The sequence below is a fragment of the Bradyrhizobium sp. 1 genome, assembly GCF_023073315.1.
Classification (GTDB): domain Bacteria; phylum Pseudomonadota; class Alphaproteobacteria; order Rhizobiales; family Xanthobacteraceae; genus Bradyrhizobium.
This window is the reverse complement of record NZ_JADPJH010000022.1, coordinates 235,348-292,354: the sequence shown is the minus strand read 5'-3', so window position 1 is coordinate 292,354 and position 57,007 is coordinate 235,348. Positions and strand designations below refer to the sequence as shown.

General features: G+C 64.0%; 52 protein-coding genes and 1 pseudogene (1 of these 53 cut by a window edge). 42 read left to right on the top strand and 11 right to left on the bottom strand.

Annotated features, from left to right (window positions below; translation table 11 throughout):
• From hflK to IVB29_RS18055, 4 genes are all read left to right on the top strand, one after another.
• Positions 1–144, top strand: partial view of an FtsH protease activity modulator HflK gene (gene hflK, locus IVB29_RS18070; protein ID WP_247504727.1) — the end only. 993 nt of this gene lie to the left of the window's left edge; 144 of the gene's 1,137 nt are visible here — the last part of the coding sequence; the start codon falls outside the window, past its left edge; the stop codon is at positions 142–144.
• Positions 141–1,037, top strand: a complete 897-nt coding sequence (locus IVB29_RS18065) for a protease modulator HflC (RefSeq protein WP_247504726.1) — start codon at positions 141–143, stop codon at positions 1,035–1,037. The genes hflK and IVB29_RS18065 overlap by 4 nt, the downstream gene beginning before the upstream one ends.
• A gap of 70 nt (positions 1,038–1,107) precedes the next feature.
• Positions 1,108–1,314, top strand: a complete 207-nt coding sequence (locus IVB29_RS18060; RefSeq protein ID WP_247504725.1) for a DUF2065 domain-containing protein — start codon at positions 1,108–1,110, stop codon at positions 1,312–1,314.
• Between the two features lie 142 nt (positions 1,315–1,456).
• The gene (locus IVB29_RS18055; RefSeq protein ID WP_247504724.1) at positions 1,457–2,950 is read left to right on the top strand and encodes a Do family serine endopeptidase; all 1,494 of its coding nucleotides are present in this window, start codon (positions 1,457–1,459) and stop codon (positions 2,948–2,950) included.
• Between the two features lie 138 nt (positions 2,951–3,088).
• Here the strand turns inward: IVB29_RS18055 and serB are convergent, their stop codons facing one another.
• Positions 3,089–3,994, bottom strand: coding sequence for a phosphoserine phosphatase SerB (gene serB, locus IVB29_RS18050; RefSeq protein WP_247504723.1), 906 nt, complete (start codon positions 3,992–3,994; stop codon positions 3,089–3,091).
• Positions 3,995–4,005: 11 nt separating this feature from the next.
• Here serB and miaA point away from each other — a divergent pair, with 11 nt between their 5' ends.
• From miaA to IVB29_RS18010, 8 genes are all read left to right on the top strand, one after another.
• On the top strand, positions 4,006–4,962 hold the full coding sequence (miaA, locus tag IVB29_RS18045) for a tRNA (adenosine(37)-N6)-dimethylallyltransferase MiaA (RefSeq protein ID WP_247504722.1): 957 nt from the start codon (positions 4,006–4,008) through the stop codon (positions 4,960–4,962).
• A 328-nt stretch (positions 4,963–5,290) separates the two neighbouring features.
• Entirely contained in the window at positions 5,291–7,066 is a 1,776-nt protein-coding gene (locus IVB29_RS18040) for an acetolactate synthase 3 large subunit (RefSeq protein WP_247504721.1), read from the top strand.
• A 28-nt stretch (positions 7,067–7,094) separates the two neighbouring features.
• Positions 7,095–7,637: an acetolactate synthase small subunit gene (ilvN, locus tag IVB29_RS18035; protein WP_092022089.1), complete on the top strand. Its 543-nt coding sequence runs from the start codon at positions 7,095–7,097 to the stop codon at positions 7,635–7,637.
• 3 nt (positions 7,638–7,640) lie between these two features.
• Positions 7,641–8,336, top strand: coding sequence for a class I SAM-dependent methyltransferase (locus tag IVB29_RS18030; protein ID WP_247504720.1), 696 nt, complete (start codon positions 7,641–7,643; stop codon positions 8,334–8,336).
• 48 nt (positions 8,337–8,384) lie between these two features.
• Positions 8,385–9,260, top strand: coding sequence for an EamA family transporter (locus IVB29_RS18025; protein ID WP_247504719.1), 876 nt, complete (start codon positions 8,385–8,387; stop codon positions 9,258–9,260).
• Positions 9,261–9,267: 7 nt separating this feature from the next.
• The gene (locus IVB29_RS18020) at positions 9,268–9,870 is read left to right on the top strand and encodes a LysE family translocator (RefSeq protein WP_247504718.1); all 603 of its coding nucleotides are present in this window, start codon (positions 9,268–9,270) and stop codon (positions 9,868–9,870) included.
• Between the two features lie 134 nt (positions 9,871–10,004).
• On the top strand, positions 10,005–11,024 hold the full coding sequence (gene ilvC / locus IVB29_RS18015; RefSeq protein ID WP_247504717.1) for a ketol-acid reductoisomerase: 1,020 nt from the start codon (positions 10,005–10,007) through the stop codon (positions 11,022–11,024).
• Between the two features lie 587 nt (positions 11,025–11,611).
• A complete protein-coding gene (locus IVB29_RS18010; RefSeq protein ID WP_247504716.1) occupies positions 11,612–12,463 on the top strand; it encodes an SDR family oxidoreductase in 852 nt (283 codons plus the stop codon).
• A gap of 7 nt (positions 12,464–12,470) precedes the next feature.
• On the opposite strand, the gene IVB29_RS18005 is transcribed toward IVB29_RS18010, so the two are convergent.
• Positions 12,471–13,091: a hypothetical protein gene (locus IVB29_RS18005; RefSeq protein ID WP_247504715.1), complete on the bottom strand. Its 621-nt coding sequence runs from the start codon at positions 13,089–13,091 to the stop codon at positions 12,471–12,473.
• Positions 13,092–13,198: 107 nt separating this feature from the next.
• Between IVB29_RS18005 and IVB29_RS18000 the strand changes: the two genes are divergently transcribed.
• Both IVB29_RS18000 and IVB29_RS17995 read left to right on the top strand, forming a co-directional pair.
• Positions 13,199–13,852, top strand: a complete 654-nt coding sequence (locus IVB29_RS18000; protein WP_247504714.1) for a TetR/AcrR family transcriptional regulator — start codon at positions 13,199–13,201, stop codon at positions 13,850–13,852.
• Between the two features lie 189 nt (positions 13,853–14,041).
• Entirely contained in the window at positions 14,042–15,754 is a 1,713-nt protein-coding gene (locus tag IVB29_RS17995; protein ID WP_247504713.1) for a sulfatase-like hydrolase/transferase, read from the top strand.
• Positions 15,755–15,759: 5 nt separating this feature from the next.
• Here IVB29_RS17995 and IVB29_RS17990 read toward each other — a convergent pair whose 3' ends face one another.
• On the bottom strand, positions 15,760–17,319 hold the full coding sequence (locus tag IVB29_RS17990; RefSeq protein WP_247504712.1) for a glycine betaine ABC transporter substrate-binding protein: 1,560 nt from the start codon (positions 17,317–17,319) through the stop codon (positions 15,760–15,762).
• Positions 17,316–18,098, bottom strand: a complete 783-nt coding sequence (locus IVB29_RS17985) for an ABC transporter ATP-binding protein (RefSeq protein ID WP_247504711.1) — start codon at positions 18,096–18,098, stop codon at positions 17,316–17,318. The genes IVB29_RS17990 and IVB29_RS17985 overlap by 4 nt, the downstream gene beginning before the upstream one ends.
• A 134-nt stretch (positions 18,099–18,232) precedes the next feature.
• On the opposite strand from IVB29_RS17985, the gene IVB29_RS17980 reads away from it, so the two are divergent.
• The 6 genes from IVB29_RS17980 (at position 18,233) to IVB29_RS17955 (ending at position 23,295) form a co-directional block, all read left to right on the top strand.
• Positions 18,233–19,051: an ABC transporter ATP-binding protein gene (locus IVB29_RS17980; protein ID WP_247504710.1), complete on the top strand. Its 819-nt coding sequence runs from the start codon at positions 18,233–18,235 to the stop codon at positions 19,049–19,051.
• Entirely contained in the window at positions 19,051–19,836 is a 786-nt protein-coding gene (locus IVB29_RS17975; RefSeq protein WP_247504709.1) for an ABC transporter permease, read from the top strand. Before IVB29_RS17980 ends, IVB29_RS17975 begins: the two co-directional genes overlap by 1 nt.
• Before the next feature lie 102 nt (positions 19,837–19,938).
• The gene (locus tag IVB29_RS17970; protein ID WP_247504708.1) at positions 19,939–20,490 is read left to right on the top strand and encodes a DUF305 domain-containing protein; all 552 of its coding nucleotides are present in this window, start codon (positions 19,939–19,941) and stop codon (positions 20,488–20,490) included.
• 9 nt (positions 20,491–20,499) lie between these two features.
• Entirely contained in the window at positions 20,500–21,966 is a 1,467-nt protein-coding gene (locus tag IVB29_RS17965; RefSeq protein ID WP_247504707.1) for a YncE family protein, read from the top strand.
• Between the two features lie 40 nt (positions 21,967–22,006).
• Positions 22,007–22,525: a sigma-70 family RNA polymerase sigma factor gene (locus IVB29_RS17960; protein WP_247504706.1), complete on the top strand. Its 519-nt coding sequence runs from the start codon at positions 22,007–22,009 to the stop codon at positions 22,523–22,525.
• Positions 22,522–23,295 carry an anti-sigma factor gene (locus tag IVB29_RS17955; protein ID WP_247504705.1) on the top strand — a complete coding sequence of 258 codons (774 nt, stop codon included), beginning with the start codon at positions 22,522–22,524 and terminating at the stop codon, positions 23,293–23,295. Before IVB29_RS17960 ends, IVB29_RS17955 begins: the two co-directional genes overlap by 4 nt.
• Positions 23,296–23,350: 55 nt before the next feature.
• Here IVB29_RS17955 and IVB29_RS17950 read toward each other — a convergent pair whose 3' ends face one another.
• Positions 23,351–23,800, bottom strand: coding sequence for a cupin domain-containing protein (locus IVB29_RS17950; protein WP_247504704.1), 450 nt, complete (start codon positions 23,798–23,800; stop codon positions 23,351–23,353).
• A 139-nt stretch (positions 23,801–23,939) separates the two neighbouring features.
• On the opposite strand from IVB29_RS17950, the gene IVB29_RS17945 reads away from it, so the two are divergent.
• The 8 genes and pseudogenes from IVB29_RS17945 (at position 23,940) to IVB29_RS17905 (ending at position 31,420) form a co-directional block, all read left to right on the top strand.
• The gene (locus tag IVB29_RS17945) at positions 23,940–24,965 is read left to right on the top strand and encodes an ABC transporter substrate-binding protein (protein ID WP_247504703.1); all 1,026 of its coding nucleotides are present in this window, start codon (positions 23,940–23,942) and stop codon (positions 24,963–24,965) included.
• Positions 24,966–24,994: 29 nt separating this feature from the next.
• Positions 24,995–25,699 (top strand): NUDIX hydrolase, encoded by a 705-nt coding sequence (locus IVB29_RS17940; RefSeq protein WP_247504702.1) that lies wholly within the window; start codon positions 24,995–24,997, stop codon positions 25,697–25,699.
• Positions 25,700–25,794: 95 nt separating this feature from the next.
• Positions 25,795–27,104 (top strand): annotated as a pseudogene (locus tag IVB29_RS17935) (ABC transporter substrate-binding protein).
• Between the two features lie 26 nt (positions 27,105–27,130).
• Entirely contained in the window at positions 27,131–27,901 is a 771-nt protein-coding gene (locus tag IVB29_RS17925) for an ABC transporter ATP-binding protein (protein WP_247504699.1), read from the top strand.
• Positions 27,901–28,605 (top strand): ABC transporter ATP-binding protein, encoded by a 705-nt coding sequence (locus tag IVB29_RS17920; RefSeq protein ID WP_247504698.1) that lies wholly within the window; start codon positions 27,901–27,903, stop codon positions 28,603–28,605. The genes IVB29_RS17925 and IVB29_RS17920 overlap by 1 nt, the downstream gene beginning before the upstream one ends.
• 25 nt (positions 28,606–28,630) lie before the next feature.
• The gene (locus tag IVB29_RS17915) at positions 28,631–29,512 is read left to right on the top strand and encodes a branched-chain amino acid ABC transporter permease (protein WP_247504697.1); all 882 of its coding nucleotides are present in this window, start codon (positions 28,631–28,633) and stop codon (positions 29,510–29,512) included.
• Entirely contained in the window at positions 29,509–30,528 is a 1,020-nt protein-coding gene (locus tag IVB29_RS17910; protein ID WP_247504696.1) for a branched-chain amino acid ABC transporter permease, read from the top strand. Before IVB29_RS17915 ends, IVB29_RS17910 begins: the two co-directional genes overlap by 4 nt.
• A complete protein-coding gene (locus IVB29_RS17905; RefSeq protein WP_247504695.1) occupies positions 30,488–31,420 on the top strand; it encodes a polyphosphate kinase 2 family protein in 933 nt (310 codons plus the stop codon). The genes IVB29_RS17910 and IVB29_RS17905 overlap by 41 nt, the downstream gene beginning before the upstream one ends.
• A gap of 321 nt (positions 31,421–31,741) precedes the next feature.
• On the opposite strand, the gene IVB29_RS17900 is transcribed toward IVB29_RS17905, so the two are convergent.
• Positions 31,742–32,626, bottom strand: a complete 885-nt coding sequence (locus IVB29_RS17900; protein ID WP_247504694.1) for an MBL fold metallo-hydrolase — start codon at positions 32,624–32,626, stop codon at positions 31,742–31,744.
• Positions 32,627–33,350: 724 nt separating this feature from the next.
• Here IVB29_RS17900 and IVB29_RS17895 point away from each other — a divergent pair.
• From IVB29_RS17895 to IVB29_RS17850, 10 genes are all read left to right on the top strand, one after another.
• Positions 33,351–35,681, top strand: coding sequence for a mechanosensitive ion channel domain-containing protein (locus tag IVB29_RS17895; RefSeq protein WP_247504693.1), 2,331 nt, complete (start codon positions 33,351–33,353; stop codon positions 35,679–35,681).
• Between the two features lie 181 nt (positions 35,682–35,862).
• Complete coding sequence (locus IVB29_RS17890) at positions 35,863–37,122, top strand: alpha/beta hydrolase (protein WP_247504692.1); 1,260 nt, start codon at positions 35,863–35,865, stop codon at positions 37,120–37,122.
• 273 nt (positions 37,123–37,395) lie between these two features.
• Positions 37,396–38,394, top strand: a complete 999-nt coding sequence (locus tag IVB29_RS17885) for a tripartite tricarboxylate transporter substrate-binding protein (RefSeq protein ID WP_247504691.1) — start codon at positions 37,396–37,398, stop codon at positions 38,392–38,394.
• Positions 38,395–38,713: 319 nt separating this feature from the next.
• A complete protein-coding gene (locus IVB29_RS17880; protein ID WP_346731291.1) occupies positions 38,714–40,366 on the top strand; it encodes an NAD-dependent malic enzyme in 1,653 nt (550 codons plus the stop codon).
• A gap of 321 nt (positions 40,367–40,687) precedes the next feature.
• On the top strand, positions 40,688–41,080 hold the full coding sequence (locus tag IVB29_RS17875) for a BlaI/MecI/CopY family transcriptional regulator (RefSeq protein ID WP_247504690.1): 393 nt from the start codon (positions 40,688–40,690) through the stop codon (positions 41,078–41,080).
• Positions 41,077–43,596 carry a M56 family metallopeptidase gene (locus IVB29_RS17870; protein WP_247504689.1) on the top strand — a complete coding sequence of 840 codons (2,520 nt, stop codon included), beginning with the start codon at positions 41,077–41,079 and terminating at the stop codon, positions 43,594–43,596. Before IVB29_RS17875 ends, IVB29_RS17870 begins: the two co-directional genes overlap by 4 nt.
• 171 nt (positions 43,597–43,767) lie before the next feature.
• Positions 43,768–45,231, top strand: coding sequence for a DUF1800 family protein (locus tag IVB29_RS17865; RefSeq protein WP_247504688.1), 1,464 nt, complete (start codon positions 43,768–43,770; stop codon positions 45,229–45,231).
• A gap of 2 nt (positions 45,232–45,233) precedes the next feature.
• Complete coding sequence (locus IVB29_RS17860; RefSeq protein ID WP_247504687.1) at positions 45,234–46,484, top strand: DUF1501 domain-containing protein; 1,251 nt, start codon at positions 45,234–45,236, stop codon at positions 46,482–46,484.
• A gap of 350 nt (positions 46,485–46,834) precedes the next feature.
• Positions 46,835–47,350, top strand: a complete 516-nt coding sequence (locus IVB29_RS17855) for a septal ring lytic transglycosylase RlpA family protein (RefSeq protein ID WP_247504686.1) — start codon at positions 46,835–46,837, stop codon at positions 47,348–47,350.
• Between the two features lie 113 nt (positions 47,351–47,463).
• Positions 47,464–47,619, top strand: coding sequence for a hypothetical protein (locus IVB29_RS17850; RefSeq protein WP_247504685.1), 156 nt, complete (start codon positions 47,464–47,466; stop codon positions 47,617–47,619).
• A 223-nt stretch (positions 47,620–47,842) separates the two neighbouring features.
• On the opposite strand, the gene IVB29_RS17845 is transcribed toward IVB29_RS17850, so the two are convergent.
• From IVB29_RS17845 to IVB29_RS17835, 3 genes are all read right to left on the bottom strand, one after another.
• Positions 47,843–48,148: a hypothetical protein gene (locus tag IVB29_RS17845; RefSeq protein ID WP_247504684.1), complete on the bottom strand. Its 306-nt coding sequence runs from the start codon at positions 48,146–48,148 to the stop codon at positions 47,843–47,845.
• Between the two features lie 109 nt (positions 48,149–48,257).
• Positions 48,258–48,530, bottom strand: coding sequence for a hypothetical protein (locus tag IVB29_RS17840; RefSeq protein ID WP_247504683.1), 273 nt, complete (start codon positions 48,528–48,530; stop codon positions 48,258–48,260).
• Positions 48,531–48,628: 98 nt separating this feature from the next.
• Positions 48,629–49,675 carry a LysR substrate-binding domain-containing protein gene (locus tag IVB29_RS17835; RefSeq protein ID WP_247504682.1) on the bottom strand — a complete coding sequence of 349 codons (1,047 nt, stop codon included), beginning with the start codon at positions 49,673–49,675 and terminating at the stop codon, positions 48,629–48,631.
• Between IVB29_RS17835 and IVB29_RS17830 the strand changes: the two genes are divergently transcribed.
• Positions 49,661–51,055, top strand: a complete 1,395-nt coding sequence (locus IVB29_RS17830) for an MFS transporter (RefSeq protein ID WP_247504681.1) — start codon at positions 49,661–49,663, stop codon at positions 51,053–51,055. The genes IVB29_RS17835 and IVB29_RS17830 overlap by 15 nt on opposite strands.
• Positions 51,056–51,166: 111 nt before the next feature.
• Here IVB29_RS17830 and IVB29_RS17825 read toward each other — a convergent pair whose 3' ends face one another.
• Positions 51,167–53,857, bottom strand: coding sequence for an alpha/beta hydrolase fold domain-containing protein (locus IVB29_RS17825; protein WP_247504680.1), 2,691 nt, complete (start codon positions 53,855–53,857; stop codon positions 51,167–51,169).
• Positions 53,858–54,050: 193 nt separating this feature from the next.
• On the opposite strand from IVB29_RS17825, the gene IVB29_RS17820 reads away from it, so the two are divergent.
• Positions 54,051–54,299: a hypothetical protein gene (locus IVB29_RS17820; RefSeq protein WP_346731290.1), complete on the top strand. Its 249-nt coding sequence runs from the start codon at positions 54,051–54,053 to the stop codon at positions 54,297–54,299.
• A 67-nt stretch (positions 54,300–54,366) separates the two neighbouring features.
• Positions 54,367–55,824, top strand: coding sequence for a carboxylesterase family protein (locus IVB29_RS17815; RefSeq protein ID WP_247504678.1), 1,458 nt, complete (start codon positions 54,367–54,369; stop codon positions 55,822–55,824).
• 20 nt (positions 55,825–55,844) lie between these two features.
• Here IVB29_RS17815 and IVB29_RS17810 read toward each other — a convergent pair whose 3' ends face one another.
• Positions 55,845–56,024 carry a hypothetical protein gene (locus IVB29_RS17810; protein ID WP_092022169.1) on the bottom strand — a complete coding sequence of 60 codons (180 nt, stop codon included), beginning with the start codon at positions 56,022–56,024 and terminating at the stop codon, positions 55,845–55,847.
• Between the two features lie 161 nt (positions 56,025–56,185).
• Between IVB29_RS17810 and IVB29_RS17805 the strand changes: the two genes are divergently transcribed.
• Positions 56,186–56,980, top strand: a complete 795-nt coding sequence (locus IVB29_RS17805) for a class III extradiol ring-cleavage dioxygenase (protein WP_247504677.1) — start codon at positions 56,186–56,188, stop codon at positions 56,978–56,980.
• Positions 56,981–57,007 lie beyond the last annotated feature (27 nt).

The window sequence follows — 57,007 nt, the reverse complement described above, 5'->3', positions numbered from 1 at the left end:
GAGCGCGTGCTCGGCGGCTCGGACAAGCTCATTTATGATGGCGGCGCCGCGGGCCAGGGCGTCGTGCCGTATTTGCCGCTCGGCGAATTGACGACCAAGCGGCCGCCTACCACCGGTCAGCAATCGAGCGGAGCCACAAGATGAGGTCTCCGGTCACAGGTATCGTCACGCTGCTCGCCCTCCTGCTCGTCGTGATCGTCGGCTACATGTCGCTGTTCACGGTGCAGCAGACCGAGCAGACCATCGTGCTGCAGTTCGGCAAGCCCGTCGACGTCGTCACCGATCCCGGCCTGCACTTCAAGGCGCCGTGGAATTCGGTGATCAACATCGACAAGCGGATCCTCGATCTGGAGAACCCGTCGCAGGAAGCAATCGCGTCCGATCAGAAGCGGCTCGTGGTCGACGCCTTCGCGCGTTACCGCATCAAGGACGCGCTGCGCTTCTATCAGAGCGTCGGCTCGATCCAGGCCGCCAACATCCAGCTCACCACGCTCCTGAACGCGGCGCTGCGCCGCGTGCTCGGCGAGGTCACCTTCATCAACGTGGTGCGGGACGACCGCGAGAAGCTGATGCAGCGCATCCGCGACCAGCTCGATCGTGAGGCCGACGGCTATGGCATCCAGGTCGTCGACGTCCGTATCAGGCGTGCCGATTTGCCGGAGCAGAACAGCCAGGCAGTCTATCTGCGCATGAAGACCGAGCGTGAGCGCGAAGCCGCCGAGTTCCGCGCGCAGGGCGGTCAGAAGGCACAGGAGATCAAGTCGAAGGCCGACCGTGAGGCGACCGTGATCGAGGCGGAAGCCAGGTCACAGGCCGAGCAGACGCGCGGCGTGGGCGATGCCGAGCGCAACCGTCTGTTTGCGGAAGCTTACGGCAGGGACGCCGATTTCTTCGCCTTCTACCGCTCGATGTCGGCCTATGAGAACGGGCTCAAGTCGAGCGACACCCGCTTCCTGCTGCGGCCGGACTCGGATTTCTTCCGGTTCTTTGGTAACCCGTCCGGCAAGACGGCGACCGAGACGCCGGCGAAACCGTAAGCTAGACAGGGGCGGCAGTTCTGCCGCCCTTTGTCCAGACAAGAACAGCACAACGGGAGGTTCCAATCCGATGAGGTCCATTGCGTTCGCCGACTTCCTCATCGGCTTGGGCATTCTGTTCGTGCTGGAAGGCTTGATGTTCGCGGCAAGTCCGAACTGGATGCGCAAGGCCATGAAGAGCGCCATCGCCACGCCGGACAATGTTCTGCGGGTGGTCGGGATCGGTTCGGCGGTAGCCGGCCTGATCCTGATCTGGGTGATACGTCGACCGATTTAAGCGTCGCGCCAACGCCAAAGTGAAGGCGAGAGGCCGGTTTTTGGCCATATTATCCGGGTCTTGAGGCCCGTTAAGGTCCGCGCTTGCGCGGTCCCCCCGTTCGAGCGCAGTCTGGCGCCGAATCTTTTTTCTGGAGATACCAATGACCGCAGCCATCATTGCCCCGTCCCGCTTGCGCTTAGGGCTGGCCGTGCTCGCTGTCGGTGCTTTCAGCGCGTTCGGCACGCCGGCTCAGGCGCGCGGACCGGAGGGCATCGCCGATGTCGCCGAGAAGGTGATCGACGCGGTGGTCAACATCTCGACCTCGCAGACCGTCGAAGCCAAGGGCGGCGGCAGCAACAGCATGCCGCAATTGCCGCCCGGCTCGCCCTTCGAGGAGTTCTTCGATGACTTCTTCAAGAACCGCAAGGGGCCCGGCGGCGGCAGCAAGGGCGGCGACAACGGTCCGCCAAAAAAGACCAATTCGCTTGGCTCCGGCTTCATCATCGACACATCAGGCGTCGTCGTCACCAACAACCACGTCATTGCGGACGCCGACGAGATCAACGTCATCCTCAACGACGGCACCAAGATCAAGGCCGAACTGGTCGGCGTCGACAAGAAGACCGACCTTGCCGTGTTGAAGTTCAAGTCGCCGAAGCCGCTGGTCTCGGTGAAGTTCGGCGATTCCGACAAGCTCCGGCTTGGCGACTGGGTGGTCGCGATCGGCAACCCCTTCAGCCTCGGTGGCACGGTGACCGCAGGTATCGTCTCGGCCAAGAACCGCGACATCTCCTCGGGCCCCTATGACAGCTACATCCAGACCGACGCTGCCATCAATCGCGGCAATTCCGGCGGCCCGCTGTTCAACCTCGATGGCGATGTCATCGGCGTCAACACCCTGATCATCTCGCCCTCCGGCGGCTCGATCGGCATCGGCTTCGCTGTGCCGTCGAAGACCGTCGCGGGTGTCGTCGACCAGCTCCGCCAGTTCGGCGAATTGCGTCGCGGCTGGCTCGGCGTGCGCATCCAGAGCGTCACCGACGAGATCGCCGAGAGCCTCAACATCAAGCCGCCGCGCGGCGCGCTGGTCGCCGGCATCGACGATAAGGGCCCGGCCAAGCCCGCCGGCATCGAGCCCGGCGACGTCGTCGTCAAGTTCGACGGCAAGGACGTCAAGGACCCCAAGGATCTCTCCCGCGTCGTCGCCGACACCGCGGTCGGCAAGGAGGTCGACGTCGTCATCATCCGCAAGGGCGAGGAGCAGACCAAGAAGGTCACGCTCGGCCGTTTGCAGGATCCGGACAAGGTGCAGGCCGCGGTGAAGTCCGACGAGCCGGCGCCCGAGAAGCCGGTGACGCAGAAGGCGCTCGGCCTCGATCTTGCCGCGCTGAACAAGGATCTGCGCACGCGCTACAAGATCAAGGAGAGCGTCAAGGGCGTGGTCGTCACCAATGTCGACGCCAATTCGGATGCTGCCGAGAAGCGCCTTTCTGCCGGCGACGTCATCGTCGAGGTCGCGCAGGAAGCCGTCTCGAGCGGTGCGGACATCCAGAAGCGGGTCGACCAGCTCAAGAAGGACGGCAAGAAGTCCGTGCTGCTGCTGGTCTCGAACGCCGACGGCGAGCTGCGGTTTGTCGCGCTGAGCGTGCAGTAAGAACTCAGCTGCTCCAACCTCACTGTCATGCCCCGGCTTGACCGGGGCATCCAGTACGCCGCGGCTTCACCGTACTCTAGCGCTGTCTCTGGAATACTGGATCACCCGCTTTCGCGGGTGATGACGGCGGAGAGGAGGCTACGCCTCCACAAACTCGTCGCGCCGATACCCCTGCGCATACAGCAGCGCGGTGAGATCGCCATGATCGATCCGTGCCGCCGCAGCCGCGGCCACGGCGGGCTTCGCGTGATAGGCGACGCCGAGCCCTGCCGCCTGGATCATCGCGAGGTCGTTGGCGCCATCGCCGACTGCCAGTGAGTCGATGTCGTCGAGATCGAAGGACTCCATGAGATCCACCAGCGTCGCGAGCTTGGCGGCGCGGCCCAAAATCGGCTCCTTGACCTCGCCGGTGAACTTGCCGTCGCGCACGACGAGCTCGTTGGCGCGATTCTCCTGGAAGCCGATTTTTGCGGCGACCGCGCTCGTGAACAGCGTAAAACCGCCGGAGACGAGGCAGGTATAGGCGCCGTGCGCGCGCATGGTCGCGACCAGCGCGCGGCCGCCCGGGGTCAGCGTGATGCGCTTGGCCAGGACCTCGTCGACCACGCCGGCGGGAAGGTCCTTCAGCAGCGCCACGCGCTCGCGCAGCGCCGGCTCGAACTCGATCTCGCCGCGCATCGCACGTTCGGTGATGCCGGCGACATGGGCCTTCATCCCGACGAGATCGGCGAGCTCGTCGATACATTCCTGGCCGATCATGGTGGAATCCATGTCGGCGAGAAAAAGCTTCTTGCGCCGGACGCCTGTTGGCTGCACGACGATGTCGATGGGCAGGTCGCCGCGAAGCTCGCGCAACCGCTGTTCGATGGCGTGACGGTCGCCTTCGAGGTTATCCTGCCCGCCGAAGGGGATGTCGACGGCAACCCCATCGAATAGCCAGTGCGCAGGAGCTGCCTGAGGCAGCACGGCGCGGGCGCCGTCGACGATGGTGCTATCGAGCGCGGGATTGTCGGGGTTGCAGATCAGCGTGGCGACGAGGGACATTTGAGGTTTTCGTGAGCGAGGGGCAAGTCAGCAGAAGCCATGTTGGCAAGGCCGTGCTTATCGCAGGCCCGACCGCCAGCGGCAAGTCGGCGCTGGCGCTCGAGCTGGCCCTCAGCACGGGCGGCACCGTGATCAATGCCGATTCCATGCAGGTCTACCGCGACCTGCGCATCATCACTGCACGTCCCACACATGGCGATGAGGCGAGCGTTCCGCATCGCCTTTACGGCCATGTCGATGCGGCCGTGAACTTCTCGGCCGGCGCCTGGGTGAGCGACGCGGCAAAGGCTCTCGAAGAAGCCCATGCCGAAGGCCGGCTTCCGATCTTCATCGGCGGCACCGGGCTGTATTTCAAGGCGCTGACGGCGGGTCTCTCCGTGGTGCCGCCGATCCCCGCCGAATTCCGCGAGGATGTGCGCGCGCGGCTGGAGCGGAACGGCGTCGAGGCGTTGCATGCGGAACTCGCGCGGCGCGATTCCCGCGCGGCCGAGCGATTGAACCTGCGCGACCGCACCCGGATCGCGCGCGCGCTCGAAGTGGTCGAGGCGACCGGGCGCTCTCTGCTCGACTGGCATCGCGAGGGCCAACCACCTTTGCTGCCAAAGGACAGTTTTCGCGCGGTGTACCTCGCCCCCGAGCGCGACGAGCTCTATGCCCGTATCGACGCCCGCTTCGACGCCATGCTCGGCTCCGGCGCCTTGAGGGAGGTCGAGCGTCTTGCTGCGAGACACCTCGATCCGCTCTTGCCGGCGATGAAGGCCCATGGTGTGCCGGCCCTGATCCGGCATTTGCGCGGTGAGCTCAGCCTGGACGAGGCGGCCACGATCGGGCGGGCGGATACCCGCCACTACGCCAAACGGCAATTCACCTGGTTCCGGCACCAATTGCCGGAGTTCGAATGGGTGAAGCCGGAGGAGGCGAGGGGATGGCTCGCTGCGATCGTGAACGCGGCGCGCGACCCCGGCTGACGCGCTTTTGTGCCGACGCTCCCCATTTACCTCTCGCCGAACCCCGGGAACACCGCTACACTTCCGAAATCGCGCGGGAACGACCGCTTTGCCTTGACATCGGGGCTTTGGTCGTTATGTTTCGCGCAACCTTTGGGAAGCTGAGCGACCGCCATGCGCAACATTATTACCAAACTCCTTATCGCCGTCGTACCCAGGCACACCGCCGGGGGTGGCTAGCTGCCATCCACATGACAGGCGGTGTGCAGGGTCCCTCTTCGGGGCCTTTTTTATTTCCCGAACCCGACACGAACGAAGCCGCTGGCAACAGCGCATCCGGAGCAAGCCAATGAGTGACAAGAGCCACGATCCGAACCAGATGACCGGCGCCGCGATGATCGTCCGCGCGCTCATCGATCATGGCGTGACCGACATTTTCGGCTATCCCGGCGGCGCCGTGCTTCCGATCTATGACGAGATCTTCCAGCAGAGCGAGGTCCAGCACATCCTGGTCCGCCACGAGCAGGGTGCGGGCCACGCCGCCGAGGGTTATGCGCGCTCGACCGGCAAGCCGGGCGTTGCGCTGGTGACCTCCGGCCCCGGCGCCACGAACATGGTGACGCCGCTGACCGACGCGCTGATGGATTCGATCCCGCTGGTGTGTATTTCCGGCCAGGTGCCGACGCATCTGATCGGCAACGATGCGTTCCAGGAATGCGATACCGTCGGCATCACGCGTCCCTGCACCAAGCACAATTGGCTGGTGCGCGACGTCAACGATCTCGCAAAGGTCCTGCACGAGGCGTTCTACGTTGCGACCACGGGCCGTCCGGGCCCGGTGCTGGTCGACGTTCCCAAGGACGTGCAGTTCGCGACCGGCACCTATCATCCGCCGCGCAAATCCGACGTGCACCGCTCCTACGCGCCACGCGTGAAAGGCGATGCGACGCAGATCCGCAAGGCCGTGTCGCTGCTGGCGAACGCAAAACGTCCCGTGATCTACAGCGGCGGCGGCGTCATCAATTCCGGCCCCGAGGCCACCAAGCTCTTGCGCGAGCTGGTCGAAGTCACCGGTTTTCCGATCACCTCGACGCTGATGGGGCTCGGTGCGTACCCTGCGTCGGGCAAGAGCTGGCTCGGCATGCTCGGCATGCACGGCACCTACGAAGCCAACATGACCATGCATGATTGCGACGTCATGCTGTGCGTCGGCGCGCGCTTCGACGACCGTATCACCGGCCGTGTCGATGCGTTCTCGCCGAATTCGAAGAAGATCCACATCGACATCGATCCGTCCTCGATCAACAAGAACATCCGCGTCGACGTGCCGATCATCGGCGATTGCGGCAACATCCTGGGTGACATCCTCCAGGTGTTCAAGGCGGAAGCGAAGAAGCCCGACGTCAAGGCGTGGTGGCAGCAGATCACGCAATGGCGCGCCCGCAACTCGCTCTATTACAGGAAGAGCAACGACGTGATCCTGCCGCAGCACGCGATCCAGAGCCTGTTCGAGGCGACGCGCGGCAAGGATACCTACATCACGACCGAGGTCGGCCAGCACCAGATGTGGGCCGCGCAGTTCTTCGGCTTCGAGGAGCCGCACCGCTGGATGACGTCGGGCGGTCTCGGCACCATGGGCTACGGCCTGCCGGCCGCGGTCGGCGTGCAGGTGGCTCATCCGGACAGCCTCGTCATCGACATCGCGGGCGACGCCTCGGTGCAGATGACGATGCAGGAGATGTCGACGGCGGTTCAGTACGAGCTGCCGATCAAGATCTTCATCCTGAACAACCAGTACATGGGCATGGTGCGGCAATGGCAGCAGCTGCTCCACGGCAACCGGCTGTCGCACTCCTATTCGGAGGCGCTGCCGGATTTCGTCAAGCTCGCGGAAGCCTATGGCGGCGTCGGCTTCCAGGTGCACAAGCCCGGTGATCTCGACGGCGCCATCCAGGAGATGATCTCGGTCAAGCGCCCGGTGCTGTTCGACTGCCGCGTCGCGGCGCTCGAAAACTGCTTCCCGATGATCCCGTCCGGCAAGGCGCACAACGAGATGCTGTTGCCCGAGCAGGCCAACGATGAAGCCACCGCAAAGGCGTTTGCCGGCGGCAAGGCGCTGGTGTGAGCGCAAGATGCTTTCGAAGGGGACGATCATGAACCAGCCTGCATCCGCCTACTTCATCGAGGAGCGTCACGATCCGAACGAGACGCACACGCTCTCGGTGCTCGTGCAGAACGAACCCGGCGTGCTTGCGCGCGTCATCGGCCTGTTCTCGGGCCGCGGCTACAACATCGAGAGCCTCACGGTCTCGGAGACCGAGAGCCAGAAGCATCTCTCGCGCATCACCATCGTCACCACGGGCACGCCGATGGTGATCGAGCAGATCAAGCACCAGCTCGACCGCATGATCCCGGTCTACCGCGTCGTCGACATGACGCTGACCAAGCGTGCGATCGAGCGGGAGCTCGCGATGGTGAAGGTGCGCGGGCAGGGCGAACACCGTGTCGAGGCGCTGCGGCTGGCGGATGCGTTCCGCGCCCGCGTGATCGACGCCACCACCGAGAGCTTCGTGTTCGAGATCACAGGCAATACCGACAAGATCAACCAGTTTATCGACCTGATGCGTCCGCTCGGCCTTGTCGAGGTGTCGCGCACCGGCGTTGCCGCGATTGGTCGCGGGCCCGAAGGGATGTAAACCATGCTGGCGCGCGACTGGTACTATAACGAGCGGAACCGGATGGGCATCGGGCCCACGGTGGCCTCGATCTATGACGCCCACGACGATGCCGATCTGCGGGCGCGCGCCGCGCTGAAGATGCTTGGAGTCCAGCGCGGCTGGCGGATTGCCGATATCGGCTGCGGCAACGGTGTGCTGGCGACCGAAGCGTCGCTGATGGGCGCGCAGGTCGATGCCATCGACATCTCGCCGGCGATGCTGGCGCTCGCCGAAATCTACGCGCGGGATCGCAAGGCAAAGGTCGCGACGCAGTCGGCCGGCTTGCTCAGCTTCGCTTATCAGCCGGAATCCTACGACCTCATCGTCAGCGAGTTCACGCTGCATCATTTGCCGGATTTCTGGAAGGCCGTGGCGATGTCGCGGATTTTTCGCGCGCTGAAGCCGGGTGCGAGCTTCTATCTGCGCGACATTGTCTACGCCTCGATGCCCGACGCAATCGAGCGCGACGTCGAGCAATGGGCCGATTGCCAGATCAAGAACCACGATTTTTCGCGCGACAGTGTCGTCACGCACATGCGCGACGAATATTCCACCTTCGGCTGGGTGATGGAGCGGATGCTGACCGATGTCGGATTCACGCTGGTCTCGGCCGATTATCACGCGCCGATGCACGGCACGTATCTGCTGCGGAAACCGAAAGCCGGCGAGCAAGGCTAGACCGGAACAACAACAGGGCTGCACGACAGGGCAGAACCGGGAACGATAATGAAGCCGGCCGATATCCTCATCGCCCTCATGGTGGCGATCATCTGGGGGCTTGCCTTCGTGGCGAGCCGGATCGCGCTCGACGAGTTTTCGCCGGAGCTGATGACGGCGATGCGCTTCAGCATTGCCGCGGTGCCGTGCCTGTTCATTCCCAAGCCGAAGGTCGCATGGTCGCTGCTGATCGCGATCAGTTTTACGCTGTTCCTCGGCCAGTTCCTCAGCCAGGCCTATGGCATCGCCCATGGCGTGCCGGTGGGGCTGACCAGTGTCGTCGTGCAGAGCCAGGCGCTGTTCACGATCGGCTTTGCCGCGATCGCGTTCGGCGAGCGCCCGACGCCGGTGCAGACGCTCGGCGTCGTCATCGCAGCGGTCGGGCTACTGATGATCTGCGGCACCGTCGGTTACGATTTCAGCGTCGGTGCTTTCGCGGTGCTGATGATCGCACCACTCAGTTTTGCCGTCGGCAACATCTTGCTGCGTGGCGCGCGTGGCGTGCCGATGTTCGATCTGTTCGCCTGGCTCTGTCTTGCGACCGCAGTGCCGCTGTTCGTACTCACGCTGGTCGTCAACGGCCCGGCGCCAACCTTCCAGTCGCTGGTCCACATGTCGTTGACCGGCCTGATCTGCCTGCTGATGATCGGCGCCATCTCAACCAGCATCGCCTATTGGCTGTGGGGCCGATTGCTGCGTGATTACCCCGCCGCGCAAGTGGTGCCGTTCGCGCTGCTGGTGCCGTTCGTCGGCTCGGCCGCCTCCAGCATCGTGTTTGGGGAACGGTTCGGCCCGCTGCGTCTCGCCGGCATGCTGACCGTCGTCGGCGGCATTGCCGTGATGGTGCTGGTCAAGCGGCCGCAGCCGCTGCCGAAGACCGCGTGAGGTGAATATGGCCTACTCGCTCTTCTATGCCTTCCTCGCCTTCATGGTGGTGATGTACTTCACCCCCGGACCGAACAACATCATGCTGCTGGCCTCGGGCCTGACCTATGGCTTCCGGCGCACCATTCCTCACATCGCCGGCATCGTCATCGGCTTTGCCTTCATGGTCGGCGCCGTCGGCCTCGGGCTCGGCACGGTGTTCCTAGCATATCCGATCCTCCAGACCATTTTGAAGTACGCCGGAGCCGCCTACCTGATTTACCTCGCCGCCGTGATCGCGATGGCTGGTCCGACGACGCCGGGCGGCGACAACGGCCGCGGCCCGATGACCTTCTGGGGCGCCGCCATGTTCCAGTGGATCAACGCCAAAGGCTGGGTGATCGTGATCGGCACCATCACCGCCTATGCGGCGATTGCCCGATTCCCGATCAATATCGCGATCCAGACCCTGATCAGCCTGCTGGTCGGCACGGTCTCGACCGTGGTCTGGGCTTTCTTCGGCACTGCACTGCGCCCGGTCCTGACCTCCGAGCGGCTGGTCCGCGCCTTCAATATCGTGATGGCGATCCTGCTTCTGGCATCGCTCTACCCCGTCTTCATGGATGCATGATGCCGCAGCTTTCCATGCAGAAACGGGTTTCCTTCGGGCTGCGAAATGCTCTAGACAGCCCCGGAAATCCGCAATTTTCACCTTCCGAGACCTGACCAACGGCCGATTCTGGCCATCTGAACGAGGAAACGACCATGCGAGTTTATTACGATCGCGACGCCGACCTGAACCTGATCAAGGGCAAGAAGGTCGTCATCGTCGGCTATGGCAGCCAGGGCCATGCCCATGCGCTCAACCTCAAGGACTCCGGCGTCAAGGACGTGGCGATTGCGTTGCGCAAGGACTCGAGCTCGGTCAAGAAGGCGGAAGCCGCCGGCTTCAAGGTGATGGAAGTCGCCGAAGCCGCCAAATGGGGCGACCTGGTCATGATGCTGACCCCGGACGAACTCCAGGGCGACATCTATCGCGAGCACCTGCACGACAACATGAAGAAGGGCGCCGCCCTGGTGTTCGCGCACGGCCTCAACGTCCATTTCAACCTGCTCGACCCGCGCGCCGACCTCGACGTGCTGATGATCGCGCCGAAGGGCCCCGGCCACACCGTGCGCTCCGAATATCAGCGCGGCGGCGGCGTGCCCTGCCTGATCGCGATCGCCAAGGACGTCTCGGGCAATGCCCATGACCTCGGCCTGTCCTACGCGTCCGCCGTCGGCGGCGGCCGCGCCGGCATCATCGAGACCTCTTTCAAGGAAGAGTGCGAGACCGACCTGTTCGGCGAGCAGGTCGTGCTCTGCGGCGGCCTGGTCGAGCTGATCAAGGCTGGCTACGAGACGCTGGTCGAGGCCGGCTACGCTCCCGAGATGGCCTATTTCGAGTGCCTGCACGAGGTGAAGCTGATCGTTGACCTGATCTATGAAGGCGGCATCGCCAACATGAACTACTCGATCTCCAACACCGCCGAGTACGGCGAGTACGTCACCGGTCCGCGTATCGTCACCGCCGAGACCAAGGCCGAGATGAAGCGCGTTCTCGCCGACATCCAGGGCGGCAAGTTCGCCCGCGACTGGATGCTCGAGAACAAGGTCAATCAGACCTCGTTCAAGGCGACCCGCGCCAAGCTCGCCGCGCACCCGATCGAGGAAGTCGGCGCCAAGCTGCGCGACATGATGCCCTGGATCAAGAAGGGCGCGCTGGTCGACAAGAGCAAGAACTGAGCTTTGCGTTCCCCGGACGCAGCGCATCACGCAAGTGGTGCGCTGCTGATCCGGGGTCCGCGTGGTGAGATGGGTCCCGGCTCTGCGCTCCGCCTTGCTGCGCTTGTCCGGGACATGAGAGCGAAACAAAGAGCTTCGCTTGCCAAACTAATTCTTAAGCCTTCACGACTATATCTGAGCGAGATCGCAAACAGCGGTCTCGCTCTTTTCATCTCGCGCGAAGCATTGCTGCTTCATTCAAACTCTTCGCGAGCTAAAGTGCTCCCTGAGCACGAAGAACTGACGCTTAAACCACATTCTTGATCTCGCGTCGTTTCTCAGAACTTTTTAGAATCCCCCGATCGCCAAAAGCGCTGTGTCCTCAGAGTCTAGAATTCGGCTCTTCATCCGCGCTTTCAAGCCGCAATCGAGCTCATCTGGCGACGTTCGCGCACCACCTCAACTTAAGAACCGACACGTGCTCCGCCTTCTTGCCGAGCGGAGCGGCCTCGAAAAGGACCATCGGTGCGCGGCTTGAGAACCTGATGGCATTGCGCACCAGCGCCTTCCTCTTACATGATCGCGGGACAATAAAAGGGGGGAGGACCATGCGATCTGTCGTCATCACCGGCGCGTCTACCGGCATTGGCTGGGCCACTGCGAAATTTCTCATCGGGCGCGGCTATCGCGTCTTCGGCAGTGTCCGCAAGCAGGCCGACGCCGACCGGCTCAAGGGTGAGTTTGGCGCGAACTTCACGCCGCTACTGTTCGACGTCACCGATAAGGCCGCAGTTCTCGCCGCTGCGCGAAAAGTGCGCGAGGCGCTGGGCGGCGAGACGCTGGCCGGCCTCGTCAACAATGCCGGTGTTGCCGTGGCAGGCCCGGTGCTCGAATTGTCGGCCGACGATTTCCGCCGCCAGATGGATATCAACGTCATCGGCCCCGTGATCGCGACGCAGGCTTTTGGCCCGCTGCTCGGCGCCGACACCTCGCTGACGGGGCCGAAAGGCCGGATCGTGATGATCAGCTCGGTCGCAGGCAAGAACGGCAATCCGCTGTCGGCGCCCTATTGCACCTCCAAGCACGCGATCGAAGGCCTCTCGGAAAGCCTGCGCCGCGAGCTGATGCTGTTCGGGATCGACGTCATCATCGTCGCGCCCGGTGCGGTGAAGACGCCGATCTGGAGCAAGGCCGAGCAGATTGATCTCTCCGTCTACCAGAACTCGCCCTATCTGCCGGCACTCAACAAGGTCATGGCGTTCATGATGAAGCTCAGCGAGACCGGGTTGCCGGCCGAGCGGATCGCAGAAGTCGTATTCAAGGCGCTCACGGCTGAGCGGCCCAGGGTTCGCTACCAGATCACGCCGGACCGGATGCGGCATTTGATGACGGCCACGCTGCCCAAGCGCGTGGTCGACCGCATCATCGCCAAGCGGCTTGGGCTGCTTCCACAAGCCTGATCGGCGTTCAGCCCGCCTCGGCCGTCCGTCCGCGGGGATGGGCGGCCATCGCGATCAGCCTCAGCGCCATCACGGCGAGCAGCGGAATGAGGAACGCCGCGTAGAGCGGCATCGCCGGCACGCGCTTGCCGAACGACACCATGAACTGGAACCAGAGATAGTAGCCGCCGACAAGATGCAGCGCGCGCCAGACGTGCGGCCTGAGCAGCGCAGCGGTGCGGTCAAACGAGGTCGCGCTCATGGCGATGATGAATGCATAGCCGATGCCGCCGAAGATGTAGGAGGCCGCCGAGGTCGCCTCAGCAAAGCCGGCCGGATCCATGTTCGCGTAGGCAACGATCGCCACCGCGTGGATGGCGTGAGAGGCTGCAAAGCTTAACCCCAGATTGCGGCGGTTACGGCGCTGCCAGCGCGTCCAGGCATTGGGCCACAGCCGGGCCAGCGCGGCGGCGCTGAAGGCGAGGCAGAACAGCAGCAGCGAGCTGCGTGCCGTGAAGCGGATCACCATCCGCACGCCCTGGACCTCGAACTGCCGCATCGCCGCGATCCACAGGCTGAGCGCAATCAGGCTCAGGGTGAGGGCGGCGAGCAGCCGCCAGCCTTCGAGCCAGCTTTGACGCTGTGACATGGTGGTCTCCTTCAGTATGTAATCATCGATTACATTTTAGGGCGACGGGATCGTCAATGGTGTAATCGATGCTTACATTCACGTTCGGGTGATGCTAGGAAGCTCCGATGCCCGCCCGACAGCCTTCCAAACCGCGCGTCCGCCGCCAGACACCTGAAGCCCGGCCGTACCATCACGGTGACCTTCGCCGCGTCCTCATCGATGCTGCGCTGCAACTGGCCGCGGAGGGGGCAGAGGTCTCGGTGCGCGAGGCTGCACGCCGGGCCGCAGTGTCGCCGGGGGCACCGTTCCGGCACTTTCCCAACCGCGATGCGCTGATGGCGGCGGCGGCCGAGGAGGCGCAGCGGCGCTTCCGCGCCGAGATCGAGGTGGCACTGGGCCAGGCACCGGCCACCGATCCGCTCGGCCGCTTCCGCGCCTTCGGTCTCGCCTATTTGCGCTGGGCGATGCGCAACCCCGCGCATTTCGAGATCATCTCGACCGGGCGCTACTTCGCCCATGGCAGCTCCGAGCAGCTGACGCGCGACAATGCCGAGCTGGTCGCGCTTACGGAGCAAATGCTGACGGACGCGGCGGGCCAGGGTCTGCTGTGGTCGGCGGACCTCAAGCGCATCCAGATCGCCGGCCGTGCCCTGGTCTACGGTTTTGCCCGGATGAACCTCGACGGTCACTTTCCACGCTGGGGTGTGGAGCAGGGGGAGATCGAGCGGATGGCGGAAGCGGTGATCGATCTGTTCATCGCGGGAATCGCCAAGCGCTAGTGTCGCCGGCCGTGCGGCCCATTCGCCCATCACTAACAATAAGCGAAGGTCGGAACGCGGCCTGCGTTGCTTGTCCGTGACCGTTCAATTACAGTTTTATGACATGGTGCAGGCATCCGGCTGCGCCGGATGCCGCTGGTGGGCCAGACGGCTGGCACCCCGCGCCGGACCAGAAGTTGCGTGTCGTCAATGGCGTCCGCGCCTAATCCAGGTCCTTCTGCCACCACCGCCGTGCTCGCGAGCGTCGCCGCGCTCGGCGTCTGGCGGCTGCTCGCGGTTGCCGCACCGCATCTGGCGGCGCTCGCGCTGATGTACCAGACCGAGACCGATTTCGGCTCGCGGCTGTCCTTCGTTTTCGCCTGGGGCATCCTCAACTTCTTCTGGATCATGCTGCTGCGGCGGCCGGCATTGTCGGGTGCGCTGTCGCTGACCATGGTTGTGGTGCTGGTGCTGCTGTCGCGGCTCAAGCACGACGTGGTGCAGATGACGGTCAACTTCATCGACCTGATGATGATCGACCGCGACACCGTCGCGTTCCTGTTCACGATCTTCCCGAATTTGCGCTGGTCGGTGATTGGCACCGGCCTCGTCACGCTGCCGCTGATGTATGCGCTGTGGTGGCTCGATCCGTTCCGCATCCGCCGCTTGCCGGCGCTTGCCTCCATGCTCGCCTGTGTCGCCGCACTCGTCGGATATTCGCTCTATCATCCCGATGAGGCCTGGCGCGGCTATTACGACGACGGCTATCTCTCGAAGTTTTTCCGCTCCGGCGTCAGCTCGGTCTCCGACTTCGCGCAATACGGCTTCATGGAATCGGCCGCCGCGACCAACGAGCGGCTCAACATGCCGCTGGTCGATGCCTGCCATCCCGCGGGCCGCCGCCCGAACATCATCATGATCCATGATGAATCGAGTTTTGACATCCGCGCCGCACAGGGCATCAAGGTGCCCCAGGGCTATGGCAGCCATTTCAAGTCCTGGGACGGCAAGCAGCGCACGTTCCTCGCCGAGAGCAATGGCGGGCCGAGCTGGTTCACCGAATACAACGTGCTCGCGGGCCTCTCCTCGCGTTCGTTCGGCCGCTTTGCCTATTTCGTGACGCGGATCGCAACAGGCCGTGTCGAGCGCGGGCTGCCGCTGGCGCTGCGCCGCTGCGGCTATGACACCATGTCACTCTATCCCGCCTATGGCGGCTTCATGGCCGCGCGCAGCTTCCAGCTGACGACCGGCGTCGAACGCTTCCTCGACTCCAAGGATCTCGGCGCCAAGGATGTCGAGCCGGACTCTTTCTTCTACGACAAGGCGCTCCAGTTGATGGGGCAACAGCCGCCGAACAAGCCGCTGTTCACCTTCATCTATCTCGGCGCCAATCATTTCCCCTGGGAGACGCGCTTCCGCCCGGACCTGATGCCGAACTGGCGCGCGCCGGGCAATGTGGCGTCCATCGACGAATATCTGCGCCGGCAGGCGATGAGCGCCGAGCAATACAAGGCGTTCGTTGCCGGCCTGAAGAAGAGTTTTCCGGGCGAGCCCTTCTTGATCGTGCGCTATGGCGATCATCAGCCTGAATTCGCGCCTGCTATCCTCGAGCCCGGGCTCGACGAGGGCGCGATCGGCAAGAAGCTCGACGCTTACGATCCGCGTCTCTACGGGACCTATTACGCGATCGACGCCGTCAATTTTGAGCCGGTGAAGAGCGAGGCCGTGATGGACACTGTCGATGGTCCGTATCTGCCGCTGGTGATCCAGGAAGCCGCCGGCATTCCGCTCGATCCGTCCTTTGCCGAGCAGAAGGAGATCATGCTCCGCTGCAAGGGCATTTTCTACGGCTGCAAGGACGGCGCCGAAGCGCGGCGGCTGAACCGGCTGCTGATCAATGCCGGGATGATCAGGGGGCTGTAGTCGGCCTACCGCTGACCCACCTTCTCCCACAGCCATTTCGCCACCGCATCCGGCGATGAATTCGCATCGTTGCCCGCAGCGCGCAAATTGGCCTCCCGCATGGTGGCGATGTCGATCTTGCCGAGCAGCGGCTTGAGCGCGGCCTGCAATTTCTCATCGCCCGCGCGCTTGGGTGCCAGCAGCAGGATCGCATCATAGGGCGGGATCGCGTGCCTGGGATCGTCGAGCGTCACGAGGTCGTATTTCGCGATCAGGCCGTCGCTGGTGTAGCCGGCGATGACGTCGACCTCGCCGCTGGCGACCGCCGCATACATGAAGTCCGGCTGCATCTGGCGCTGGGCGCGGAATGACAGGCCGTAAGCCTTTTGCAGCGCCGCCCATTCGGGGCGCGAGAAGAACTCGTAGTCGCCGGCGATCGACATCGTTGACGTGTGTGCGGCGAGATCGGCGATGGTGCGGATGCCGAGCGCCTCGGCGCGCTTCCTCGGCATCACCAGCGCATAGGCGTTTTCGAAGCCGAGCTCGCCGAGCATTGTGATGTTGTCCTTGGCGAGCGCCGTCTTCAAATCCGCGAGCAGCTCGGCGCGCGGCTTGATGTCGGTGCGATGCAGCTGATTGGCCCAGAGCGTGCCGGAATAATCGACATAGAGATCGACGTCGCCGGCCTTCAGCGCCTCGAAGATCACGCTGGAGCCGAGGCCCGAGCGCGCGGTGGCTGGCAGGCCTGCCGCCTGGAGGCGATCCCTGAGCAGGGCCGACAGCACATATTGTTCGGTAAACGTCTTGGCGCCGACCACGTAGCTCTGCGACGAACGCCCCATCGTCGGCACCAGGGTTGCCCCGACCAGCGCCGCGATGCCGATCGCGCCGAGCCCGGTGCGCGTGCGGCTGCGCAGACGCAGGCCGCTCTCGATCAGGCCGAGCAACTGATCGACGGCGAGGGCCAGCAGCGCCGAGGCAAAGCAGCCGAACAGCACGAACACCCAGTTCTGGGTCTGAAGCCCGGCAAAGATGTAGTTGCCGAGGCTGGTCTGCCCGATCGGGGTCGACAGCGTCGCGGTGCCGATCACCCACACCGCGGCAGTGCGAATGCCCGCCATCATCACCGGCAGCGCCAGCGGCAGCTCGACCATCACGAGCGACTGCCGCGCGGTCATGCCGACGCCCTTGGCGGCCTCGATCAGCGCGGGGTCGATGCCGTTGAGCCCGGTGATGCCGTTGCGCAGCACCGGCAGCATCGAATAGAGCGCCAGCGCCAGCATCGCCGGCAGGAAACCGAAGGCGGAGAAGGAAACGCCGAACCAAGCGAGGGTGACCGAGGCGGCCGCGAGCAGCAGCGGATAGAACAGTGCGAGCAACGCCAGCCCCGGCACGGTCTGCACGATACTCGCAAGCGCGAGCAGGACGGCGCGCGGGGCCGGACGGTTGCGTGTCAGGATCGCGAGCGGCAGGCTGATGGCGAGACCAAGCGCGAGCGCTGCGAGGCTCACCCGCACATGGTTGCCGAGATAGTCGGGCAAATGCGACAGCGCCTCGCCCCAGCGCGGATCCGTGAAGAGGCTCATGCCGCACCGCTCTGCGGCAGCAGCGCGTTCAGCCGTTCGACCTGGCGCCGCGGTGTGCGCAGCAGTTCGAGCACGTAGCTGTCGCTGCTTTTCGAGAGCTCCGCCGGCGTGCCCTGCGCCAGCAGCTTTCCACTGCGCATCACCGCAATGCGGTCGGCGAGCAAAATCGCCTCCGTCATGTCATGCGTGATCATGACCGTGGTCAGACCCAGGCTTCGGTGCAGTGAACGATAATCATCGCCGAGCGCATCGCGGGTGAGCGGATCGAGCGCGCCAAAGGGCTCGTCCATCAGCACGATGCGGGGTTTTGCCGCGAGCGCCCGCGCCACGCCGACGCGCTGGCGCTGGCCGCCCGAGAGCGCTTCCGGCAACCGGTCGTGATGGGCGGCCCGGTCGAGCTGCACAAGCTCCAGCAATTCGTCGACGCGTGCGGAAATTGCCGCCGCAGGCTCGCCCAGCAGTTTTGGCGTGATCCCGATATTGTCGGCGACGCTCAGATGCGGAAACAACCCGCCGCTCTGGAAGACGTAGCCGATCCGGCGTCGCAGCGCGACCGGGTCGACGCTTCGTACGTTCCCGCCTTCGACCGTGATGCTGCCGCCATCGGCCTCGATCAGCCGGTTGGCGAGCCGCAGCAGCGTGGTCTTGCCCGAGCCCGAGCCGCCGACGATCGCCACAAACTCGCCCTCGGCGACGTCGAGCGACACATTGTCCACGGCCTTGAGCAGGCCGAAGTTTTTGGTGACGTGGGCATAGCCAATCATCGGCCTGGGTGGCATCGGGCGGGGGCTCACTGCGCTGACCCGCCCATGGAGGGCGGGGGTGACGAGGCCCATGCCTAGCACGCTTGGCGCCTTGATTGAACTTGGCCGCGCGAGCGGCTAAGGCATCAATCCGGGTTCGGAGGGAACACATGACAACGCCCACGGCAGTGGCGCTGGAAGATGCCAAGGTTGCGTTCCGTTTGGGGGACGGCCGGGTCTATACGGCGGTGGAGAAGGCGCATCTTTCGGTGGCGCAGGGCGAGTTCGTCGCCATTGTCGGGCCGACCGGCTGCGGGAAATCGACGCTGCTCAATGTCGCGGCCGGCCTGCTCAAGCCCGCCGCCGGCAGCGTCAAGATTTTCGACCAGCCGCTTGCGGGGCTGAACCGGGACGCCGGTTACCTGTTCCAGGCCGATGCGCTGTTCCCCTGGAAGACCGCGCTCGACAATGTCGCGATCGGGCTCGAGATCCAGGGCGCGCCGCGCGCCGAGGCGCTGCCGCGGGCGCAAAAATGGCTGACGTCGGTGGGCCTGGGCGCCTTCGCCAACCGCTATCCGCACATGCTCTCCGGCGGCCAGCGCAAGCGCGTGGCGCTGGCGCAGGTGTTGATCCGAGATCCAAAAATCCTGCTGATGGACGAGCCGTTCGGACCGCTCGATGCGCAAACGCGCCAGGTGATGGGCAATCTGCTGCTCGACCTCTGGAACGCCGACCGCAAGGCGGTGCTGTTCGTGACCCACGATCTCGAAGAGGCGATCGCGCTCGCCGATCGCGTCGTGATCATGTCGGCCGGGCCGTCCTCCCGCATCATCGGCGACTGGCGCGTCACGCTGCCGCGTCCGCGCGACATTTTTGAGGTGCGGCTGGACAAGGAGTTCCACGCATTGCACCGCGAGATCTGGAGTGTTCTCAAGGACGAGGTCATGAAGGGTTACGCGCAATCCACGCAAGCAGTGGAGGCGGTCTGATGTCGCGCGTGACGCTGCTTGCGCTTCAAGTCCTGGTCGCCGTTGTCTGCCTGGTGCTTTGGCAGTTCTTTGCGAGCGTTCCGGTGTTTGGAAAAATCCTGCTGCCGCCGTTCTTCTTCTCCAATCCAGTCGACGTGTTCAGCCAGATCGTGAAGTGGTTCTCGTCGGGCGTGATCTGGAAGCATCTCGGCATCACGCTGACGGAATCGATCCTCGCCTTCGTGATCGGATCGGCCGGTGGTGTGCTGATCGGCTTCTGGTTCGCGCGCCAGCCGCTGGTTGCCGCGGTGTTCGACCCCTACGTGAAGATGGCCAACGCGCTGCCGCGCGTGGTGCTCGCGCCGATCTTCGCGCTGTGGCTCGGTCTTGGTATCTGGTCCAAGGTCGCGCTCGGCGTGACGCTGGTGTTCTTCATCGTGTTCTTCAACGTCTATCAGGGCGTGAAAGAAGTCAGCCGCACCGTGCTCGACAACGGCCGCATGCTCGGCATGAGCGAGCGGCAGCTGATGCGGCACGTCTATTGGCCGTCGGCGCTGTCGTGGATGTTCTCCTCGCTGCACACTTCGGTCGGATTCGCCGTGGTCGGCGCGGTCGTCGGCGAGTATCTCGGATCGGCGGCGGGGCTCGGCTATCTCATCCAGCAGGCTGAAGGCATCTTCGACGTCGCCGGTGTGTTCGCCGGCATGTTCGTGCTGTCGGCCTTCGTCATCCTGATCGATTTTGGCGTGACGCTGGTGGAGCGCAGGCTGTTGGTCTGGCGGCCGACCGTGGACGGACGTGGTTAATCTAGCTCGATTGCCTGCTGACTTTTATGTGATGGACCGGCCGGAATAGAACGCGTGCCCGCGCGTCATACCCCCATGTAACCACCTGCATGGGAGTTCAGGATGCCCCGGTCAGAGTTTCGCCGCGCCTTTGCGGCGCTCGTAGGCAGATGCCGATGGCCAAGACTTCACCTCATAAGGCCCGGCATTGGCACGGCGCTCATCGGCGCGCGCATTCTCTTCGCATTCGCAATCCCTTCACTCGTGCTCGCGCATGAACCTCACCCGGCCAGTCCGCCGGCGGCGATGAGTGCTGAGGAACGGGCGTTCCTGAAAGAAAACGAAGCCGCGATGAGCAGGATGATGGACGGCATGGCGGCCAAGCCGACCGGTGATGTCGATCGTGACTTCGTCGCAATGATGAATCCGCATCATCAGGGCGCAATCGATATGGCGGTCATCGAATTGCGCTACGGCAAGAACGAGCAGTTGCGGCGCATCGCCCAGGAAATCATCGTCGATCAGATGCAGGAGATCGCGGCCATGAAGCTCGCGATCGGCGAGCCGGCGACGGAGACGACACCTGCGCCGACGCAGCCGCCGTCCATTCCTGTCGTAAACGTCCATCATCATCCGGGCATGCAGATGGACATGTCCGCCGGAATGAAGAAGTAGGAGCCGCAGATGACGACGTCGCGTAGCAACATCATGAAGAGCATTTTCCTGGCGGCTACGATGCTGGCCACCGGCTCCGCGGCGTGGGCAGGGCAGGCGCCGGGCGCGCTGTCCACTGCCGATATCCCAATCAGCCATCACGACCGCGTCTACGCGGCGGAGCAGTTCTCGAACACGGTCTCGGTCACCGATCCCGTCGACAACAAGCTGCTTGGCGTGATCCGCCTCGGCGACCCGCAGCCCGGCAATTTCAGCCCGCTCTACAAGGGGCAGGTTCTCGTGCATGGCATGGGCTTCTCGCCTGATCACAGGACGCTCGCCGTGGTGTCGATCGGCTCCAATTCGGTGACGTTCATCGACACCGCGACCAACGCGGTCAAGCACACGACCTATGTCGGGCGGTCGCCGCACGAGGCGTTCTTCACGCCTGATGGTAAGGAGGTCTGGGTCACCGTTCGCGGCGAGAACTACATCTCCGTGATCGACGCGAAGAGCTTTGCGGAGAAGACCCGCATTACCACTCCGAACGGGCCGGGGATGCAGATCTTCTCGCCCGACGGCAAATACGGCTACATCTGCTCGTCGTTCAACCCTGAGACAGATGTCGTCGACGTCGCCGAGCACAAGATTATCGCCAAGGTGAAGCAGGAGAGCCCGTTCTGTCCGAACATCGCGGCGACACCGGACGGGAATCAGGTCTGGTTTACGTTGAAGGATATCGGCCGGACCCAGGTGTTCAACGCCAAGCCGCCGTTCAACCCGATCAAAACGATCGATACCGGTCCGATCACAAATCACGTCAACTTCGCGCACACCGCCAAGGGGACCTTTGCTTATGTGACGATCGGCGGCCTGAATGAAGTGAAGGTGTTCCGGACGGATGATTTCTCGCAGGTCACGACGATTCCGGTCGGCAATCTGCCGCATGGCATCTGGCCGTCCGGCGACGGCACGCGCATCTATGTCGGGCTTGAGAATGCCGATGCACTTGCGGCGATCGACACTGCGACCAACAGCGTCGTGGCGAATGTCCCGATCGGCCAGGCGCCGCAGGCGATTGCTTATGTTCCAAACGCTGTGCCGAATCCGGATGACCGCCAGAATTTGCAGCCGCTCGGCGTAGCCGGCCAGGTCGCTCATCTGGCGCTTGCGTCAAAGGATGGAAAGGACGGCAAGGCGCCGACCAGCGTCTCGCTGTTCGATCAGGGCCTGATCCAGATCCTGCAGGCTTCGGTGACGGGACTTCAGCCCAAGCAGAAATATGTGCTGGCGCTGGCGGAACGGGGTGATGGGAGCGGCCCGTTACAGCCGCTGGCAGCCTTCATGACCAATCCGGCCGGATCTGCTATCGTCAACGCGGCCGGCCCTATCCGGCAGATCGTGGACCAGTCTGCCGCGGCTGGAAAACGATATCTGGTGATCGCATCCGGAGACGCGGCCACGCCCGGTGAAGCCGTCCAGATTGAGACGCAATGACGCGCCATCGGGCGTCAGCGAAGGGCAGGCGGAGCGCCTCATGAAGGACATGCTGGTTCAGGTCGAACCGCTGATCCCCGCGCTCCGCCGCTATGCGCGTGCGCTCGTGCGCGACCGCGCTGCTGCCGACGATCTGGTTCAGGATTGCCTGGAGCGCGCCGTCAGCCGTTGGCATCAGCGGCGCGACGGCAGCGTGCGCGCCTGGCTGTTCACCATCCTCCACAATCTGGCGGTCACGCAATTCCGCCAGGCAACATCGCGGGGCAGGCATATGCCGATCGACGATGCCGGCGAGAGTGAGCTCGTCAGTGCTGCCGCGCAGGAGCACAGGGTGATCTATCAGGACGTCCTGAACAAGCTTGCGAGACTGCCGGAAGAGCAGCGGGCTGTGTTGTTGCTGGTTGCAGTCGAAGATCTGTCCTATGCGGATGCCGCGGCGGTGCTTAATATCCCGGTCGGGACCGTGATGTCCCGACTGTCGCGTGCGCGAGAGAGGCTAGTTCAGGAGATGGACGGCGTTGCACCGGGGAACGTCGTCGCGTTGCGGGGTATGAAATGAGTCAGCGGCCGATCATGGAAGATGATCTCCACGCTTATGTGGACCACGCGCTCGCGCCCGAGCGACGTGCGGAGATCGCATCCTATCTGGACGATCACCCAGATGTCTCGGTGCGCGTCGCGGCCTTTGCTGCCCAGCGCGAGCAGTTGCGGGGCGCGCTGGCGTCGATCGCCGATGAGCCATTGCCGGTTGAGCTGAATCTGTCGCACATCATCGAGAGCCGGAAGCGGCGTCCTTTGCGGGCGTGGGCGGCGATTGCGGCGCTATTGCTCCTCGGAATCGGCGGTCTCGGCGGCTGGAGCATGCGCAGCCTGCTGCCGGATGGTTCGAGCGGACTGTCTGCACTGGCGCAGGAGGCCGCCTATTCCTATGGCGTCTACGCACCGGATCGCGTGAGGCCGGTCGAGATACGAGCTTCCGACAGTGCCGAACTAACGCAATGGGTCTCCAACCGGTTGAAGCAGCCGGTCAAGGTGCCTGATCTCGCCGTATCAGGCTATCGGCTGATGGGAGGGCGTCTGGTTGCGACCGCGCATGGCCCGGCCGCAATGTTCATGTACGACGACGATCATGGCGACCGCCTTGTCGTACTGACGCGTCCGATGAGCAACGGCAATCAGGATACACCGATGCTGCCGCAATCGACCGGCGACGTCGCGGGCCTTGCCTGGGCGGATAGTGGAATGGGCTATACGCTCGTCGGCCAGCTTCCGGCGGACACGCTCAAGCCGATCGCGAACGAGATCCGGAAGCAGGCGCGTCCCATTTAGCCCGGAATTCGCAAAGCGGGCCCGCGCCTCGGCGCGAGCCCGGACGTGCGAACGTTCAGTCCAGCAGCTTGGTGTCATCAGGCGCCTGCGGCGGCGTCTTGATCGCGATCGCCTTGACCTGACCGCTGATTGGCTTGGTGCCGCCATGCGGCGTGCCCTTGGGGATGATGACGAGGTCGCCGGGCTTCACCGTCACTTCCTTGTCGCCGAGCCAGATCGTCCCGGTTCCGTCCAGGATGTACTGGATCTCGTTGGTGTTGGGATGCATGTGCTTGGGCACGTTGCCGACCTGGATCGAGACGGTGGCGCCGTCGGCGCCCGCGAACATTTTTGAGCGGTAGCCGACATTGTTGGCTGGCCCGAGCGCATCCCCCTCCATCTCGCCGGTGTGAATGATCTGCGCGGTGACGTTCTCGGCGGCGAGCGCCGGCCGGAGCAGCTGGTTTGCGCCGCATCCGGCGGCAAAGGCGGCGGCGATCGACAGTCCGGCAGCAAGGCGATTCATGGATGATCCTCCCCATCAAAGATTGTTGTTGTACGCCCATGCTATTGCGGCGAAAGGCCAATGGCCAGTGCCACTTAAGCGGTGCTTCTCAAGCCTGTCCCGCTGCTCTATGGTGCCGCCAGCCGAACGGAGGAAACCAATGAAGAACACGATTGCCAGGCTTGCCGGCGCGCTGCTGGCGCTGACGCTCACCACCGGATTTGCCGCGGCGCAAAGCAAGGTCACCGTCGCGATCGGCGGCGGCGCCTGCCTGTGCTATCTGCCGACGGTGCTGGCCAAGCAACTCGGCGAATACGAGAAGGCCGGCCTCAATGTCGAGCTGGTCGACCTCAAGGGCGGCTCGGACGCGCTGAAGGCCGTGCTCGGCGGCAGCGCCGACGTGGTCTCCGGCTATTTCGACCATTGCGTCAATCTGGCCGCCAAGAAGCAGGAGCTTCAGGCCTTCGTGGTCTATGACCGCTATCCCGGCCTCGTGCTGGTAGTTTCGCCCTCGCACACCAACGAGATCAAGTCGATCAAGGATCTCGCCGGCAAGAAGGTCGGTGTCAGCGCGCCCGGCTCCTCCACCGACTTCTTCCTCAAATACATGCTCAAGAAGAACGGGCTCGATCCCGCCGGCACCGCCGTGATCGGCGTCGGCCTCGGCGCAACCGCAGTCGCCGCGATGGAGCAGGGTCAGATCGACGCGGCTGTGATGCTCGACCCCTCCGTCACCGTGCTCCAGGGCAGCCACAAGGATTTGCGCATCCTCAGCGACACTCGTACCCAGAAGGACACGCTCGAAACGTTCGGCGGCGAATATCCGGGCGGCGCGCTGTATTCGACGGTGGCCTGGATCAACGGCCACGAGAAGGAAACGCAGGCGCTCACCAACGCCATGCTCGCCACGATCGCCTGGATCCATTCGCATTCGCCCGAGGAAATCATGGCGAAGATGCCGGAGGAAATGGTCGGCAAGAACAAGGACCTCTATCTCGCCGCGCTGAAGAACACGATCCCGATGTTCTCCGAGACCGGCAAGATGGACCCGAAGGGCGCGGACGCCGTGCTCGCGGTGTTCAGCGTCGGCTCGCCCGAGGTCGCGAATGCCAAGATCGACGTCAGCAAGACCTTCACCAACAAATACGTCGAACAGGCCAAGAAGACCACGGGGAGTGCCAAATAACTGGCGCGAAGGCCGTGTAATCAGGCGTCATGACTTCGCTGATCATCCATCGCGTCACGACGCTTGATCTTGCCGTGCGGCCGATCGTCTGGCCGTTCGCCGAAGAGCGCCGCGCCGAGATCGCGGCGCATTTCGCCGAAAAGCAGCGCGAGCGGCCGAAGATATGGAACGGGCGCGTCCTGCTCGGGCGCGATGCCGTGTTTACGGGCAGTCATCTCTCCGCCACCTATTTTGAGGCCGATTTCGCGAGCTTCCTCGCCTGGCGCGACTGGGGCTTTCCCGACAAGGCCGTGTTCAACGGTTTTGGCATGGGCGCGCTGCTCACATCCGACGGCGCCTTTGTCATGGGCGAGATGGCGCAGCACACTGCCAATGCGGGCCGCATCTATTTCCCGTCGGGCACGCCCGACCTCGACGATGTCAAAGACGGCGCGCTCGACATCCCCGGCAGTGTCGTTCGCGAACTCGGCGAGGAGACTGGCCTGACTGCGGCCGACTACCGGGTCGAGCCGGGCTGGCACTGCATCGTCGCCGGTCCGTCGATTGCAATGATTCAGATCATCAACCTGGACATGCCGGGCGACGTGGCCTGCGCCAAAATCGAGGCCAATCTCGCGCGTGAGGACGAGCCTGAACTGTCGGCCATTCATCTCGTGCGCGGATTGAGCGATCTCACGCCGTCCATGCCGCGATTTGTCACGGCCTTCGTCGAGCAGCAGTTCGCGTCGCGCTGACGCGCGAGGCTTGACATCGCTTCGCTCAGCCCATGTGATGGGCCAAAAAGCAAAAGCAAGAAGACTGCAATGCACAATCGTCCAGGGAGGTTTGGATGCGCCTGCGTATGGCTGCCCGCTTGGTACGTGGGCTGTTGGTCGCGATATCAGCGACGGGCTTGATGGCTTCGGCCGAAGCTCAAGAGAAGAAGATCAAGATCGGCGTCGTTTTCGATTTGACCGGACCACTCGCAGGCGGCGGGTCCGAGCTCAACTATGTCGGTGCCAAGATCGTCCTCGACTATTTCGCCAAGACTGGCGTCGAAGGTTACAAGATCGAGGCGGTCTACGCTGACGCCCAGAGCAAGCCCGACATCGCCATCAATGAATCCGTCCGCCTGCTGGAGCAGGAGAAGGTCGACATGGTGCTCGGCTTCTTTTCCTCGGCGCAATGCGTGCCGGTGGCCGCGCGCGTCGAGCAGCTCAAGAAGTTCATGTGGATGACGACTTGCATCTCGTCGGCCGTGTTCAACGAGAAAGGTTACAAATACGTTTTCCGTCCGCAGGCCAGCGGCGACCAATTCGGCATGATGACGATGGACTTCATCGCGCAGAACGCCAAGGCGAAGTTCGACAAGGAGCCGAAGGATCTGCGCGTCGCCATCATCCACGAGGACGGCGCCTACGGTGTCGATGTGTCCAGGGGCAATGAGGCCGGCGCGAAGAAGGCGGGCTTCAACGTCGTGATGAAGGAGGGCTATTCGGCGACCGCGCCCGATCTCTCCGCGCTGGTGACCAAGCTGAAGCGCGCCAAGCCCGACGTGATCTTCCACACCGGCTACAACCCCGACATCACGTTGCTGCTGCGGCAGGCCCGCGAGCAGGGGCTGAAGTTCGGCGCGCTGATGGGGCATGGCGCGGGCTACGGCGTCTATGAAAAGCTGAAAGAGGGGATGGGCGCGGACGCCGCCTACATCTTCAACACCGACCCGATCTCGATCTGGCTCGCCAATCAGAAAACGATGGATCCGAAACTTTCGCCTGTGATCAAGATGGTCGGCGAGGAGTTCGACAAGATCCGGCCCGGCGTTGCGATCCGCTCGGCTCATGTCGGCATCGGCGCATCCAACACCTATGTCTTCATGTCCGACGTATTGCCGCGCGCGATCAAGAAATACGGTGGTGTCGATCCCGACGCGCTGCGCAAGGCGGCGCTGGACACCGACATTCCGAGGGCGGCACCATGCTCGGCTTCGGCGTAAAATTCTACGGCGAGGGCACGCCGATGGCCGGCCAGAACGAGCGCTCGTTCCCTGTCGTGATTCAGTATATCGACGACAAGTCCTCCGTGGTGTGGCCCAAGAGTCAGGCGCAGCGCGAAGCCGTGCTGCCACTGCCGAAGGGCAGCACTTACAGCAACCAATAGCGCAACATCCGGGCAAGGAGAGCTGAGTGCTGGAGGTCAGCGGACTGGTGAAGCGGTTTGGCGGCTTCACCGCCGTCAACAATGTGTCGTTCAAAGTCGATCGGGGCGAGATCCTCGGCCTGATCGGCCCCAACGGCTCGGGCAAGAGCACGATCTTCAACATGCTCTCCGGCACGCTGGCGCCGACATCGGGCTCGATCCTGTTCGCCGGGCATGAGATTGCGGGCCTCGCCCCGCACCGGATCATCAACAGCGGCGTCGGCCGCACTTTTCAGATCCCGCGGCCGTTCCGCCGCCTGACCATTTTTGAGAACGTCGCGCTCGCCGGCTTCTACGGCCAGGGCCGACATAGTCGCATCAAGGCTGAGGAGGCGGCCGAGCGATCGCTGGCGCTGGTGGGATTGCCGACCGATCGACATGCCAGTGTCGATGGCCTGGGCGCCGCCGGCCTGAAGAAGCTCGAGCTGGCGAAAGCGCTCGCCACCGCGCCAAAGCTGCTGCTCGCCGACGAGAGCCTCGGCGGACTCGACGAGGCCGAGATGGGGCAGGCGGCCGACATGCTGCGCAACATCCGGGACGAGCTCGGCATCACCATCATCTGGGTTGAGCACATCATGGGCGTGCTGATGCGCGTCGTCGACCGCGTCATGGTGCTTGATCACGGCGAGAAGATCTCGGAGGGGCTGCCGAGCGCAGTTGCGGGCGATCCGCGCGTCATCGAGGTCTATCTCGGCACCGATGCGGAGACCACGCAAGCCGCGGCTGCCGAAGCGCGCCGTCGCGCAGGAGGGCAGTGATGCTGGAGCTTCGCGGCGTCAATGCCGGCTACGGCACGTTTCAGGCGCTGTTCGACGTCGATCTCGACGTCAAGGCCGGCGAAGCCGTTGGCGTCATCGGCCCCAACGGCGCCGGCAAGACGACCTTGATGCGCGTCATCTCCGGCCTGATCCGTCCCTCGCGCGGGTCGATCGCCATGGAGGGCGTCGACGTCGTCGCAACACCGCCGCACAAGATCGTCAGCCTCGGCATTGCGCATGTGCCGGAGAACCGGCGGCTGTTTCCGCAGCTCTCGGTCGACGACAATCTCAAGATGGGCGCCTTCATGAAGGAGGCGCGCGGCCACTATGCCGAGCGGCTGGCGGTTGTGTTCGACCTGTTTCCGCGCCTGAAGGAGCGCCGCCACCAGATGGCCGGCACCATGTCCGGCGGCGAGCAGCAGATGTGCGCGATCGGCCGCGCGCTGATGTCCAATCCAAAGCTGCTTCTGCTCGACGAGCCCTCGGCGGGGCTGGCGCCGGTGGTGGTGCAGCAGGTGTTCGAGCTGGTGAAGCGGATTCGCGCCAGCGGCCTGACGGTGCTGATCGTCGAACAGAACGTGCAGCAGGTGCTGAAAGTGGTCGACCGCGCCTATCTGATCGAGGCGGGGACGATCAGGTCGTCGGGCACGTCGGCAGAGATGCTGGCGAGCGACACGGTCAAGGAAGCGTATCTCGGAGTGTGAGGGGCAGGGCGAGGGGCATGCAGGCATGCAGGCATTTTTGGACATTTTCGACATCTATCTGCTGGAGGCCGTGATCAACGGCATCCTGCTCGGCGGCGTGCTGGCGTTGTTGGCGCTCGGGCTCAATCTGATCTTCGGCGTCATCGACGTCACCTGGATCTGCTACGCCGAGCTGGTAATGATCGGCATGTACGCCATGTATTTCATGGTGCAGTATTACGGGCTCAGCTATTTCGTCGCCGCGCCGTTCACCATTTTGCTGGTCGCGATGCTTGGCGCGGCGCTGCATTATCTCGTGATCGCGCCGCTGCTCACCGCGCCGCCGATTAACCAGCTGCTCGCAACCGGCGGGGTGCTGTTCGTGCTCCAGAGCTTTGCCACCGTCGCCTTCGGCATCGACTTCCGCAATCTCGGCATCCGCCTGCCGGTGCTCGCCTTCGGCGAGATGCATTTCAGCTACGCCCGGCTGCTGTCGTTTCTGGCGGCGCTGGTCGGCATGGTCGCGGTCTATCTGTTCATGACGCGCACCTTCACCGGCACCGCGATCCGCGCCATCTCGCAGGACCGGCAGATCATGGCGCTGATGGGCGTCGATACGAAGAGAATGTATCTCATCACCTCCGCGATCGGCGGCGGGCTGGCCGGGCTCGCCGCCTGCCTGCTGGTGCTGCAATACGACGTGCATCCCTTCGTTGGCCTCTCCTTCGGTCCGATCACCTTCCTGATCTGCGTGCTCGGCGGGCTCGGCAATTTCATCGGCGGCTTCATCGCGGCCTTCGTGTTCGCCGAGATCATCTCGCTCGGCGGCCTGTTCTCCGATCTCGAATGGGGCTACGTGCTCGCTTTCGCCTTCTTCATCGTCATGATGTTCATCCGGCCCGCGGGCCTGCTTGCGAGGCGCCGATGATGGGGCAGGGGCGGCTTGCAGCCTGGGGGATCGGACTGGCGGCGCTGGTCGCGCTGCCCTTCGTCTATCGCGATCCCTATCATCTGCACATCCTGGTGCTGATCCTGATCTGGTCGTTCGCCTACACATCCTGGTCGATGATGGGGCGGTTCGGCCTCGTTTCACTCGGCCATGGCGGCTTCATGGGGATTGGCGCCTATGTCACCGCGCTGCTCTGGAATCATCTGGGCTGGTCGCCCTGGATCGGCATTCCCATCGGCATGGCCGCGGCCGGTGCGCTGGCGCTGATCGTCGGCTATCCCTGCTTCCGCTTCCGCATCACCGGGCACTATTTCGTGCTGGTGACGCTGGCGCTGTCAGGCATCGTGCTCCAGGTCATCACGGCGACGCGCGACTATACCGGCGGCTCGCTCGGCTATACGCCGAATCGGGCCACGGGCAACAAGCTGCTGGCGCTGCAATTCGACGACAAGATCACCTGGTACCTCATCGCGCTTGCGGTCTGGCTGTTCGGCATCGTGGTCTGGCACTGGGTCGACCGCAGCATGGCGCGCTATGCGCTGGAGGCAATCTCGGAGGACGAGGACGCCGCGGCTGCGGCCGGCGTCGACGTCACCGCGGAGAAGCTGAAGATCACGCTGCTCAGTGCCGTGATGACGGCGCTCGCGGGCGCGGTCTATTGCCAGTACCAGATGTTCATCACCCCGGACACGGTCAGCGGCATCGCGGTGTCGCTCCAGATGGTGTTCGCGGCGATCGTCGGCGGCCTGTTCGTCTCGCTCGGCCCGACCGTCGGCGCCGTCATCACGATCCTGCTGGCGGAGACCTTGCGCATCGGCTTCGGCACCAAGGCGGTCGGCTGGGACAACCTCGTCTACGGTGTGCTGCTCGTGCTTTTCATCATATTCCTTCCCAAGGGTATCCTTGGTAGCGTGCTCGACCGACTGAAGCCGCAACGCAAGGTGCCCCGCGCTCATGAGCAAGAAGCCGTCCAAATCGCTCGCCCAGGAACTTGACCGCTACATCACGCCGTTCCGCTACGACGGCTCCGGCAAGTTTCACCTTAGGGATCACAAGACCGACGAGAAGGGCGATCTCGACAAGGAGAAGGCGCAGGAGCTCCTCGACGTCAACAAGAAGCGGCTGATCGAATTCCAGGAGAAGCTCTACGCCCAGGATCGCTGGTCGCTGCTGATCGTGTTCCAGGCCATGGACGCCGGCGGCAAGGACAGCGCGATCAAGGCGATCTTCGAGGGCATCAATCCACAGGGCTGCGAGGTCCATGCCTTCAAGGCGCCGAGCAGCAAGGAGCTCGACCACGATTTCCTTTGGCGCCACGCGGTCGCGCTACCCGAGCGCGGCCATATCGGCATCTTCAACCGCTCGCATTACGAGGAATGCCTGGTGACGCGCGTGCACCCGGAGATCCTCGCCAAGGAGAAGCTGCCGCAAGAACTCGCCACCAAGAACATCTGGAAGGAGCGGTTCGAGGACATCTCCGCGTGGGAGCGCTACCTCACGCGCAACGGCACGATCGTCCTCAAATTCTTCCTCCACCTGTCCAAAAAGGAGCAGCGCGAGCGGTTCCTCGACCGGCTGGAGATTCCGGCCAAGCAATGGAAGTTCTCGCTGGACGACATCAAGGAGCGGGCGCTGTGGCCGCGCTACCAGGCGGTCTACCAGGACATCGTCCGCCACACCTCGACGGCTCATGCCCCGTGGTATGTCGTGCCCGCCGACCACAAATGGTTCGCCCGCGTCGTGATCGGCTCGGCGATCAATGCCGCGCTCGAAAAGCTCGACCTGCGCTTCCCCCGCGCCGACAAGGCCTCGCTGGCGGAGTTCGACGAGGTGCGCAAGGCGCTGGAAAAGGAGGAGGAGAAGGGTGGCAAGAAGCGGTCGAAATGAAAAACGCGAAAACAACCCCATGCACAGTAGCCGGCGATAGTGAAATCAACGGCTTGCGGGCGAGCGGAAAGGGCGTTCGGATTTTAAGAAATTTACTTGACCCGTCGGGCAAAACAGGGGTATGGTGTCATCATCGCGACGGTGCCGCTTGACGCATCAAGAGCAGCCGCATGACCGGTGCCGTAGGGTAGGCAAAGCGACTTGTCCGCCGTAGCTCGAACAGCGAAGGCGGAAGCGTGCCCACCAATTTTCATTGCGGGTAGAGGTGGTGGGCACGGCGCAGGTGCGCCTTTGCCCACCCTACGAGGTTCGTGCACGCGGTTAGTAACCCCGGCCCCACCAGTAGCAGAAGCGCTCGACGTTGGCGGGAAGGCTCGCCTCGTAATTCGCCCATTTCTCGTATTTCGGCAACTTCACCTCCTTCATCGCGGTGTCGAAGCATTTGCCGGCGTCGGCCGCCTTCTTCACTTCGGCGGAGAGGTCCTCCATGTAGGCGATGTCGTCCTCGATGTCCTTCTTGGTGCCGAACCGGCCGCCGGCATAGGGATGGCCGGGGATCATCCGCTCCCAGTCGAGCGAAGCCAGCTTCTTCAGCGAGGCGATATATTCCAGCGGCGAGGCGTTGTCGGGGATGTTGCGGAACTGGACCGACTCGATCGGCGCGAAGTCGACGACGAAGACGATCTTCTCCTTCGGCAGCCGCATCACCAGCGAATTGTCGGAATGGTTGCGGCCGACATAGTCGAGCTCCAGCGTGGTGCCGCCGAGCTTGATGATCTTCTGGTCGTCGACCACCTGGTCCGGCATCACGATGTCGGCCAGCAGCGAATTCTGCTTCTTCAGCTCGAGCAGGCGCTCCTTGGTCCGCCGGTGGGCGATGAAGGTGGCGCCGAGATCCTTGAAGGGCTGGCCGCCGGCGATGTGGTCGTAATGGTGATGGCTGTAGACGACGTATTTGATCGGCTGGTCGGTGACCGCCTTGATCGCGTCGATATAGGGTTTTGCGGGTCTCAAATAAGAGATCGGGTCGGTCGCGATCACGCCCTTCGGCGTCACCACGAACATCGACTGGTGGCCGCCATAGCGGAAGATGTAGACGTTGTCGGTGCCGTCGACCTTCCTGGTCGAGGTCTGTGGCGGGGTCTGCGCGAACGCTGATCCGGTCACGAGGGTCGCGACAATTGCGATACAAAATGATGCTTTCATCTCTGGCTTTCTGGAAATGAAGGAGAGGCGGGAGAGAAGATATCCCTTCGACACAAACGCTGCGTCGAGGGATTTATTCCGCGCTTTCCAATCTGTCGCGGGAACATCATGGAACGGCTTCAAATGTGATTTGAGACCTCCTTGATCCCGCTTGACAGTTTTATGTCATGGGAGGACCATCCTCATGGTCGCGAATACGCGACGCGCAACGTCCACCTCTAGAGCAAGGGGAGGTCTATGACACCACCTCCGCAAATCCAGCCGCGTTGAGTGCGATGGAGCTCGTTCGGACTATCGCATAGCGGCAGAAACCGCGAACGGCACGCCGGGTACAGGTCTAGAGGGCTGCATCAGTGTGGCATAGCCCCTACCTGCCCGGCGCTGTGCGTTTTCAGCACGCCTATACTGGCGGATGCCTCGACGATGCCACCGTCGTAAATGTCCCGACGTCCTGTTGTCTCTCTCCTACTCGGGGTCAGTCCGGGTCTGATTCCCGCGATGACGGGAGAGATGTGTTGTGCGCACCGCATTTCAGCGGCGCGTCTTGGCCAAGCCGCGGGTTCCCGATCCTGCGTTGCGGCAAATGCCAAGAGATTGTCGCCTCATCGGCAAACTTCCGACACAGGGCGCGGGCGAATAACGCCCATCCGACATGACGCATGCGTTTCGGCGGGGAAGATTCAGATTCCGCCGGAGCGCATCTATTTTTTCTAAGGAATCCTTCGTGTCGCATAAGTTTGCCTCCGCGCTTCTCGCTGCGCTCTTCCTCGCCATCTCGTCTTTCTCCCCAGCTCGCGCCGAGCCGCCGGCGCCGGCCACCGCCAATGCGGCCGCACTGTCGCCGGAGGAAGCGACGCGCGCGCTGGAGACGCTCCAGGACGACAAGAAGCGCGCGCAGATGATCGACACGCTGCGCGCGATCGCGAATGTATCAGGTCCGCAGCAGCCGGCGCCCGAACAAAAGTCGCCGATCCCGCTGGCGGCCGACGGCCTCGGTGCGCAGCTCATGCTCACCGTATCCGAGCAGATCGGCGAGATGTCGCGAGACGTCGCCGATATGGCCAGGACGCTCACACACTTCCCGGCGTTCTATTACTGGATCGTGCGGACAGCGAACGACCCAGCTGCCTACAACCTCCTGATCGAGATCGCCTGGAAGCTCGCTCTGGTGTTCGGCTGCGCCTTTGGCGCCGAATGGGTGATGTTTCGTCTGATCCGGCGCCCCGTCGTGTTCCTGGAAGGGCGCATGCCGCAAACCGCGCGCCTGCCGGTACAGGTGCTGCCCATTGCCGATCCGCCGTCATCGGTAGCAGATGTCACCCCCGCGCCCGAACTGCACAGGCGCCGCCATAGCCTGGCGCGAGCCTGGCAAATCACGCTGCGGCTGCCCCTCGTGCTGGGACGCTTCCTGCTCGAACTGCTTCCCGTGTTGGTCTTTGTCGGCGTGGCCACGGCGCTGCTTGGAACGGAGATCGGCGATCCCGCGACCGTCCGCCTCGTGATCCTTGCGGTCGTCAATGCCTACGCGTTCTCGCGCGGGCTCATCTGTGTCGTCCGCGCGCTGGCGGGACCCCACGGCCTGTTTCCGGTTCGCGCCGAGACGGCGGCCTATATCGAGATCTGGGCACGCCGCATCGTCGGTGTCGGCGTCTCCGGCATCGCTTTTGCCAATGTCGCGCTGCTGCTCGGCCTGCACCGCGCCGGTTACGCCGCGCTGCTGCGCATGGTGATGCTGGTCGTGCATCTCTTCATCGTCGTCATCATCCTGCAATGCCGTGGTCAGGTCGCCGACGCCATCGGTGCGCCCGCTGATCGGCAGGGCATTGCAGCCCGCCTGCGCAACCGCATCGCGGGCGGTTGGCATTATCTTGCGATCGCGCTCGACCTCGCGCTGTGGGCGGTGTGGGCGCTCAACATCCGCAACGGCTATTCGCTGCTGCTGCAATATTTCGTCGGCACCATCGTGGTGGCGCTGATCACGCGTGTTACCATCATGCTGACGCTGGGCCTGATCGACCGCGGCTTCCGCATCAAGCCGGAGATCCTCCAGCGCTTTCCCGGCCTCGAAGTCCGGGCCAATCGCTATCTGCCGCTGCTGCGCAAGATCGTATCTGGCGTGATCGCCCTCATCGGCTTCGTGGCCGTGCTCGAAGTGTGGGGCGTCGATGCCATCGTCTGGTTCTACGGTGGCCAGATCGGCGGCCGGCTGATTTCGGCCGTGGTGACGATCGCGCTCGCAGCAGGCATTGCGGCCGCGATCTGGGAAGCCAGCAACGCGCTGCTGGATCGCCAGATCAATTCGCTGTCCCGCGACGTGCACTATGCCCGTGCTGCGCGCCTGCGCACCTTCCAGCCGATGCTGCGGACGGCGCTGCTTTGTCTGATCGCGACCGTTGTTGGCCTCACAGCGCTGAGCGAACTTGGCGTCAATGTCGCGCCGCTGCTCGCGGGCGCCGGCATCGTCGGCATCGCCGTCGGCTTCGGTTCGCAAAAGCTGGTGCAGGATCTCATCACCGGCTTGTTCCTGCTGCTGGAGAACACCGTGCAGGTCGGCGACACCGTCAGCGTCTCCGGGCTGTCAGGCGTTGTCGAGAACGTCTCGATCCGAACCATTCGGCTCCGCGCCGGCGACGGTGCCGTGCACATCGTGCCGTTCAGCGCGGTCACGACCATCACCAATGCCAGCCGCGGCGCCGGCAATGCGTCCGTCAGCGTCAACGTCGCCTACAAGGAGGATACCGACCGCGCCGGCCAGATCCTCAAGGACATCGTCGACGAGATGCGCCGCGAGCCTGAATTCCGTGCGCTGATCCGCGGCGATCTCGAGCTCTGGGGCGTCGACAAGGTCGACGGCGCCATGGTGTCGATCGTCGGCCAGATCCGCTGCACCGAGACGGGCCGCTGGCCGGTCCAGCGCGAATTCAACCGCCGCATGAAGCAACGCTTTCAGCAGAACGGCATCGAGGTCGCATCCGCCACCCAGACCATTTTGATGCACGTCGCGCCGCCGGCTGATACGGCCGCTAATCTGACGCCTAGGCGGGCAGCCGGATAGGGCGTGTACCCACTAAGGTCGGCTTACCAATCCAAAGCGGAAGTCTCCCACCTTGCGTGTGATTGGCGGCTTGTGACCCAAGGCTGACATCAGAGGCTAGGGCGAACACGCAAACTTGCGATGGAAGCTCGATGAGCGTTGTGCTACATGTTTATACAACCGTTTAAATGGAACTGCTTGCATGCGCCGGCGTAAGTTTATTTCCATGCTCGGTTGTGCGGCAGTTGCTTGGCCGTTCGCCTCGAGCGCCACGGAAGACGCCGATTTTGTTATCGATGGCGTACCATTGCCAGCAGACGCCAGACTGGCCTTTGTTCTGCAATCCGGAACGGACGTGCAACGACGTTTTAGCGGCGTATGGACTGGAGCATGGAATGGAGAAATCAAGCATATATTGTTGGTCGAGCGGATCGATGAAGATGGTGCGGCAAGCATTGTTTACGCTCTCGGCGACGATTTTCACACGGGATTGCGCGCAAACTGGCGGCGATTGGATGCTACTGTCTCTGGGCGTACGCTAACCGTTAAAGTGCCGGGGGGGATCGCGGAGTACGGTATCGATGACGAAGGCCAGCTGAGCGCGTTCTTCAAAGGTTCGGGGGTTGCGCGGGCGACGATGATCAAAAGCGACCTCGCCTCCCTGCTCAGGCCCCATGCTGTTGTCGCTTGGTCCCGTGGTACATCCGAATTGTTGGAAACGGACCTGCTCGAAGATGGCTATCCGATCGGGCTAGAGGTCGTTTTCTTTAAGCCTCCTGGCTCGGGGCCATTTCCTCTCGCGGTCTTCCATCATGGCTCAGTCGGCAGCAACGCGACACCCGGGTTAATCAAGCAAACATGGGTTTCGCTGGAAGTTGCTGATTTCCTCAACAAACGGGGCTGGCTCGTTGCCTTTCCGCAGCGTCGCGGTCGTGGAAAATCCGGTGGACGCTATGAAGAAGAGCAGAACAGTTTCGGCGATCTCGCCAAAGCGCTGGCCGGTGCGGATCGCGCATTGACCGATATAGGCGCGGCCAATGCCGCCCTTCGGAGACGGCAGGATGTCTCTCCCGGCCCGGTTCTAGTTGGTGGACAATCGCGTGGTGGGGCACTGTCCATCGCCTGTGCAGGAACAGACTCGGAGCAAATCCTCGGTGTCATCAATTTTGTCGGTGGGTGGTTTAGCGAAAAGGCGCCGAGCGCCGCGTTGGTCAATCAGGCGCTCCTAGAACGGGGTGCGCACTACGACCGTTCAACGATTTGGCTCTACGGACAAGGTGACAAGTTCTATTCGCTCAGTCACAGCCGGAAAAACTTTGCAGCGTTCGAAAGAGCCGGAGGCCGAGGACAATTCGTCGAGTTCAATGTGCCCAGCGACATTGGTCACAACGTCATTCATTATCCTGACCTCTGGGAAGGTCAAATCGACGACTACCTCAAGTCCGTTCGCCGAGGAAATTGAAAACACCTGATCGTACGGTAGCGCAGCCACATGATGCGTTCCGCAGTTCGAACCATGTCTGCTCATGGCCCAACTCGGACCTAGGGTGAGTTGCGCCAACACGGCCGGCATCGGAGGCAGAGCGGACCTCACACGAATTGCAGCGCGAGTTTATGAGTCCATGTCCTAAGCGGTCCGGGGTCATTTCCAGCTTGCCTCTGCCGGCCCGGCAGCGTTCACTCCGGCTCCAGCCCGCTGACAACATGCGGGCGGCAAAAAGGGTGGGAGAGACTGATGCGGGGGCTGTGGGCCGGATTGCGCGGTCATGTGATTGTCGCATGCGCGTTGATTGGATGTGCGACGTGGACTGCGCCGGGAAGCGCCCAGCCGTTTCCGCCCCGCCCCATTACGCTGGTGGTGCCGTTCGCGGCGGGCGGACCAACTGACACGCTGGCGCGAATCCTGTCCGAACGGATCGCCGCCGAACTGCACACGACGATCGTGGTCGAGAACGTGGCCGGCGCTTCCGGCAGCATCGCGGGCGCCCGCGTTGCGCGCGCGACGCCTGATGGCACCACGATCACCATCGGCCATTGGGGCACGCATGTGCTCAACGGCGCGATCTTCAAGCTGCCCTATGACGTGATCGCCGATTTCGAGCCGGTCGCGACCATCGCGATGGGCACGCAGCTCATCGTCGGCCGGAAGTCGCTTGAGGCGAACAATCTGAAAGAGATGATCGCGTGGCTGAAGGCCAACCCGGGCAAGGCGACCGCCGGGACGGCCGGCGCGGGCACGGGCGCCCATGTTGCCGGCGTCTTCTTCAAGGAAAAGACCGGCACCGACTTCCAGTTCATACCTTATCGCGGCGCGGGCCCCGCCATGATCGATCTCGTCGCAGGCCAGATCGACATCATGTTCGACCAGGCGTCGAACTCGCTGCCGCAATACAAGAATGGTGCGATCAAGGCGTTCGCCGTGACCGCGCCGACCAGGCTTGTGTCTGCGCCTGACATTCCGACCGTCGACGAGGCGGGCCTGCCCGGGCTCTACATCTCCTACTGGCACGGCATCTGGGCACCGAAGAACACGCCGAAAGAGATCGTCACAAAGCTGAATGCCGCGATCGTCGCCGCCCTTGCCGATCCGTCGGTGAAGCAGCGATTTGCCGAATTGGGTCAGGAAATTCCGCTACCCGATCAGCAGACGCCCGCGGGGCTCGCGAGCTTTCAGAAGGCCGAGACCGAGAAATGGTGGCCGATCGTGAAGGCCGCCGATATCAAGCCGGAGTAGCTGCGCGGCGCCGCAAGCGTTCCTCCTCATCCTGAGGAGGCCGTGCAGCGGCCGGCGCGAAGGATGCGCCGCGGGCGAAATAGGGGCCTGCATGGTTCGCCCGGCGATGCAAAGCATCGTCCGGAGACGCGCGTGCCGCGCTCCTCACGATGAGGGGCGCGAGTGTGCGCTGTTAACCTTTTGCCTCAGCCATTTCTCTCGCGCCAATCTCGCTGCGGTGCGAGATCACAATATGCGCCTGAGTTTCTACGTCCTTGATCTCAAGTGAGCGGTGGCCGACAATGTCAGCCGTTCAATAAGAAACTCCTTGGGGGAATTCGTGAATAGACCTGCTCGGGTCAGCGCCCATTCGACATCATCCGACACCGCGCATGGCATGGCGCTGCTGCGCGATCCCCTGCTCAACAAGGGCACTGCCTTCACGGAAGCGGAGCGCGATACGCTCGGCTTGCGGGGCCTGCTGCCGCCATGCGTGCTGACGATGGAGACGCAAGTCGAGCGCGTGCTCGTCAATCTGCGCATGCTGCCGACGGATCTGGAAAAATTCGTCGCGCTGAACGCGCTGCATGACCGCAACGAGGCGCTGTTCTTCCGCGTCGTCGTCGACAATATCGACGAGATCCAGCCGATCATCTACACGCCGACGGTCGGGCTCGCCTGCCAGAAGTTCGGCCTGATCTACCAGCGGCCGCGCGGCATGTTCATCTCCTCGCGCGATCGCGGCCAGATCGCGGACATCCTGAAGAACTGGCCCAATCCCGCAAAACTCATCGTCGTGACCGACGGCGAGCGCATTTTGGGACTTGGCGATCTCGGCGCCAACGGCATGGGCATTCCGGTCGGAAAGCTCTCGCTCTATTCGGCCTGTGCCGGCGTGCATCCCGAGCATTGCCTGCCGATCGTGCTCGACGTCGGTACCAACAACGAAGAGCTGCTCAACGATCCCTATTATCTCGGTCTGCGCCAGCGCCGGCTCACGGGCGAGGCCTATGACAGCTTCGTCGACGAGTTCATGGTCGCCGCGCGAAAAACCTTCCCGGGCGTGCTGATCCAGTTCGAGGACTTTGCCAATCACTCGGCATTCAAGCTGCTGCACAAATACCGTGATGACGCCTGTGTCTTCAATGACGATATCCAGGGCACCGCGGCGGTGGCGCTCGCCGGCCTGTTCTCGGGCTTGCGCATCAACGGCGGCAAGCTGAACGACCAGAAGATCCTGTTCCTCGGTGCAGGCGAGGCGGCAACCGGCATCGCCGATCTCGTGGTCTCCGCCATGATGGCGGAGGGCGCTTCGGAAGCGGAAGCACTCCGGCGCAACTGGCTGGTGGATTCCCGCGGTCTCGTCGTCAGCGGCCGTGACGGCCTCTCCGGCCACAAGCTGCGCTATGCCCACACCGATCAGGCGCCGATCGCGGATTTCCTCACCGCGATCAGGACGCTGAAGCCGACGGTGATCATCGGCGTTGCCGCGGTCGGCGGCGCCTTCACGCCCGAGGTGCTCAAGGCGATGGCCGAGCTCAACGCGCAGCCGATCGTGTTCGCGCTGTCGAACCCGACCTCGAAGGCCGAGTGCTCGGCGGAGGATGCCTATCGCTACACCGAGGGCCGCGCGCTGTTCGCCTGCGGCAGTCCCTATGATCCCGTAAAACTCAACGGCCGCACTTTCGTGCCGCGCCAGGGCAACAACTCCTACATCTTCCCCGGCGTCGGCCTCGGCGTCATCGCCAGCCGCTCGCGCCTCGTCACCGACGAGATGTTCATGGCGGCCGCCCATACGCTGGCCAATTGCGTCGGCAAGGACGACCTCGCCCAGGGCAGCCTCTATCCGGCACTCCCTCGCATTCGCGAGGTCTCGGCCCGCATTGCCGCTGCGGTAGCGGACGTCGCCTACCAGCGCGGGCTGGCCGACGGCCCGGCGCCCAACGACGTCAAGGGCCTGGTCCAGTCGCAGATGTACGAGCCGAAGTACTGAGGCTTACAATTCGATCTGAATTTACGGAGGCGGCCCCTCACCCCACCCTCTCCCCGTAAGAACGGGGCGAGGGAGTGAGAGAGGTTGCCTCCTTAACCTCTCCCCGCGCTTCTGCGGGGAGAGGTCGGATTGCGTAGCAATCCGGGTGAGGGGCAGGGCAACCCGCAAGCCAAATCGAAAGTCCATCCGACTCGTAGGGGTTCTGACCGGTCAGGTCAGCCCCACGCCACCATTTCCGATGGAATTGCCGTTGCGCGGCGCGGTCCTATATGCGACGATCTGTAACGTTACAAGAAAACTCAAGCCGTCAGGTAGGCCACCATGGACGATCGTTTGCCCGAACTGGGCGACCTCGAGCACGAGGTCATGCAATTGGTTTGGGCTCATGGTCCCGTCACGGCCGAAATCGTGCGCGAGCGGCTGTCACGTCGTCTGAAGGAATCGACCGTCCGCACGGTGCTGCGCCGGCTCGAGGAAAAGGGCTATGCTAACCACACGGTGGACGGACGCACCTATGTCTACCACGCTGCCGAAGAGCGCTCACGGGTTGCTGCCAAGGCGGTGCAGCGCATCGTCGACTGGTTCTGCAACGGCTCGATGGAAGAAGTCCTGGTCGGCATGGTGGACAATGCGATGCTCGACCAGCAGCAATTGCGTACGCTGGCCGATCAGGTCGCCAAGGCGAAGAAGGCGAGGGGAGTGAAGAAAGAATGATCGCAACTCTGGCGGAGGCGGCGCTGCGCTCCCTTGTGCTGGGAGGCGTCGTCTGGTTCGGTCTCAATTTGTTTCGCGTGCGCAATCCGCACGTTCACATGACGGCGTGGGTCGTCGTGCTGTTCGCGTCGCTGGCGATGCCCTTCGTGATGCACTGGCCGACGCTGACGATCACCCGGTTGCCGTTGCCGGTCTCCATCCCGGATGATTTTCTGCCGGCTGACATGTCGATGCTGGAGACATCGCAGCCCGCGCTACCAATCGCGCCGGGCCCGGCCATTCTGCCGCCGGTGAAAAGCGTCGTCTCGATCAATTGGTGGCTGGTCGCCACCATCGTCTATGCCGGCGTCGCCGGCCTGTTGCTGCTGCGGCTGGCGATCGGCCTCGGCCTGACCTGGCGCCTCGCGCGTGCGGCGAAGCCGATGAGGGGCCCGCAGATGATCGACGCCGACGTGCGGGTCAGCCGCGACGTCGGCGGCCCCGTCACTTTCGGCTCGACCATTCTGGTGCCGCCGCAATTTTTCGGCTGGGACGCGAAGAAGCGTCTCGCGGTGCTCGCGCATGAAGGCGCTCATGTGGCCAACCGCGATTTCTACGTTCTCCTGCTCGCAACGCTGAACCGCGCGGTGTTCTGGTTCAGCCCGTTCTCGTGGTGGCAGCTCGCGCGTCTTGCCGAGCTCGCCGAGATCATCAGCGACGCGCAGGCGATCGAGGTCATCGACGACCGGCTGTCCTACGCGGAAATCCTGCTCGATTTTGCCAGCAGCGTAAACCCGCGACCCGTGGAGCTCGCGATGGCGCGGGCCTCGACCGTGCGCGCGCGCGTCGAACGCATCATCGCGGCTGCCGCGATGCCCGTTGCGGTCGGCTGGCGCAAGCGGCTGTGGATCGCGGCTGCGATCGTTCCGGTCGTGATCGTGTCCGCCGGCATGATCGCCTATCGCACGCCCGATCCCGCGCCCGGCGTCGCGGACCTCGGCGAGGTGCCGGCCCAGCATTACCGCCCCTTCGTCAATTTCTACGCCATGGGCCCGGCCTCGGTGTTCGCGATCTTCCGCGAGGGTGACGAGGTCTACGGCCAACTCACCGGGCAGCGCAAATTGCGTCTGACGGTGGGCAGTGACGGCACCGCGTCCTACACGGCCTCGTCCGGCGAGATCACGTTCTCAGTCGATGCGGAGCGCCGCTCCGCCGGGCTGATGCTGCACATGAACGGTCGCGACATCCGCGCGGTGCGCGTTGCCGAGATGCCGACGTCCGCCGCCGATTCCGGATCACTCGATCAGTATGTCGGCTGGTACCGGGTTGCGCCGAACCGCGTGCTCACCGTGCGCCGCGACGGGGATCGGCTTCAGGTGCAGGAGACCGTGCAGGGCCAGGCGGCGCTCCTCGCCGAGGGCGCCGACGTCTTCTCGATCCATGGCGACAATCTCCTGATCTTCCTGCGCGACGAGCAAGCCAGGGTCTCGCGCGTGCTGGTTCAGAACGCGATGTTCGGCGCCCGTCTTGCACCGCGGATCGACGCGGCGCAAGCGCAGGCGATCGAGGCCGATTTCGCGCGTCGTGTCGCGGAAATTCCGGATCGCTTCCGGGAGCAGGTCCCGATGACCGGCGGCAAGGAGTTGATTCTGCGCGGGATCGAGGATCTGCGCCGGGGTGCGCCGAACTACGATCGCATGAGTGCGCCGCTGGCTGCCAAGATCCACCGTCAGCTCAATGAAACGCAGGCGACATTCGTGGCACTCGGCGCGGTCGAGTCGATCTTTTTCCGCGGCGTCGGTCCCGGCGGCTACGACATCTATGGCGCCAAGTTCGACAACGGCTCCGCCGAATTCCGCCTGCTGCTCGAGCCCGACGGCAAGGTCGGCGACGTGCTGTTCCGGGCCGATGGCAATGACGAGCTCGGCGGCATCGTGCCTTGCGCAGATGAGGCGAATGCGCGCGGTCGCGCCGGCACCTCGCCGATCCGGATCATGGTCTACAACGAGATGGGCGACGACATCCGCGTCTTCAATCTCGATGCCGACGGCAATCGCAAGGCCGAGAGCGTCGTCAGGCCCAACATGAGCTGGGCCGTCACGACCACCGTGAACAATCCCTGGGTGATTGCCGACAAGTCGGGGCGATGCCTCGAGGTGCTGATGCCGGGCCGGATGACGCGCTTCCACAATGTCGAGGCTATGAGCCTCGGCGCAAAGCCGGGACGCGCCGCGCGCCGCGCCGTTCCGATCGCCAATGGCGAGGAGATGCTGCGCAGCTACATCGAGGGTGTCGGCAAGGGACAACCCGATTACGAGCGCATGACGTCGGAAGTCGCCGACGTCACGCGCCAGCAGCTTCCGTTCGACCAGGCGATCCTGGCGCGGCTTGGCGCGCTGCGTGCGGTCTCGTTCCGCGGCGTCACCGCGCTCGACAGCGACATCTACATCGCCCAGTTCGCCAACGGCTCGGCGGAATGGCGGATCGGTGTCCGGAACGGCACGATCACCAAAATCGCGCTCGGGCCCAATTTCTAGGATCGTCGCGGCCGCCCGTCCACCGCGCCGGATGGGCGACCCGCAAGACCCCGCACAGAGTCTCAATCTCTGCTTGCGGGGGCGAATTCGCAGTGCTACGATGTGTAGCATTACGGTTCGTAGCCTCGTCCGGTGTACCGCCGGCGGGCTCGAGAGAATTGGGCGTTCGCCATGAGCAATTCTGCAAAGGCTGAAGCGGTGCTGGCACTTCATCGCTTCGGCATGGGGCCACGGCCGGGATCGATTGCCGCTGTCGGCACTGACCCGCGCGGTGCGCTGATCGCCGAACTCGACCGGCCGCTCACGCTGACCGCTGCGGCCGTCCTTCCCGCGAGTGCAAAGGCATATCGTACTGTTGCCGACGCCAATGCGCGGCGGGCGGCACGGGCCAAGCAGGCGCAGCAGCAGGCCAAGAAGCAGCAGACGGCGGCAGCGCCGGCGATGTCGGAAGACCAGACGCAAACGCAGGGCCAAGCTCAAGGTCAAGAGAAGGACGCCGCCGAGATGGCGGCCAAGCAGGCGGCCGAAGCCGTCCCCGATCCCGGGCGCCCGATCTATTTGCAGGAAGCCAAGCTGCGCACGGAAGCAGCCCTTGCCGCCGACATCGGCTTTGCCGAGCGGCTGGTGTGGTTCTGGTCCAACCATTTCTGCATCTCGGCCTACAAGATCCAGAGCATGTCGGGTGCTTACGAGCGCGAGGCCGTTCGCGCCAATGCGCTCGGACACTTCGTCGATCTTCTGTTGGCGGTCGAAGGTCACCCGGCGATGCTGTTCTATCTCGACAATCTCGGCTCGATGGGCGCGAACTCGATCGCCGGCATCAACCGCAGCCGCGGCCTCAACGAAAACATTGCGCGTGAAATCATGGAATTGCACACGCTGGGTGTGAGGACCGGCTACACCCAGGACGACGTGATCAGCTTCGCCAATGTGTTGACGGGATGGACGCTCGTGCCGCCCGGAGACAATCCCGAGCACGGCGGCGAATTCACCTTCAATCCGCGGCTGCACGAACCCGGCGGGCAGACCGTGCTCGGCAAGCGCTACGAGCAGGAGGATGCCGAGCAGGGCCGCGCCGTGCTACGCGACCTCGCCGCGCATCCGGCGACCGCGACCCATGTTGCGACCAAGCTCGCACGGCATTTCGTGGCCGACGAGCCGCCGCCGGTACTGGTCGAGCAGATGGCGAAGATTTTTCGCGACACCGAGGGCGATCTCAAGCAGGTCGCGATCACGATGGTCTCGTCGGACGAGGCGTGGCGCGGGCCGCCGTCAAAACTGAAGCGTCCGAGCGAATGGGGCGTCGGCATGGTGCGCGCGACCGGCATCACGGCCGTCGATCCCGCCCGTTTCACCGGCGGCCAGGAGCTGCTCGGCGAAGGGCTGTGGCGGCCGTCGGCGCCCAAAGGCTATCCCGATGACGAGGCAAGCTGGGTCGACGGCATTGGCCGGCGGCTCGACATCGCCAACAATTTTGCCGAGCGCGTGGCGGCCACGGCTGATCCGCAAGCGATCATCGAGGACGTCTTCGCATCGCAGATCGCACCCGAGGTGAAGCAGGCGGTCGGCCGTGCCGAAAGCCGGCAGCAGGCGCTGGCGCTGCTGTTCATGTCGGCGGATTTTCAGAGGAGGTGAGCATGGGCTTTGACAATCATCTGCCCACGCGGCGCGAGCTTCTGGTCGGCTCCGGCGCGCTGTTCGCGTGGAGCCAGATGCCGCGGATCGCGCGCGCCGAAGGCCGCGATCCGCGCCTGCTCGTCGTCATCTTGCGCGGCGCGCTCGACGGCCTCGGGGCGGTTGCACCGGTCGGCGATCCCGACTGGATCTCCTTGCGCGGTGATCGCGCGCTGGTGCTGGACGGCAAGCCGCCGGCGCTGCCGCTCGATGCCTTCTTCGCGCTCAATCCGGCGATGCCGAACCTGCATCGGCTCTACAAGACCGGCAAGGCCGCGATCGTCCATGCCACCGCGACGCCCTATCGCGAGCGCTCGCATTTTGATGGCCAGGACGTGCTGGAGAGCGGGCTCGTCAAGCCCGGCATGACCAGCTCGGGATGGCTCAACCGCGCGCTGCTGGCGATGGAATCAGGCGGCCGTGTCGACCCGCGCGGCAGCCGCGCGCTCGGCATCGGCTCGGTGACGCCACTGGTGGTGCGCGGCTCGGCGCCCGTCATGACATGGGTACCGCAAAGGCTCTTGCCGGCGAGCGAGGACACGCAGAACCGCCTGCTTGATCTTTACCAGCACACCGATCCGAAGCTTGCGACTGTGCTCCAGGCGCGCATGAAGCTCGCCGCGCTCGGCGGTGCGCCCGGCATCGGCGATCCGATGTCGGACGATCCGACGCTGATGCCTCCGGGCATCGCGCGCGTGCGCGCCTATTTTGCCGAAGCCGCCGGCACCGCTGCGCGCTATCTCGCAAAGCCCGACGGTCCGCGCGTCGGCGCGATGGGTTTTGTCGGCTGGGACACCCACATCGCCGAGGGCGCGGCGTCAGGCCAGCTCTACAATCTGCTCGGTGCGCTCGACGGTGCGTTTGCCGCGATCGAGAGCAACATGCGCGAAGTGTGGCACGAGACGGTTGTCGCCGTCGTCACCGAGTTCGGCCGCACCGCCCGCATCAACGGTACGGAAGGCACCGATCACGGCACCGGCACCGTCGCCTTCCTCATCGGCGGCGGGCTCACCGGCGGCCGCGTGATCGCGGACTGGCCGGGCCTGAAGCCGGCGCAGCTGTTCGAGGATCGCGATCTCAAGCCGACCACGGATCTGCGCGCCGTGCTGAAGGGCCTGCTCAGGGATCACCTGCGCGTCGACGAGAAGATTCTGGCTGAGACGGTCTTCCCCGGCAGCGCCGACGTCAAACCGATGGGGGGCCTCGTCGGCTGACGGCGCGGCGCTCGCAAATGGATCGGGTTCATGATGTGCACACTGACACAACGAGAGCTCGACTTTCTCGCCAGCCTGAAAACCGGCTGGCGAAGGCTCTATCGGCGTGAACTGATGCGGCTCCTGAGGGGGGATGCCGAACCTGGTGAGGATCAGCCGGGCACGCGCCCGATCGTCTGGCGCATCGTTTCAGGCTAATTTTTCGCGAATCTGTCTCGATTCAGGACACGCCACTGTGGTGGAATCGCCACAGCCGGCGCGAAACGGCCGCGGCCTCAGGCCCGCTTTCCTTCAGCCAAGGTTCTGCCCCGATTGCCCACCGAAACTTAGGCGTGTTCGGAGGGCGCATCATGTCTCGCTTTGCAAGTGCCGAAACTGCCCGGATTTCGCTGGCAAGCGCGAGCCGGTTGCTGCTGGCCATCGTCGGCGCTGCATCGCTCGCCGCGTGCGCGCAATCACCGGTCGGTCGTCAGAAGGCCGATCTCGGGACCAACCGGCAGGCCGCGGTCGAGCGGCCTCATCGGGTCGCAGCTCTGCATCCGCGGCCGATCAGCCGGGTGCGCATCCCCGACCGTGATGCAAAGCAGACTGCCGCGCATGGCGTCGCCAGCTTCTATTCGGATACGGAGACCGCGAGCGGTGAGAGGTTCGACAAGAACGAATTGACCGCGGCCCATCCTTCGTTGCCGTTCGGCACGAAGCTGCGTGTTACTGATGTCTCTTCCGGCCGCTTCGTGACCGTCAGGGTCAACGATCGCGGGCCCTATGTTCGCGGGCGCGTGGTCGACATCTCGCCCTCCGCGGCCGAGGCGCTCGGCATGGTCGACAAGGGCGTCACCAATGTCAGGCTCGACGTCGTGCGATAGCGCGCGATTCATCGACCTGAGCCGCAGCGCTTAACCGGCTGTTAGCTGCTCTGCCGCACCATGGGCGTCCAAACAATTCGGGGCCCAAATCGGGGTCCTTTGGGGGGCGGCGTTTGAAAACGATCCAGTATCTCGAAGATCAGGCCGCACGCGCCGAGCGCCTCGCCAAACGGATCACGGATACACTGACGATCGAAAAGCTCCTGACCTTCGCCGGCGAACGCCGCCGCGAGATCGAGGTCATCACCGGCAGGCGTCGCCACGCCTAACTCCCGAAAAGCGGAACTTCTTCTCGTCTCCGGCGTCATGTCCGTGATGAATGTGGAGGAGGAAGTTATGGGCTTTGGACGAGGTGCTTTGCTTTGGTTGCTTGGCGTGCCGCTGCCGATCGTTCTGTTGCTGGCATTGTTCTGGCACCACTGAGTTCGCAAAACGAAAGCGCCGCGAAAGCGGCGCTTTTTTGCTGCCTGCGATTTGAAGAACGACGGCTGGTCAGGTGTGGCTCTCGACGAAGTCGCTGAGATAGTCGGGCAGCGTCACGCCGTCGATGTCGCAGCGCGCCCGGATCTCGCCGGCGATCTCGGTCGAGATGTCTTTCATCCAGTGCTCGAGCGTGTTGAACGAGATCACCTTGATCGGATCGTTGAAGCATCCGGCAACGAGTTCGCCAATCGTGGCTTCGAGATCGCTGCGCTCGATGGGGATCTCAGTCGCCTTGTCGCGGCGGTCGATCACCACGAATAAGGTCTGGTCTGCTCCATAAGGCACGACCCGGGATGGTACGCCAGCTTCAAGCATCTCAGACACCTTTGGCTTCCGATCCCCGTTAACGGGAAAAGCCGGAAGAAGGTTCCTGCCTTGGTAAGAAGCTTGTCGTGCGTTTGCAGAAGACGGAGTCTGCACGCAATCAGAGATACTCTCTCAGCCGCGATAGCTCGGTGACGTGCTCGGGCGAGAGGATATCCGTGACCAGCGACGGCTGCGCCGCCGTGTGGATTTCATAGAGATGCCTGGTCGTCGCCGGCTTCTCCATGAAAGCCGAGATGCACTCGTCGAGGGTGCCCTGGCTCACCTGGTAGGAGTCTCTGTCCGGCCGACGCTGGTTCGCAAGCGACGGCCATTTATGCAGGGCCGCAACCGCACCGAAGTCGACCTTTGAATCCGCAATCACGTCGCCCATCGCCCCACCTCACGCAACAAGCACCCGATACGCGGATGCCACCCCGCAAACGCGCTGGCCGGGAATTTGTTCCCCGCCAATCCGCCGCGGCGTCAGGCTCATCCGCCGGGAATTTTCGGAATCCGCAATACCCAGTCGACGAACGCCTTCACGCGGCGATCTTGGGCCATTGCCGCGGGCCAGCGCACGATCTGGGTCTTGCTCGATGGCAAATCCCACGACTGCGGGAGCACGCGCACCAGCCTCCCGTCCCTGAGCGCATCCTGAACCAGCAGCGAGCGTGCGAGCACGATTCCGTTGCCCGCGAGGGCGGCGGCTATGGCGGTAGCTATTGTTGCAAAACGGATCTCCGCAGGTGGAGGGCGACCTAGCCCCAATCGCTCGAACCAGGTCGTCCAGGACCATTCGACCCCACCGTCTTCGCCCGCTCGGCCCTTGTGCAAGAGCGGCAAGGATCTCAGCCGCATGACGTCGGCCAGTGGTCGCCGACCTGGCAGCAGGCGGGGGTGGCAGACGGGGTACACGTGCTCACGGAATAACAAGCGCTGGGTCGACGTTGCTCTGAAGCCCGCCGCCGGTTGCCACAGCACCGCGACGTCGAGATCTGCTGACCTTGCGTGTGCGTCACCTTGGAGAATGGCAAGCTCGATCGGTATGCCGGGATGGGCTTCCGCGAAATAGGGCAAACGGCGCACGAGCCAGTAGTCGGCAAGCGCTGCGCCGACGCCCACTTTCAAGGCGGGAGGCGGCGCGGCAGCGCGGCAGAGCGCGCGAAAGTCGGCCATCCGCTCGAGCAAGCCGGCCAACTCGTTCGACAGCGCTATACCGGCCGGTGTGGCGCTCAAGCCGGTTGGTTGTCGAACGAGCAGAGGCATGCCGACGAAGTCTTCGAGCTTGCGAAGGCGATGACTGACCGCGCTCTGTGTCAGCCCGAGTTCTGCCGAGGCGCGCGTGACGTTCGCATGTCGCAGGGCGGCTTCGAACGCAATCAGGCCATCGAAAGGAGGAAATGAGCGCATCGCATCATCATGAATGAATTTCATGGCGATGTGAACAGGTCGCATTGGCGTGCAGCCCGCGCCGGCGTGCATATCGGCAGAAGACGCTTTCACGGTTGGAAAACGATGGGCATGACCGAACTCCATACGCAGCCGCTGAGCTGTTGGCGCGACCTGCTGCCGGCGGCGGTGCTCGGCATGGCGGCCTTCTTGACGCAATTCGACGTGACGGCGGTCGTCGTCGCCATGCCGGCCATGGCGGCCGAGCTCGGTTTCGGCGTCGCCGCCTATGCCTGGGTCATGGATGCCTACAGTCTGGCCTTTACCGGGGGACTGCTGGCCGCCGGTGCGCTTGCCGACAGGTATGGGCGACGACGTGCCCTGCTCGGCGGCAACATCGTGTTCCTGGTGGGCTCGATCGCTTGCGGCTTTGCGACGGGAGGACCGGGGCTGTGGGCAGCTCGTGCAGTTCAAGGCCTTGGTGCAGCGTTCGTCATTACCGGAGGCATCGCGCTGCTCGCGAGCACCTATACCCGGCCTGACGAGCGCGCCCGCGCATTCGCGCTGATGGGTGTGATCTCGGGTACAGCCATGGCTCTCGGGCCGACGCTCGGAGGGCTCGTCTCGGCTTGGATCGGGTGGCGCTGGATTTTCCTGGCCAATATCCCACTTTGCCTGCTCGCTATTCTGGCCGTCCCGCGGCTGGTCGCGGAATCGCGCGGTCCTGCCGATCGTCCGCTGGATTGGAGCGGCGTCATTCTTCTCACTTGTGCTCTTGGTCTGGCGATCGAGAGCCTGTTGATGGGGCGTGCGGCATCGGTCGGGGTTGCGGTCGGTCTCGGGACAAGTGTGTGTCTGCTCGCCATCTTCGCGATGCAGCAGCGGCGCCGGCCTGCGCCGATGTTCGACCCGGCTGTATTCGGGCGGCCGGTCATGATCGGAATTTCGTCGTTGCTGATTGCCGTCTCCATCGGATACTGGGCCGTCCTCGTCTACCTGCCGCCGTTTCTGGGCGCAGCGTTTGGCTGGACAGGCTCATCGGTCGGCTTCGCATTGCTCTGCGCGACGTTGCCGATGCTTCTGCTGCCGCCCTATGGTGCCCGTTTGGCAAAACACTGGGGCTGGCGTCGGCTGTTCGCGACCGCGATGCTGGTGCTGCTGGCGGGCAATCTCACTTTGATGCTGGTCGCGAGTGGCTGGCTCCCGAACACGGGCGTACTTCTCGCCGCGGCGGCGACCGCGATGCTGTTGATAGGGCTTGGCGCGGTGCTTGCGCACCCGCAACTGTCGGGTGCTGTCGTCGCCTTGGTGCCTCCGGACCAGACCGGCATGGCTTCGGCAGTGACTGTGGTCATGCGCCAGGCTGGCTTCGCACTGGGCATCGCGACGCTCGGTGCGTCGCTGCCGCATGAGGCCACGGCTGCCGGCTACGCATGGCCCTGGCTTCTTGCGGCTGTTGCATCCGCAGGTGGCCTCATCGCGGCCTCGACATTGTTGCCGGACCACCAGCCCCAGCTGCTCAGCTGACAACGCAGGCCGGCTCAGCGCCGTTGTGACTGGCCCAACGAGCGTGGATACCGGGACCACACCAATCACCGTGTCGACCGGGAGAATGGCTCCCGGCCGATCCGCCGCCGCTCAGCTCGCGGCCGCTGCGATCCGGTGCCCCGGACTGACATGACCGTGGCTGTGCTCGTCGTCGCGGCCGACCTCCGGCGGAAGTCCGGCGAAGCGCCGCAGGGCTTGCGCCATCTGCACCCGGCCCGGGACGCCGGTGATGATCACGTCCACCATCGCAAATGACGAGTGGAAATGGCCACGCGCCTTGAGCTGCTCGACCGGGACGCCGGCGGCCGCCATCGCCTCGGCGTAGGCGATGCCCTCGTCGCGCAGCGGATCGAACTCGCAGGTGACGACGAAGGCCGGCGGCAAGCCAGAAACCTTGCCGCGCAGCGGCGAGACACGCGGATCGGTACGGTCGGCCGGCGAGCAGTAGAGATCCCAGAACCAGTACATCAGCGAGCGCGTCAGGAAGTAGCCGGACGCATTGTCGTTGTAGGAGGGCCGGTCGAAGCTGCAGTCGGTGACCGGGCACACCAGCAACTGACCGGCGATTTCCGGTCCGCCGCGGTCGCGCGCCAGCTGGCAGGTGACCGCGGCGATATTGCCGCCGGCGCTCCAGCCGGCGACCAGCACCGGGCCCGGCTTGCCGCCGAGCTCGGTGGCATGTTCGGCGATCCAGCGCGTCGCCGCATAGCCGTCTTCGGCGGCGGTCGGGAAGCGATGCTCCGGCGCGTGGCGATAGCCGACGCTGACGAACATCATGCCGGTCCGCCGCACCATGTCGCGGCAGAACGGCTCGTCGGACTGCTCGTCGCCGAGGACCCAGCCGCCGCCGTGGAAATACACCACGACCGGATGCGGCCCCGGTGTTGCCGGTTTGTAGACGCGATAGGGCAGAGGGCCGTCGGTGCCCGGCAGCGTGCCGTCGACGATGTCGCCGATCGGCCGTCCCGCCGGGCGGCCCTTGTTGAACTCGTTGACGAAGGCGCATGCACCTTGCGCACCCATCGACTCGATCGGCGGCAGGCTGAGCGACGCGAGAAAGTTCAGCACCAGCCGCACGTCCGGCTGGAGCTGCACCACTTCTCCGTCATTGCATTGCGCGGCGACGTCGGGGCCGGTGAGCTTGAAGCCGAGCATGCCGCGACTCGTGACCTCGTCGCAGATGCTGCGATAGGGGCCGACGCCGCCGGTGTAAGGCATCAGGCCCTGCACCTTGCCGGGCACGTTCGCGCCCGTGTACCAGGTGTTGGCGAGCCGGTGCAGCGTCACCATCGAGCAGTCCGTCATGTGCCGGCCCCAGCCGGCCTGCGCCGTCTCGGTCGGCTCGATCGTGGTGAAGCCGGCATCGCGCAGCGCGGCAAGGCGGTCGACGACCCAGTCGACGTGCTGCTCGATCGACACCGCCATGTTCGAGAGCACCGACGGGCTGCCGGGCCCGGTGATCATGAAGAAGTTCGGAAAACCCTCGACCGTGAGCCCGAGATAAGTCTGTGGCCCCTGCGCCCAGACGTCGGTGAGCGATTTGCCGCCGCGTCCGGTGATCGGATGTACGGCCCGGATCGCGCCGGTCATGGCATCAAAACCGGTCGCGAACACGATGACGTCGACGTCAACGCTACGCTTGGTCGTTGTGATACCGCCCCCGGTGATCGCCTTGATTGGCTCCTGGCGCAGATTGACCAGCGTAACGTTCGGCCGGTTGTAGGTGGCGTAGTAGTTGGTGTCGAGGCAGGGACGCTTGGCGCCGAAGGGATGATCGTGCGGCATCAGCGCCGCCGCCGTCTCCGGGTCCTTCACGGCGGCTGAGATCTTCTCGCCGATCAGCTCTCCGATCAGCGCATTGCCATCAAAATCCACGCCCTGGTCCGCCCAGAGCTGGGTCAGGATATGAACGAGATCGCCGGCAGCCCAGGCGCGTTCAAAACGCTCGCGACGCTCAGCATCGCTCAACTGCCAGCTTACGACCGTCTGCTGCGGATACGGCACGCCGGTCATCGACTGGCGCGCCTGCTCGCGATAGGCCGCACGGTCGCTTTCAAAGAAGGTCTTGCGATCCTCCGGCGCCGGACCGTTACCCGCGGGCAGCGCGAAATTCGGCGTGCGCTGGAATACGGTGAGATGCGCGGCCTGCTGGGCGATCAGCGGGATCGACTGGATCGCCGACGATCCCGTACCGATCACGGCGACGCGCTTGCCGGCGAGATTGACGCCGTCATGCGGCCAGCGCCCGGTGAAATAGACCTTGCCCTCGAATTCCTTGACGCCGTCGATCTCCGGCGGCTTTGGCGCCGAGAGGCACCCCGTGGCCATGATGTAGTGGCGGCAAGAGACCGGCGCGCCGTTGTTGGTGGAGAGGTGCCAGCGCTCGGCTTGTTCGTCCCACTTGGCTTCAGTGACCTTGGTCTTGAAGCGGATGTCGCGGCGCAAATCATAGCGATCGGCGACGAAGCCGAGATAGCGCAGGATCTCGGGCTGGGTCGCGTATTTCTCCGACCAGGTCCAGGCCGCATCGAGTTCCGGATCGAAGGTGTAGCTGTAGTCGATGGTCTGGATATCGCAGCGCGCGCCGGGATAGCGGTTCCAATACCAGGTGCCGCCGACATCACCGGCCTCGTCGAGGCCGACGGCCGAGAGGCCGGCTTTGCGCAGGCGATGGAGAAGATAAAGGCCGGCAAATCCGGCGCCGACCACGGCGACGTCGACCTGCTGGGCGGTTCCACCCGCCGCTTTGGATTCACGTGTGGCAACCATTGCGTCAGGCATGGCATTCCTCCCGTGTATTTGTTTGTTTTGCCGGCAGGCTAACGCTGCAGGCTCGGCTTGTCATCAGAGCAAGTGCAATCTTTGGTGGTCGTTTGCGGCGTCATCGCGACCGCGCGAAAGTTGTGGCGATACACGCATCGCGATGCACAATCGCCGGGATTGTCCGGGGTAATCAGAGCACATCCTTCTGTGTATGCTTGCGGTTACTAGCCACGCGTACAGACCGGGCGTCATGACAGAGTTGAATGAGCGAACCAAAGCCAACATGGACGTCGTCCTCGAGGAGACGTGCCGCCAATTGCCGCACGGCGGCGATCACGACAGCCGCAGGATTATCGCCGAGCGCCTGATCGAAGCGGCGAAGGCGGGACACTCCACGCTCGGTGAACTCGGCATCGTCGCGCGCCGCGCGCTGGCGGAGATTGTGGGCAAGGGCAACTAGCTTGCCTCGCCGTGCATCGCGGACGTAACCTTCCGGGGAACCGTTTCGCGCATCGAGATCCCCCAAGATGCGACCCCTGTTTGCGCTCGCTCTGGCCTTCTCACTGCTTCGCCTCGCCGGCCCGGCCGTGGCCCAGCCGGTCGGACAGTTTCCGTTTGCGTTGACGCGCGAAGGCCAGATGCTTGGCGCCGTCGAAGGCGAGGTGGCTTTCTTCAAGGGACTTGCTTATGCAGCCCCGCCGGTCGGCGCGCTGCGCTGGCGCGCGCCGCAGGCAACGGCCGAGAGTTCCGAGATGCGCACCGCCTACGACTACGGTGCGCCTTGCCTCCAGCCGTCGCTGGCGGACGCGAGCGAGGATTGCCTCACACTTAACGTGTTCCGTCCGTTTGGCGTCGACGGCCCGCTTCCGGTGATGGTGTTCATCCATGACGGCGCTTTCGTCAGCGGTACTGCGAACGATCCGCTGTTCGACGGCGCCAAGCTCGCGCAGGCCGGGCTGATCGTCGTGACGGTGAATTATCGCCTCGGCGCACTCGGCTGGCTCACTCACCCCGCGCTGTCGGAAAACGGCTCCGGAAATTACGGGCTGATGGACCAGATCGCAGCGCTGCGTTGGGTCCACGGCAACATCGCGGCGTTCGGCGGCGATCCCAATAACGTCACCCTGTTCGGCAGCGGCGCGGGTGCGACCTCGATCGCGCTGCTGATGCTGTGCGACGAGGCGCGCGGTCTGTTCCAGAAAGCCATTTTGCAATCGGTGCCCGGCCGCGCCCACTTGCGCTCCCGGCAGGAGGCGGAGGCTGCGGGCCTGCAATTCGTCGCGGCGCTCTCGCAGACCGACCCGCGCACGATCGCGCCCGCAGAGCTGCTTGCTGCCGAACAGAAGCTGCTCGCGCAATCACCGCACGGCTTCGCGCCGGCGATCGACGGAAGCCTCGTGACGGACGATATCGCCGCAGGCTTTACGGCCGGACATGAAAACCGGATTGCGCTGATCATCGGCTGCAACGATGACGAGACGGATTTCGACAGCGAGCCCGACATCGCGAAGCAGCTTGCGTCGTCCGGCATCACCATCGATGAACTGCGCAAGCTCTATCCTGAGGTCGCCAAATCTTCGGACCTTGCGGCAAGGTTTTATACCGACAAGGTCTTCTCCGAGCCGGCAAGGCTGCTCGCACGCCTGCATGCCGCGCGCGGCGCGCCGGTGTTCCGCTATCGCTTCGCCTATGTGCCCGAGGCGCGGCGCGCAATTCCGGAAGGCGGTCACGGGCGGGAATTGCAATTCATCTTCGGCGTGGAAGGCGTGCCCGGCGCGGGCATCTTTTCACGGCACGACCGCGAGGTCGCAAACCGCATGCGCGCCTACTGGATCAATTTTGCAATGAGCGGTGATCCCAACGGCCCGGATCTGCCGCATTGGGATGCGACCGCAGGCGGCGATCGCGTGCTGCTAATTGGGAACGAGCGCATCGCGAGCGGCGACGATCCCCTCGCGGAGCATCTCGACCGGCTCACGCGCTAGCGCGACAAAAGGCGTTGGAGTTAGGCCGCGAGCTCGACGCGCGGAGCCGGCGTCAGCCGGTGTTCCTCGAGGTGGTCCATCGCGCCGTCCTTCTCGACGGCGTAGAACTGCTGGCCTTCCCTGGACCGGTAGGCGGCGCGAACGACGCCGCGGCGGCCCTTGTCACTGTTGACGACGTCCCCCAGCGCAAACTTCTTCATCTTAACGTCTCGCTTGTCTTCTGGCCGACTCCTTCGGCCACGCCTCCGATTGTGGGCGGCAAATCGTTAACGACTTGCTAACTATACCGGTTTGCCTATGCTCGCCGACGATCGCGCGGCCAGCTACACGCGCCTATTGCCAACGAGACGAGCCTTCTCCCATGACGCGACTTCCGACCCTGTTCCTGTCGCATGGCGGCGGCCCGTGGCCGTTCATGGAGGACCGGCGGGTGCAATATGCCAAAACCGCCGCGGAGTTCGGGCGGCTGCCGCAACTTCTCCCCGAGAAGCCGAAGGCGGTGCTCGTCATATCGGGACATTGGGAGGCCGATGCCTTCACCGTGTCCACCTCGGCGCATCCGCCGATGGTGTACGATTATTACGGTTTCCCCGAGCATACCTATCACCTCAAATATCCGGCGCCCGGCAAGCCCGAACTCGCCGCGGAGGTGAGGGCGCTGCTCAAGCGTGCGGGCCTCGATTGCCGCGAAGATCCCAATCAGGGTTTTGATCACGGCACCTTCGTGCCGCTCGGCCTGATGTATCCGAATGCCGACATGCCGATCGTGCTGCTGTCGCTGAAGTCGACTTACGACGCGGCCGAGCACATCAAGGTCGGGCAGGCGATCGTCTCGTTGCGCGACAAAGGCATTCTGATCGTCGGCAGCGGGCTCACCTATCACAACATGCGCGGCTTCGGACGTGCGGAGTCCAAGCCCGTCTCGTACGATTTCGAAGCCTATCTGAACGAGGCGATCGGCAATCCGGATGCGGCACGCCGCAACGCGATGCTGGTTGACTGGGAGAGCGCGCCGAGCGCACGCCTTGCGCATCCGCGCGAGGACCATCTGCTGCCGCTGATGGTCGCGGCTGGTGCTGCCGGCAGCGATGCGGGCAAACGCGTCTTCGTCGACGAGGTCGCGAACGTGGCGATGGCGTCGTATGTGTTTGGGTGAATTCGTAGGGCGGTGTCTTGCGCCGTA

Excerpts from the sequence above, each read along its gene's own strand:
- IVB29_RS18065 (WP_247504726.1), top strand. The coding sequence starts at position 141 with ATGAGGTCTCCGGTCACAGGTATCGTCACGCTGCTCGCCCTCCTGCTC.
- IVB29_RS18060 (WP_247504725.1), top strand. The coding sequence starts at position 1,108 with ATGAGGTCCATTGCGTTCGCCGACTTCCTCATCGGCTTGGGCATTCTG.
- IVB29_RS18055 (WP_247504724.1), top strand. The coding sequence starts at position 1,457 with ATGACCGCAGCCATCATTGCCCCGTCCCGCTTGCGCTTAGGGCTGGCC.
- serB (WP_247504723.1), bottom strand. The coding sequence starts at position 3,994 with ATGTCCCTCGTCGCCACGCTGATCTGCAACCCCGACAATCCCGCGCTC.
- IVB29_RS18040 (WP_247504721.1), top strand. The coding sequence starts at position 5,291 with ATGAGTGACAAGAGCCACGATCCGAACCAGATGACCGGCGCCGCGATG.
- ilvN (WP_092022089.1), top strand. The coding sequence starts at position 7,095 with ATGAACCAGCCTGCATCCGCCTACTTCATCGAGGAGCGTCACGATCCG.
- IVB29_RS18030 (WP_247504720.1), top strand. The coding sequence starts at position 7,641 with ATGCTGGCGCGCGACTGGTACTATAACGAGCGGAACCGGATGGGCATC.
- IVB29_RS18025 (WP_247504719.1), top strand. The coding sequence starts at position 8,385 with ATGAAGCCGGCCGATATCCTCATCGCCCTCATGGTGGCGATCATCTGG.
- IVB29_RS18020 (WP_247504718.1), top strand. The coding sequence starts at position 9,268 with ATGGCCTACTCGCTCTTCTATGCCTTCCTCGCCTTCATGGTGGTGATG.
- ilvC (WP_247504717.1), top strand. The coding sequence starts at position 10,005 with ATGCGAGTTTATTACGATCGCGACGCCGACCTGAACCTGATCAAGGGC.
- IVB29_RS18010 (WP_247504716.1), top strand. The coding sequence starts at position 11,612 with ATGCGATCTGTCGTCATCACCGGCGCGTCTACCGGCATTGGCTGGGCC.
- IVB29_RS18005 (WP_247504715.1), bottom strand. The coding sequence starts at position 13,091 with ATGTCACAGCGTCAAAGCTGGCTCGAAGGCTGGCGGCTGCTCGCCGCC.
- IVB29_RS18000 (WP_247504714.1), top strand. The coding sequence starts at position 13,199 with ATGCCCGCCCGACAGCCTTCCAAACCGCGCGTCCGCCGCCAGACACCT.
- IVB29_RS17995 (WP_247504713.1), top strand. The coding sequence starts at position 14,042 with ATGGCGTCCGCGCCTAATCCAGGTCCTTCTGCCACCACCGCCGTGCTC.
- IVB29_RS17990 (WP_247504712.1), bottom strand. The coding sequence starts at position 17,319 with ATGAGCCTCTTCACGGATCCGCGCTGGGGCGAGGCGCTGTCGCATTTG.
- IVB29_RS17985 (WP_247504711.1), bottom strand. The coding sequence starts at position 18,098 with ATGCCACCCAGGCCGATGATTGGCTATGCCCACGTCACCAAAAACTTC.
- IVB29_RS17980 (WP_247504710.1), top strand. The coding sequence starts at position 18,233 with ATGACAACGCCCACGGCAGTGGCGCTGGAAGATGCCAAGGTTGCGTTC.
- IVB29_RS17975 (WP_247504709.1), top strand. The coding sequence starts at position 19,051 with ATGTCGCGCGTGACGCTGCTTGCGCTTCAAGTCCTGGTCGCCGTTGTC.
- IVB29_RS17970 (WP_247504708.1), top strand. The coding sequence starts at position 19,939 with ATGCCCCGGTCAGAGTTTCGCCGCGCCTTTGCGGCGCTCGTAGGCAGA.
- IVB29_RS17965 (WP_247504707.1), top strand. The coding sequence starts at position 20,500 with ATGACGACGTCGCGTAGCAACATCATGAAGAGCATTTTCCTGGCGGCT.
- IVB29_RS17960 (WP_247504706.1), top strand. The coding sequence starts at position 22,007 with ATGAAGGACATGCTGGTTCAGGTCGAACCGCTGATCCCCGCGCTCCGC.
- IVB29_RS17955 (WP_247504705.1), top strand. The coding sequence starts at position 22,522 with ATGAGTCAGCGGCCGATCATGGAAGATGATCTCCACGCTTATGTGGAC.
- IVB29_RS17950 (WP_247504704.1), bottom strand. The coding sequence starts at position 23,800 with ATGAATCGCCTTGCTGCCGGACTGTCGATCGCCGCCGCCTTTGCCGCC.
- IVB29_RS17945 (WP_247504703.1), top strand. The coding sequence starts at position 23,940 with ATGAAGAACACGATTGCCAGGCTTGCCGGCGCGCTGCTGGCGCTGACG.
- IVB29_RS17940 (WP_247504702.1), top strand. The coding sequence starts at position 24,995 with ATGACTTCGCTGATCATCCATCGCGTCACGACGCTTGATCTTGCCGTG.
- IVB29_RS17920 (WP_247504698.1), top strand. The coding sequence starts at position 27,901 with ATGCTGGAGCTTCGCGGCGTCAATGCCGGCTACGGCACGTTTCAGGCG.
- IVB29_RS17915 (WP_247504697.1), top strand. The coding sequence starts at position 28,631 with ATGCAGGCATTTTTGGACATTTTCGACATCTATCTGCTGGAGGCCGTG.
- IVB29_RS17910 (WP_247504696.1), top strand. The coding sequence starts at position 29,509 with ATGATGGGGCAGGGGCGGCTTGCAGCCTGGGGGATCGGACTGGCGGCG.
- IVB29_RS17905 (WP_247504695.1), top strand. The coding sequence starts at position 30,488 with ATGAGCAAGAAGCCGTCCAAATCGCTCGCCCAGGAACTTGACCGCTAC.
- IVB29_RS17900 (WP_247504694.1), bottom strand. The coding sequence starts at position 32,626 with ATGAAAGCATCATTTTGTATCGCAATTGTCGCGACCCTCGTGACCGGA.
- IVB29_RS17890 (WP_247504692.1), top strand. The coding sequence starts at position 35,863 with ATGCGCCGGCGTAAGTTTATTTCCATGCTCGGTTGTGCGGCAGTTGCT.
- IVB29_RS17885 (WP_247504691.1), top strand. The coding sequence starts at position 37,396 with ATGCGGGGGCTGTGGGCCGGATTGCGCGGTCATGTGATTGTCGCATGC.
- IVB29_RS17875 (WP_247504690.1), top strand. The coding sequence starts at position 40,688 with ATGGACGATCGTTTGCCCGAACTGGGCGACCTCGAGCACGAGGTCATG.
- IVB29_RS17870 (WP_247504689.1), top strand. The coding sequence starts at position 41,077 with ATGATCGCAACTCTGGCGGAGGCGGCGCTGCGCTCCCTTGTGCTGGGA.
- IVB29_RS17865 (WP_247504688.1), top strand. The coding sequence starts at position 43,768 with ATGAGCAATTCTGCAAAGGCTGAAGCGGTGCTGGCACTTCATCGCTTC.
- IVB29_RS17860 (WP_247504687.1), top strand. The coding sequence starts at position 45,234 with ATGGGCTTTGACAATCATCTGCCCACGCGGCGCGAGCTTCTGGTCGGC.
- IVB29_RS17855 (WP_247504686.1), top strand. The coding sequence starts at position 46,835 with ATGTCTCGCTTTGCAAGTGCCGAAACTGCCCGGATTTCGCTGGCAAGC.
- IVB29_RS17845 (WP_247504684.1), bottom strand. The coding sequence starts at position 48,148 with ATGCTTGAAGCTGGCGTACCATCCCGGGTCGTGCCTTATGGAGCAGAC.
- IVB29_RS17840 (WP_247504683.1), bottom strand. The coding sequence starts at position 48,530 with ATGGGCGACGTGATTGCGGATTCAAAGGTCGACTTCGGTGCGGTTGCG.
- IVB29_RS17830 (WP_247504681.1), top strand. The coding sequence starts at position 49,661 with ATGACCGAACTCCATACGCAGCCGCTGAGCTGTTGGCGCGACCTGCTG.
- IVB29_RS17835 (WP_247504682.1), bottom strand. The coding sequence starts at position 49,675 with ATGGAGTTCGGTCATGCCCATCGTTTTCCAACCGTGAAAGCGTCTTCT.
- IVB29_RS17825 (WP_247504680.1), bottom strand. The coding sequence starts at position 53,857 with ATGCCTGACGCAATGGTTGCCACACGTGAATCCAAAGCGGCGGGTGGA.
- IVB29_RS17820 (WP_346731290.1), top strand. The coding sequence starts at position 54,051 with ATGCTTGCGGTTACTAGCCACGCGTACAGACCGGGCGTCATGACAGAG.
- IVB29_RS17815 (WP_247504678.1), top strand. The coding sequence starts at position 54,367 with ATGCGACCCCTGTTTGCGCTCGCTCTGGCCTTCTCACTGCTTCGCCTC.
- IVB29_RS17810 (WP_092022169.1), bottom strand. The coding sequence starts at position 56,024 with ATGAAGAAGTTTGCGCTGGGGGACGTCGTCAACAGTGACAAGGGCCGC.
- IVB29_RS17805 (WP_247504677.1), top strand. The coding sequence starts at position 56,186 with ATGACGCGACTTCCGACCCTGTTCCTGTCGCATGGCGGCGGCCCGTGG.